At 70.9% G+C, this 57,671-nt stretch carries 46 protein-coding genes, 1 tRNA gene and 1 pseudogene (1 of these 48 running past the window's edge); 27 read left to right on the top strand and 21 right to left on the bottom strand.

Translation table 11 applies throughout. The features are described 5' to 3' along the window. The 3 genes and pseudogenes from ACFC96_RS29840 to ACFC96_RS29830 all read right to left on the bottom strand — a co-directional run. Positions 1-168, bottom strand: partial view of a CoA-transferase subunit beta gene (locus ACFC96_RS29840; protein ID WP_376615129.1) — the 5' portion only. Its footprint begins 543 nt before the window's first position; only the first 168 of its 711 coding nucleotides appear in the window; the start codon lies at positions 166-168; its stop codon lies beyond the left edge, outside the window. A 111-nt stretch (positions 169-279) separates the two neighbouring features. Then, positions 280-1,131, bottom strand: a pseudogene (locus tag ACFC96_RS29835) (CoA transferase subunit A); the annotation flags it as partial. Next, entirely contained in the window at positions 1,128-1,919 is a 792-nt protein-coding gene (locus tag ACFC96_RS29830) for an enoyl-CoA hydratase family protein (protein WP_376258550.1), read from the bottom strand. The pseudogene ACFC96_RS29835 and the gene ACFC96_RS29830, both read right to left, overlap by 4 nt. An 88-nt stretch (positions 1,920-2,007) precedes the next feature. Between ACFC96_RS29830 and ACFC96_RS29825 the strand changes: the two genes are divergently transcribed. The 8 genes from ACFC96_RS29825 to ACFC96_RS29790 all read left to right on the top strand — a co-directional run bounded on the left by ACFC96_RS29825 (position 2,008) and on the right by ACFC96_RS29790 (position 9,048). Beyond that, the gene (locus ACFC96_RS29825) at positions 2,008-2,763 is read left to right on the top strand and encodes an SDR family oxidoreductase (protein ID WP_376615029.1); all 756 of its coding nucleotides are present in this window, start codon (positions 2,008-2,010) and stop codon (positions 2,761-2,763) included. Between the two features lies 1 nt (position 2,764). Next, positions 2,765-3,718, top strand: a complete 954-nt coding sequence (locus ACFC96_RS29820) for an SDR family oxidoreductase (protein ID WP_376615027.1) — start codon at positions 2,765-2,767, stop codon at positions 3,716-3,718. A gap of 215 nt (positions 3,719-3,933) precedes the next feature. After that, entirely contained in the window at positions 3,934-4,716 is a 783-nt protein-coding gene (locus tag ACFC96_RS29815; protein WP_376258547.1) for a 2-keto-4-pentenoate hydratase, read from the top strand. A 35-nt stretch (positions 4,717-4,751) separates the two neighbouring features. Further along, on the top strand, positions 4,752-5,651 hold the full coding sequence (locus ACFC96_RS29810) for an acetaldehyde dehydrogenase (acetylating) (protein WP_376258546.1): 900 nt from the start codon (positions 4,752-4,754) through the stop codon (positions 5,649-5,651). Further along, on the top strand, positions 5,648-6,673 hold the full coding sequence (gene dmpG, locus ACFC96_RS29805; RefSeq protein WP_376258545.1) for a 4-hydroxy-2-oxovalerate aldolase: 1,026 nt from the start codon (positions 5,648-5,650) through the stop codon (positions 6,671-6,673). The genes ACFC96_RS29810 and dmpG overlap by 4 nt, the downstream gene beginning before the upstream one ends. A gap of 17 nt (positions 6,674-6,690) precedes the next feature. Further along, positions 6,691-7,824, top strand: coding sequence for a Rieske 2Fe-2S domain-containing protein (locus ACFC96_RS29800; RefSeq protein ID WP_376615026.1), 1,134 nt, complete (start codon positions 6,691-6,693; stop codon positions 7,822-7,824). Beyond that, positions 7,824-8,051 carry a hypothetical protein gene (locus ACFC96_RS29795; RefSeq protein WP_376615024.1) on the top strand — a complete coding sequence of 76 codons (228 nt, stop codon included), beginning with the start codon at positions 7,824-7,826 and terminating at the stop codon, positions 8,049-8,051. The genes ACFC96_RS29800 and ACFC96_RS29795 overlap by 1 nt, the downstream gene beginning before the upstream one ends. Further along, positions 8,044-9,048, top strand: coding sequence for a 2Fe-2S iron-sulfur cluster-binding protein (locus ACFC96_RS29790; RefSeq protein WP_376615022.1), 1,005 nt, complete (start codon positions 8,044-8,046; stop codon positions 9,046-9,048). Before ACFC96_RS29795 ends, ACFC96_RS29790 begins: the two co-directional genes overlap by 8 nt. Before the next feature lie 82 nt (positions 9,049-9,130). Here ACFC96_RS29790 and ACFC96_RS29785 read toward each other — a convergent pair whose 3' ends face one another. Continuing rightward, entirely contained in the window at positions 9,131-10,000 is an 870-nt protein-coding gene (locus ACFC96_RS29785; RefSeq protein ID WP_376258537.1) for an IclR family transcriptional regulator, read from the bottom strand. A gap of 303 nt (positions 10,001-10,303) precedes the next feature. Beyond that, entirely contained in the window at positions 10,304-11,011 is a 708-nt protein-coding gene (locus ACFC96_RS29780; RefSeq protein ID WP_376615021.1) for an HAD family hydrolase, read from the bottom strand. Between the two features lie 214 nt (positions 11,012-11,225). On the opposite strand from ACFC96_RS29780, the gene hsaA reads away from it, so the two are divergent. From hsaA to ACFC96_RS29755, 5 genes are all read left to right on the top strand, one after another. After that, on the top strand, positions 11,226-12,410 hold the full coding sequence (hsaA, locus tag ACFC96_RS29775; protein WP_376258533.1) for a 3-hydroxy-9,10-secoandrosta-1,3,5(10)-triene-9,17-dione monooxygenase oxygenase subunit: 1,185 nt from the start codon (positions 11,226-11,228) through the stop codon (positions 12,408-12,410). Next, a complete protein-coding gene (gene hsaD / locus ACFC96_RS29770; protein WP_376615019.1) occupies positions 12,407-13,267 on the top strand; it encodes a 4,5:9,10-diseco-3-hydroxy-5,9,17-trioxoandrosta-1(10),2-diene-4-oate hydrolase in 861 nt (286 codons plus the stop codon). Before hsaA ends, hsaD begins: the two co-directional genes overlap by 4 nt. 132 nt (positions 13,268-13,399) lie before the next feature. Then, entirely contained in the window at positions 13,400-14,296 is an 897-nt protein-coding gene (locus ACFC96_RS29765; protein ID WP_340460872.1) for a VOC family protein, read from the top strand. Further along, positions 14,284-14,772 (top strand): flavin reductase family protein, encoded by a 489-nt coding sequence (locus ACFC96_RS29760; protein WP_340460871.1) that lies wholly within the window; start codon positions 14,284-14,286, stop codon positions 14,770-14,772. Before ACFC96_RS29765 ends, ACFC96_RS29760 begins: the two co-directional genes overlap by 13 nt. After that, complete coding sequence (locus ACFC96_RS29755) at positions 14,769-16,436, top strand: FAD-dependent oxidoreductase (protein WP_376615017.1); 1,668 nt, start codon at positions 14,769-14,771, stop codon at positions 16,434-16,436. The genes ACFC96_RS29760 and ACFC96_RS29755 overlap by 4 nt, the downstream gene beginning before the upstream one ends. Here ACFC96_RS29755 and ACFC96_RS29750 read toward each other — a convergent pair. The 3 genes from ACFC96_RS29750 to ACFC96_RS29740 form a co-directional block, all read right to left on the bottom strand. Beyond that, positions 16,396-17,874, bottom strand: a complete 1,479-nt coding sequence (locus ACFC96_RS29750; protein ID WP_376615016.1) for an ankyrin repeat domain-containing protein — start codon at positions 17,872-17,874, stop codon at positions 16,396-16,398. The two genes, ACFC96_RS29755 and ACFC96_RS29750, sit on opposite strands and share 41 nt — an antisense overlap. 48 nt (positions 17,875-17,922) lie before the next feature. Further along, entirely contained in the window at positions 17,923-18,816 is an 894-nt protein-coding gene (locus tag ACFC96_RS29745; RefSeq protein WP_376258523.1) for a hypothetical protein, read from the bottom strand. 286 nt (positions 18,817-19,102) lie between these two features. Next, a complete protein-coding gene (locus ACFC96_RS29740; RefSeq protein WP_376615127.1) occupies positions 19,103-20,848 on the bottom strand; it encodes a beta-galactosidase in 1,746 nt (581 codons plus the stop codon). Between the two features lie 137 nt (positions 20,849-20,985). Between ACFC96_RS29740 and ACFC96_RS29735 the strand changes: the two genes are divergently transcribed. The 5 genes from ACFC96_RS29735 (at position 20,986) to ACFC96_RS29715 (ending at position 27,917) form a co-directional block, all read left to right on the top strand. Beyond that, positions 20,986-21,888, top strand: coding sequence for a helix-turn-helix domain-containing protein (locus ACFC96_RS29735; protein ID WP_376258521.1), 903 nt, complete (start codon positions 20,986-20,988; stop codon positions 21,886-21,888). A gap of 20 nt (positions 21,889-21,908) precedes the next feature. Further along, positions 21,909-22,244, top strand: coding sequence for a chorismate mutase (locus ACFC96_RS29730; RefSeq protein ID WP_376258519.1), 336 nt, complete (start codon positions 21,909-21,911; stop codon positions 22,242-22,244). Between the two features lie 126 nt (positions 22,245-22,370). Next, positions 22,371-24,872, top strand: a complete 2,502-nt coding sequence (pepN, locus tag ACFC96_RS29725) for an aminopeptidase N (RefSeq protein ID WP_376258517.1) — start codon at positions 22,371-22,373, stop codon at positions 24,870-24,872. Positions 24,873-25,062: 190 nt separating this feature from the next. Continuing rightward, positions 25,063-26,484 (top strand): pyridoxal phosphate-dependent decarboxylase family protein, encoded by a 1,422-nt coding sequence (locus tag ACFC96_RS29720; RefSeq protein ID WP_376615014.1) that lies wholly within the window; start codon positions 25,063-25,065, stop codon positions 26,482-26,484. Continuing rightward, positions 26,481-27,917, top strand: coding sequence for a lysine N(6)-hydroxylase/L-ornithine N(5)-oxygenase family protein (locus tag ACFC96_RS29715; RefSeq protein ID WP_376615012.1), 1,437 nt, complete (start codon positions 26,481-26,483; stop codon positions 27,915-27,917). The genes ACFC96_RS29720 and ACFC96_RS29715 overlap by 4 nt, the downstream gene beginning before the upstream one ends. Here ACFC96_RS29715 and ACFC96_RS29710 read toward each other — a convergent pair. Beyond that, complete coding sequence (locus ACFC96_RS29710) at positions 27,914-29,713, bottom strand: 5'-nucleotidase C-terminal domain-containing protein (RefSeq protein WP_376615125.1); 1,800 nt, start codon at positions 29,711-29,713, stop codon at positions 27,914-27,916. The two genes, ACFC96_RS29715 and ACFC96_RS29710, sit on opposite strands and share 4 nt — an antisense overlap. Before the next feature lie 132 nt (positions 29,714-29,845). On the opposite strand from ACFC96_RS29710, the gene ACFC96_RS29705 reads away from it, so the two are divergent. Beyond that, the gene (locus tag ACFC96_RS29705) at positions 29,846-30,565 is read left to right on the top strand and encodes an SIMPL domain-containing protein (RefSeq protein ID WP_376615010.1); all 720 of its coding nucleotides are present in this window, start codon (positions 29,846-29,848) and stop codon (positions 30,563-30,565) included. A gap of 153 nt (positions 30,566-30,718) precedes the next feature. After that, positions 30,719-32,155 (top strand): pyruvate kinase, encoded by a 1,437-nt coding sequence (gene pyk, locus ACFC96_RS29700; protein ID WP_376615008.1) that lies wholly within the window; start codon positions 30,719-30,721, stop codon positions 32,153-32,155. 14 nt (positions 32,156-32,169) lie between these two features. On the opposite strand, the gene ACFC96_RS29695 is transcribed toward pyk, so the two are convergent. Beyond that, a complete protein-coding gene (locus tag ACFC96_RS29695) occupies positions 32,170-32,931 on the bottom strand; it encodes a transcriptional regulator (protein ID WP_340459265.1) in 762 nt (253 codons plus the stop codon). 107 nt (positions 32,932-33,038) lie between these two features. After that, positions 33,039-33,113 (bottom strand) — tRNA-Leu (locus ACFC96_RS29690). 97 nt (positions 33,114-33,210) lie between these two features. Here ACFC96_RS29690 and ACFC96_RS29685 point away from each other — a divergent pair. Continuing rightward, complete coding sequence (locus ACFC96_RS29685) at positions 33,211-33,867, top strand: ANTAR domain-containing response regulator (protein ID WP_376258508.1); 657 nt, start codon at positions 33,211-33,213, stop codon at positions 33,865-33,867. A 76-nt stretch (positions 33,868-33,943) separates the two neighbouring features. Here the strand turns inward: ACFC96_RS29685 and ACFC96_RS29680 are convergent, their stop codons facing one another. The 7 genes from ACFC96_RS29680 to ACFC96_RS29650 form a co-directional block, all read right to left on the bottom strand. Beyond that, positions 33,944-34,660 (bottom strand): ABC transporter ATP-binding protein, encoded by a 717-nt coding sequence (locus tag ACFC96_RS29680; RefSeq protein WP_376258506.1) that lies wholly within the window; start codon positions 34,658-34,660, stop codon positions 33,944-33,946. Further along, positions 34,657-35,511, bottom strand: coding sequence for an ABC transporter ATP-binding protein (locus ACFC96_RS29675; protein WP_340459268.1), 855 nt, complete (start codon positions 35,509-35,511; stop codon positions 34,657-34,659). Before ACFC96_RS29675 ends, ACFC96_RS29680 begins: the two co-directional genes overlap by 4 nt. Before the next feature lie 5 nt (positions 35,512-35,516). After that, the gene (locus ACFC96_RS29670) at positions 35,517-37,289 is read right to left on the bottom strand and encodes a branched-chain amino acid ABC transporter permease (RefSeq protein WP_376258504.1); all 1,773 of its coding nucleotides are present in this window, start codon (positions 37,287-37,289) and stop codon (positions 35,517-35,519) included. Between the two features lie 5 nt (positions 37,290-37,294). Then, positions 37,295-38,227, bottom strand: coding sequence for a branched-chain amino acid ABC transporter permease (locus tag ACFC96_RS29665; RefSeq protein ID WP_376258502.1), 933 nt, complete (start codon positions 38,225-38,227; stop codon positions 37,295-37,297). A gap of 192 nt (positions 38,228-38,419) precedes the next feature. After that, positions 38,420-39,640, bottom strand: coding sequence for a branched-chain amino acid ABC transporter substrate-binding protein (locus ACFC96_RS29660; protein ID WP_376615006.1), 1,221 nt, complete (start codon positions 39,638-39,640; stop codon positions 38,420-38,422). 1,526 nt (positions 39,641-41,166) lie between these two features. Further along, positions 41,167-41,628 (bottom strand): PaaI family thioesterase, encoded by a 462-nt coding sequence (locus ACFC96_RS29655; RefSeq protein WP_266669429.1) that lies wholly within the window; start codon positions 41,626-41,628, stop codon positions 41,167-41,169. 78 nt (positions 41,629-41,706) lie between these two features. Beyond that, positions 41,707-43,989, bottom strand: a complete 2,283-nt coding sequence (locus ACFC96_RS29650) for an FdhF/YdeP family oxidoreductase (protein WP_376615005.1) — start codon at positions 43,987-43,989, stop codon at positions 41,707-41,709. Between the two features lie 123 nt (positions 43,990-44,112). On the opposite strand from ACFC96_RS29650, the gene polA reads away from it, so the two are divergent. Further along, a complete protein-coding gene (gene polA / locus ACFC96_RS29645) occupies positions 44,113-46,839 on the top strand; it encodes a DNA polymerase I (RefSeq protein ID WP_376258496.1) in 2,727 nt (908 codons plus the stop codon). Between the two features lie 116 nt (positions 46,840-46,955). Here polA and ACFC96_RS29640 read toward each other — a convergent pair whose 3' ends face one another. After that, positions 46,956-47,831, bottom strand: coding sequence for a DUF4184 family protein (locus tag ACFC96_RS29640; RefSeq protein ID WP_376615004.1), 876 nt, complete (start codon positions 47,829-47,831; stop codon positions 46,956-46,958). Between the two features lie 215 nt (positions 47,832-48,046). Here ACFC96_RS29640 and ACFC96_RS29635 point away from each other — a divergent pair, with 215 nt between their 5' ends. The 3 genes from ACFC96_RS29635 (at position 48,047) to ACFC96_RS29625 (ending at position 51,102) form a co-directional block, all read left to right on the top strand. After that, the gene (locus ACFC96_RS29635; protein WP_376615003.1) at positions 48,047-49,771 is read left to right on the top strand and encodes a lytic transglycosylase; all 1,725 of its coding nucleotides are present in this window, start codon (positions 48,047-48,049) and stop codon (positions 49,769-49,771) included. Between the two features lie 173 nt (positions 49,772-49,944). Beyond that, positions 49,945-50,079 carry an SPW_0924 family protein gene (locus ACFC96_RS29630; protein ID WP_107489191.1) on the top strand — a complete coding sequence of 45 codons (135 nt, stop codon included), beginning with the start codon at positions 49,945-49,947 and terminating at the stop codon, positions 50,077-50,079. A 21-nt stretch (positions 50,080-50,100) separates the two neighbouring features. Continuing rightward, a complete protein-coding gene (locus tag ACFC96_RS29625; protein ID WP_376258490.1) occupies positions 50,101-51,102 on the top strand; it encodes a DUF3068 domain-containing protein in 1,002 nt (333 codons plus the stop codon). Here ACFC96_RS29625 and hrpB read toward each other — a convergent pair. Next, complete coding sequence (gene hrpB / locus ACFC96_RS29620) at positions 51,092-53,611, bottom strand: ATP-dependent helicase HrpB (RefSeq protein WP_376615002.1); 2,520 nt, start codon at positions 53,609-53,611, stop codon at positions 51,092-51,094. The genes ACFC96_RS29625 and hrpB overlap by 11 nt on opposite strands. 67 nt (positions 53,612-53,678) lie before the next feature. Further along, on the bottom strand, positions 53,679-54,491 hold the full coding sequence (locus ACFC96_RS29615) for a class I SAM-dependent methyltransferase (protein WP_376258927.1): 813 nt from the start codon (positions 54,489-54,491) through the stop codon (positions 53,679-53,681). Positions 54,492-54,845: 354 nt separating this feature from the next. Between ACFC96_RS29615 and rpsA the strand changes: the two genes are divergently transcribed. Together rpsA and ACFC96_RS29605 are read left to right on the top strand one after the other, a co-directional pair. Then, the gene (gene rpsA / locus ACFC96_RS29610) at positions 54,846-56,348 is read left to right on the top strand and encodes a 30S ribosomal protein S1 (protein WP_116502678.1); all 1,503 of its coding nucleotides are present in this window, start codon (positions 54,846-54,848) and stop codon (positions 56,346-56,348) included. Positions 56,349-56,623: 275 nt separating this feature from the next. Further along, the gene (locus ACFC96_RS29605; protein ID WP_376615001.1) at positions 56,624-57,562 is read left to right on the top strand and encodes a PAC2 family protein; all 939 of its coding nucleotides are present in this window, start codon (positions 56,624-56,626) and stop codon (positions 57,560-57,562) included. The last annotated feature ends 109 nt before the right edge of the window (positions 57,563-57,671 follow it).

The raw sequence follows: 57,671 nt of genomic DNA, 5'->3' as shown, positions 1-57,671 counted from the left end.
CCAGCCCTCCGGCTCCCCGCCGAGACCCACGGTCATCGCCTCGCCGTCGGTGAGGAGCAGATCGGGGGAGAACGTGTGCCTGGCGAGGCGGGCGCCGACGGACGGGATCAGTCCCATCGGACTGGCCAGGATCTCGCCGCTGTCGCGCCAGGCGTCCGCGCAGGCGATGACGCAGTATTCGGCGCGGGTGGGGGTGGTGGTCGTTCCCGGGGTGGTTCCCGTCGCCGGGACGGGCGCAGGTGTGCGCGTGGCCGCGCCGGTGGCCGGCCCCGCGTGCTCCTGCTGCTCCGCGTGCCAGCTGCGTACCGCTTCCTGGTAGCTCTTCTCGTCGCCGCGCGCAGGCAGGAAGCGCTCGGCGAACTCGGGCCAGGGCGTGGTCGCGTACAGCTTCTGGAAGGCCTCGTCCCGGCCGTAGTCGGGGGCGCACGACGTGAAGTGCGCGCCGTTCGGTGTCTCGACGACGCCGGTGACCGCGTGCCGCTTGACGAGAAGGGTCTGCGGAACGGCGTCCCCCACGTCGCCGAATCCCTCCACCAGCTCCTCGCAGGACACGTACGCCGTGTCGGCCGCCTCGCAGAACAGGTCGTCGAAGTACGGGTCGGGGCCCAGGTACTGGCCGTTGCCGTGCCGGTCCGCGCGGTTCATGTGGACGAGCGCCGCGTCCATCCGCAGCGCCGGCATCGCGACCAGGGTCTCCCCGTCCTCGTACGGCGAACCGACCGTCCTGAGACCGGGGTTGACGCGCATGACGTCCGAGCCGATGCCGGCCCGTACCGGGATGAAGGGGAGCCGGTTCGCCGCGGCGTGCAGGCCCCACATGAACATCGCCTCGTCGACCTCCGTCAGCTCGAACGCGCCGCGCTGGCGGGCCTCGCGGAAGTGCGGTTCGAGCGGGATCGAGTCGAGGGTCACGAAGGCGGTGACCAGCTTGCGGATCTTCCCGGCGGCGGCGAGCAGGCCGACGTCAGGACCGCCGTACGCGATGACGGTCAGGTCCGTGACGTCGCTGCGCAGCAGGGCCCGCACCAGGGCCATGGGCTTGCGCCGCGAACCCCAGCCGCCGATGCCGATGGTCATGCCGCTGCGGAGGCGGGCGACGACGTCCTCGGGCGTCATGGTCTTGTCCGTCATTCGGCTTCCCCCTCGGTTGCCGTGTCCGTGTCCGTGTCCGTGTCCGTGCCGAACGTGTCGCGGATGCGGTCCGCGACGCCGCTGAGGTTCGCCTCGAAGGTGAAGCCCTGCTCGAAGCGGTAGCTCCGGCGTACGTCGACGGGGTCGATGCCGTTGATCGCGGCCTTGGCGAGTCGGATGAGCGAGCCGTCCTTGCGGGCGATCTCGCGGGCCAGGTCCAGTGCGGCGGCACCGAGTTCGGCGCGTGGCACGACCTTCCAGACGGAACCGTGCGCGTGCAGCTCCTGCGCCGTCGCCGTGCGGGAGGTGTAGTAGAGGGCGCGCATCAGGTGCTGCGGCACCAGTCTGGCGAGATGCGTCGCGGCGCCCAGCGCTCCGCGGTCGAGCTCGGGGAGGCCGAACGTGGCGTCGTCCGAGGCGACGATCGCGTCCGCGTTGCCCACGAGTCCGATGCCGCCGCCCAGGCAGAAGCCGTTGACCGCGGCGACGACGGGCACCTCGCACTCGTACACGGCCGCGAAGGCCTCGTAGCAGCCGCGGTTCGCGCCGATGAGGGCGCCGTGGCCGCCGGACGCCGTGTCGCGCTGCATCTCCTTGATGTCGACGCCCGCGTTGAACCCGCGGCCCTCGGAGGCGAGGACGACACAGCGTATGTCCGGGTCGCGGCCCGCCGCGCGCAGGGCGTCGGCCAGGTCGTACCAGCCTCGCACCGGCAGCGCGTTGACCGGAGGGAAGTCCACCGTGACGACGGCGATCCCCTTTTCGGGTGAGGAGGTGGAGACACCCATGGCGTTCAGCTACCTTTCCACCTAACGTTTGTTTGGTAGGAAGGTAGCAGGCGATGGGGACGAGCGGAATGGACCTGAGGTGGATGGCGTGGATCTGAGCTCAAGGCCCCTGAGGGGGAAGGTCGCGGTCGTCACCGGGGGCACCCGGGGTGTGGGAGCCGGGATCGCGGCGGCGTTCGTGCGGGCGGGGGCGGACGTGGTGGTGTGCGCGCGCAGACCGCCCGAAGAGCCGCTGCCCGGCTGCGAGTTCATCCCCGTCGACCTGCGGGACGGCCCGGCCGTACGGCGCTTCTTCGCGGGCCTCGACCAGGTGGACGTGCTGGTGAACAACGCGGGAGGTACGCCGTACCGGCTGCTCGGGGAGTCCGACGCGGAGCGGCACGCGCGCGTGGTCGAGCTCAATCTCACGGCACCGATGACCGCGTCGCTGGCCGCGCGCGAACAACTGCGGCGCACGCGCGGCTCCGTCGTGATGATCGGCAGCGTGAGCGGCGCGAGACCCTCGCCGGGCACGGCGGCGTACGGGGCGGCCAAGGCGGGTCTGGAGAACCTGGCGCGCTCGATGGCGGTGGAGTGGGCGCCCGAGATACGGGTGAACACGCTGGTCCTGGGGATGGTGCGCACCGAACTGTCCCATCTGCACTACGGGGACGAGGAAGGCGTGGCGGCGGTGGGGCGCACGGTGCCGGTCGGACGCCTCGCCGAGCCCTCGGAGATCGGGGACGCGGCGGTGTTCCTCGCCTCGGGCGCCGCGTCGTACATCACGGGGGCGAGCCTCCTCGTGCACGGAGGCGGGGAGCGTCCGGCGTTCCTGGACGCGGCAACGGTCAACAAGGAGGCGTGACATGACGAACGACAAGGGAGCGGCTGTGGCTGCGGACACCGGTACGGGTTCTGGGCTGTGCGCGGGGCGCGTCGTCATCGTGACGGGGGCCGGGCGCGGACTGGGGCGCGCGCACGCGCTGGCGTTCGCCGCCGAGGGCGCGCGGGTCGTGGTCAACGACCTGGGGGTGGGCCTGGACGGGGCCCCCGCACCGGACAGTCCGGCGGCCCAAGTGGTGGCGGAGATACGGGCCTTCGGCGGCGAGGCGGTCGCCCACGGCGGGGACATCGCGACCACGGACGGCGCCGCGTCCCTCGTCGCCACGGCCCTCGACACGTTCGGACGCCTGGACACGCTGGTCAACAACGCGGGCTTCCTGCGCGACCGGATGCTGGTCAACCTCGACGAGGACGACTGGGACGCGGTCGTGCGAGTGCATCTCAAGGGCCACTTCCTGCCCTTGAAGCACGCGGCGGCGCACTGGCGCGCGGAGGCGAAGGCAGGCAGGACACCCTCGGCCCGGGTCGTGAACACGTCGTCGGGGGCGGGTCTGCTCGGCTCGGTGGGCCAGGGCAACTACAGCGCGGCGAAGGCCGGCATCGTGGGTCTGACCCTGGTCGCCGCGGCGGAGATGGGGCGGTACGGGGTGCAGGTGAACGCGGTCGCACCGGCGGCCCGCACCCGCATGACGGAGCGCACGTTCGCCGACACCATGACCGCCCCCGAGGACGGCTTCGACGCGATGGCCCCGGAGAACGTGTCGCCGGTGGTGGTGTGGCTCGGCTCCGCCGCCAGCGACGGAGTGACCGGCCGTGTCTTCGAGGCGGAGGCCGGCCGCATCACGGTCATGGAGGGCTGGCGCCCGGGCCCCACCGCCGACAAGGCGTCGCGCTGGACCCCGGCCGAGGCGGGGGAGGCGGCGAGGGAACTCCTCGGCAGGGCGGAGGTGCCGGGGGCGGTGTACGGGAGCGGGTGACGCCTCTCAGTGGGGGGGGGTGCCTGCGGCTGTCCCTACGGGGGGAGCGGGTGACGCCCCCGGCGGGGGCGTGCCCCGGCTGTCCCCACGGGCCACCCCGTCACCTTCCCGCTGAGCGGGAATCCGGCCTCCCTGCGCGTCGCGGCTCCGGCCTACCGTCTGGCCCACCGCGGTGCACCGCACCGCGGGCCGGACCGTCACCCCAAGGAGCCGAGATGCTTGACGTCCGCAGCCGGCAGGAGGCCGCCGCGCGCTTGCGTCGCGCCGAGCTCGGCCGCAGCCCCGTGGCGCCCCTGGCCGGCGCGTTCGAGGGCATCGGAACCGAGGACGCGTACGAGATCCAGCTGATCAACATCCGGCACAGGACCGCCCTGGGTGCCCAGGTCACCGGGCACAAGGTGGGCCTCTCGTCGCCGGTGATGCAGCGCATGATGGGCGTGGACGAGCCCGACTACGGCCATCTCCTCGACGACATGGAGCTGCGCGAGGACCAGCCCGTGGACACCGTCCGCTACTGCGCGCCCCGCGTCGAGGTCGAGATCGGATTCGTACTCGGCGACGACCTGCCGGGCGAGGGCTGCACCCCGGCCGACGTCCTCGCCGCGACCGAACGCGTCGTGCCCGCACTGGAGTTGATCGACAGCCGGATCGCCGACTGGCGCATCACCATCGCCGACACGATCGCCGACAACGCCTCGTCCGCCGGTTACGTCATCGGCGCGGGCCGCGACCCGCGCGACCTCGATCTGAAGGCCGTCGAGGCCCGGCTCACCTGCGACGGCGACGAGATCGCGCAGGGCCGCGGTGACGCCGTCCTCGGTGACCCCGCGGTCTCCGTCGCCTGGCTGGCCCGCACCGTCGCCCGCTTCGACGTGCCCCTGCGCAAGGGGCACGTCATCCTGCCCGGCTCCTGCACCCGCGCCGTCGACGTCGAGGCGGGCCGCACCTACACCGCCGAGTTCACCGGACTCGGCGCCGTATCGCTCTCGTTCCGATGACCCGACGGGTCCGCTGACTCTCTGCTGAGGTACACATGACTGCGAAAAAGGTCACCGCCGCGATCGTCGGCTCCGGGAACATCGGCACCGACCTCCTCCACAAGCTCCACCGCTCCCCGTACATCGAGCCGCGCTGGATGATCGGCGTGGACCCCGACAGCGCGGGCCTCGCGCGGGCGCGGAAGCTGGGGGTCGAGGCGAGTCACGAGGGCGTCGAGACGCTCCTGGCCCAGGACGAGCTGCCCGACCTCGTCTTCGAGGCGACGAGCGCCTACGTCCACCGCGCCAACGCCCCGCGCTACGCCGAACTGGGCATCAGGGCCATCGACCTCACCCCGGCCGCCGTCGGCCCCGCCGTGGTCCCGCCCGCGAACCTCACGGCGCATCTGGACGCGCCCAACATCAACATGATCACCTGCGGCGGCCAGGCCACCATCCCCATGGTGTACGCGGTCTCACGCGTCGTGCCCGTCGCGTACGCGGAGATCGTGGCCTCCGTCGCCTCGGTGTCCGCGGGACCCGGCACCCGCGCGAACATCGACGAGTTCACCCGGACGACGTCCCGCGGCATCGAGGAGATCGGCGGCGCCGCGCGCGGCAAGGCGATCATCATCCTCAACCCGGCCGAGCCGCCCGTCATCATGCGCGACACCGTCTTCTGCGCCATCCCCGAGGACGCCGACCGGGACGCGATCGCCCTCTCCGTCAAGGAGGTCGCCGAGAGCGTGGCGACGTACGTGCCGGGCTACCGGCTGCGCACGGAACCGCAGTTCGACGACCCGTCACCCATGAACGGCGGGATGGCGCGCGTAGCGATCTTCCTGGAGGTGGAGGGCGCGGGCGACTTCCTGCCGCCGTACGCAGGAAACCTCGACATCATGACCGCCGCCGCGACGAAGGTCGGCGAGGAGCTCGCGAAGGGGATCCGCAAGTGAAGCCGTACTCCGAGACGCTCGACATCCGTGTCACCGACTCGTCGCTGCGCGACGGTTCGCACGCGAAGCGTCACCAGTTCACCGCCGACGACGTACGCCGCGTCGTCGGCGCCCTCGACGGCGCGGGAGTGCCCGTCATCGAGGTCACGCACGGCGACGGCCTGGGCGGCTCGTCCTTCAACTACGGGTTCTCGAAGACGCCCGAGCAGGAGCTCATCAAGGCCGCCGTCGACACGGCGCGGCAGGCACGCATCGCGTTCCTGATGCTGCCCGGCCTCGGTGTGAAGGACGACATCAGGGCCGCGCACGCGAACGGCGCCAGCGTGTGCCGCATCGCGACGCACTGCACGGAGGCCGACATCTCCGTCCAGCACTTCGGCCTGGCCCGGGAGATGGGCCTGGAGACCGTCGGATTCCTGATGATGGCGCACTCCACGACGCCGGAGCGGCTCGCCGCCCAGGCCAGGATCATGGCCGACGCCGGCTGCCAGTGCGTGTACGTCGTCGACTCGGCCGGCGCCCTGGTGATGGACGACGTCACCGACCGGGTGTCCGCGCTCGTCGCCGAGCTGGGCGACGACGCGCAGGTCGGCTTCCACGGCCACGAGAACCTCGGCCTGGGCGTCGGCAATTCCGTGGCCGCCGTGCGCGCCGGAGCACTGCAGATCGACGGTTCGACGCGGCGGCTCGGCGCGGGCGCGGGCAACACGCCCGTCGAGGCGTTCGCCGCCGTCTGCCACAAGATGGGCCTGCGCACCGGCATCGACGTACTGAAGATCATCGACGCGGCCGAGGACGTCGTGCGGCCCGTCATGGACGACGAGTGCCTGCTCGACCGGATGTCCCTCCTGATGGGGCACGCCGGCGTCTACTCCAGCTTCCTCAAGCACGCCTACCGGCAGGCGGAGCGCTACGGCGTCTCCGGCGCCGAGATCCTGCTGCGCGCCGGCGAACGCCGCCTCGTCGGCGGCCAGGAGGACCAGCTCATCGACATCGCCGTCGAACTCGCCGCACGCGACTGAAGGGCAGGACACGCGACATGACCGCACAGCAGCAAGAGGTCCGCGTCATCGAGGCCACCGCGCCGCCGGCCCGCTACGCCCGCGGCTGGCACTGCCTGGGTCTGGCCACCGCCTTCCGTGACGGCGGCCCGCACGAGGTCGAGGCGTTCGGCACGAAGCTCGTCGTCTTCCGGGGGGAGGACGGCGACCGCCTGCACGTACTCAACGCGTACTGCCCCCACATGGGCGGCAATCTCGCCCACGGCACCGTCAAGGGCGACGCCGTCGCCTGCCCGTTCCACGACTGGCGCTGGGCGGGCGACGGGCGCTGCGCCGGCATCCCGTACGCGCGCCGCGTCCCGCCGCGCGCCAGGACCCGCGCCTGGACCACCCTCGAACGCAACGGGCAGCTCTACGTGTGGCACGACCCCGAGGGCAATGAGCCCCCGCCCGGCGTCACCATCCCGGAGATCGAGGGCTTCGGCAGCCCCGAGTGGTCCGACTGGTCCTGGAGCGCGCTGCGCGTCGAGAACTCCAACTGCCGCGAGATCGTGGACAACGTCGTCGACATGGCGCACTTCTTCTACGTCCACTACGCGTTCCCGAACTACTTCAAGAACATCTTCGACGGCCATGTCGCCACCCAGTACATGGAGTCCACGCCGCGCGGCGACGTGGAGCTCGGCACGCTGTCCACCGGCGGCGGCCTGCGTTCCGACGCCTCGTACTTCGGCCCCTCGTACATGATCGACAAGCTGTGGAGCGATGTCGGGGGCGGTGTCGAGATGGAGTCCGTCCTGATCAACTGCCACTACCCGATCGACGAGAACAGCTTCATGCTCATGTACGGCGCGATCGTCAGGAAGCTGCCCGGCATGACTGACGAGCAGGCAGCCGACGCCGCCCGGCTCACCTCCGAGGGCCTCGCGGTCGGCTTCGAGCAGGACGTCGAGATCTGGCGGAACAAGACCCGCATCGACAATCCGCTCCTCACCGAGGAGGACGGTCCCGTCTACCAACTGCGCCGTTGGTACGAGCAGTTCTACGTCGACGCCGGTGACGTCAAGGACGAGATGGTGCGGCGCTTCGAGTTCGAGATCGACACCGAGCGCGCGACCGCCGCCTGGCGCGCCGAGGTCGAGGAGAACCTCGCCCGGCGGGAGGCCGACTGATGCGGCCCGTGCGGTGCGGGGCCTGCGGAAACCAGGTCCTGTGCGAGAAGTTCAGCGCCGCCCACACGCAGATCCAGTGGACCGAGGAGGCGGCCGCGGTCTGCCCGATCATCGCGGAGCGCGTCACGGCCGGCGAACTGAGCGCGCGGGTACGGGGCTGCGCGCCGCTGCGGGCGAGCATCGACGTGGCGGTCGCGAGCGGCCTCCTGGAGGTCGCGGATGCCTAGCGTGAGGGTTCGGGTCGCGGAGGTGATACGGGAGACGGCCGACGCGGTCTCTCTTGTCCTGGACGCGCAACTCCCTTACAAACCCGGCCAGTTCATGACCGTGCGACTGCCCGGTGGCGGGGCCCGCTGCTACTCCCTGGCCAGCTCCCCGCACACCGGCGAGCCCATGAAGGTCACCGTGAAGGCGGTCGCCGGGGGAGTCGGGTCGGGCTGGATCTGCGAAAGCGTCGAGCCCGGCGACGAGCTGGAGGTCCTGCCGCCCGCGGGGACGTTCACGCCACCTGACCTCGACGGGGACGTGCTGCTCGTGGCGGGCGGCAGCGGCATCACGCCCGTCGTCTCCATCGCCAAGTCGGCGCTCGCCGCGGGCCGCGGCCGGGTCGCCCTCCTGTACGCGAACCGCGACGAGGAGTCGGTCATCTTCCGCGAGGAACTCCGGCTTCTGGGAGTCGAGTTCGCGGGCCGGCTCACCGTCGTGCACTGGCTGGAGACCCTCCAGGGCCTGCCCACGGCCGCCGCCCTGCGCGCACCCCTCGCCCCGTACGCGGGACGCGACGCCTATCTGTGCGGGCCCGCGCCGTTGATGGACGCGGCCGAGCAGGCGCTACGGGCGGTGGGCGGCCGGTCCGTGCGCAGGGAGCGGTACTTCTCGCTCGGCGACGACGTGTTCGCCGAGCCGGAGGGCCGGTCCGAGCGCCAGGGCGGGGCCGGGCCGGACGCCGACGACCACCGGCTGCACGTGGAACTCGACGGCGAGGAGCGGGAAGTGGCGTGGCCCGCCGGGACGCCGCTGCTCGACGCCCTGCTCGCGGCCGGCGTCGACGCCCCTTTCTCGTGCCGCGAGGGAGCGTGCAGCGCGTGCTGCTGCCGGGTCACCAAGGGGGAGGTCACGATGGCGCGCAACGAGATCCTCGACCAGCGGGACCTCGACGAGGGGTACGTCCTCGCGTGCCAGGCGCTGCCCGTGTCGGACGCGGTGGGGGTCACGTACTCCTGAGGGGCGCGGGCGGGGTCCGCATCCGAGGGGCCCGGCCCGCGCGGTGGGGTCGGGCCAGGCACCTCGGGAGCAGGTCCGCCCGCTACATCCACTCACTCGTCCGCAGCCACCCCATCATGTTGTCCAGCGCCTGCTCGGAGACGCCGGGCGCGCAGCTCGGCGGCGGCGCCGAGCGGGTCGCGCGGCCGGGGCCGTACAGGTCGCGCCAGACCGTGCGGGCGCAGGCGAGCACGGCGGGCGCGAGGCGTTCCAGGTCACGCTGGGCCGTCAGCCCCTTGCCGGACAGGGAGATCGCGGCGACGGCCCGGCCCGCGCCGCGCAGCGGGGCCGCGACGCAGACGACGTCGCGGTGGCTCTCCTCGCGGTCGAAGGCGACACCCCGGTCGCGGGCCGCGGCGAGCGCGGAGCGCAGCGCGGTCGGCTGCGTGAGGGTGCGCGGCGTGCGGGGGCGCAGCCCCTGCGCGAGGACGCCCTCGACGGTGGCGGGGTCGCTGAACGCGAGGACCGCCTTGCCGGCGGCCGTGCAGTACGCGGGCATGCGGCCGCCGACCCGGGAGGGCACCGACGTGTCGTGCAGACCGCCGATCCGTTCCAGGCAGACCACTTCGGCGCCGTCGAGGACGTACAGGTGCACCAGGTGCCCGGTCGACTCGTGCAGCGCGTGCAGCCGGGGGAGCGCCGTCCGGCGCAGCCGGTTGTGGTGGGCGGCGAGCGCGCCCAGTTCGAGCATCCCCATGCCCATCCGGTAGTCCCTGCCCTCCCGGTCGAGCCAGCCGAGCCGTACCAGCTGGTCGAGGATGCGGTGGGCGGAGGACCGGGGGATCCCGGAGCGCCGGATCACCTCCGTGAGGGAGAGACGCGGCTGCGCGCCGTCGAAGGCGCCGAGCACCTTCGCGGCCTTCTCCAGGAGCGAGGGCGCGGCGCCCCCGACGATCCCGGTCTGCTCGGGCATGGCTGAACCCCCAGGACAACAGGGCGCATCCGCGACATTGCGGGCGCGTTGACGACCTCGCGCCGACCTTGCCATGCGCCCTCGGCCCAGGGGAAGAGCCGGGAGCTATGTATTTCGGTTCGGCATACCTGTCGCTCTCGAGTCGATCGCTCCGGCACGCCCGTCCTCCTCACGCCGTCCGTCGCCGCGTGCCTGTGCTCGTGCTCGTCACGTCGCTCGTCGCCGCGTGCCTGTGCTCGTCACGTCGCTCGTCGCCGCGTGCCTGTGCTCGTCACGTCGCTCGCCGCCGCGCGCCCGTCCTCGTCACGCCGTGCCCGCCACGAGGGACCGCAGCAGCCCCACGTCCGCCCCCGTGAGATCGGCGACGACCGTGCGGCCCGGGGCCGGAGCGATCGGCCGCACCGACGGGACCGCGAGGACCGCGCACCCCGCTGCCTCCGCCGACGCCACCCCCGTCGGGGTGTCCTCCACCGCGACGCACCGCGCGGGCTCCACGCCGAGCGCCGCGGCCGCCGCGAGATACGGGTCCGGCGCCGGCTTCGTGCGCGGCGTGTCCTCGGCCCCGTACACCGCGTCGAAGACGTGTCCGTCCAGGGAGCCGGCGATCCGGCGCACCACCGCGCGAGGCGACGCCGACACCAGCGCCGTCGGGATTCCGGCCGCGCGCAGTGCGGTCAGCAGCCCGAGGGCGCCCGGCCGCGGCGGCGCGCCCTCGGCGATCCGGGCGGTGAAGCCCCTGCCCAGTTCGTCCGCGAGGCCCTCGCGGGACGCGCCGAGGGACTCGTGCAGCAGATCCGCCGTGTCCTCGACCGAGCGTCCGAGCGCCGCGGCGCGGCCCTCCTCGTCCAGGGTGCGGCCGTGCCGCTCGGACACGGCCTCGACGACCTCGAGCCACATGTCCTCGGTGTCGACGAGCGTGCCGTCCATGTCGAAGAGCACCGCCTGGAGGGCGGAGGGGTCGACGGGCAGCGCGCGGGTGGGCACGCCGGAGTGGGCGCGAGGGGTGTTCACAGTGCTCCAGAAGCCGAAGGGACAGGCCGACCCTCTCATTACGGTCGCCCCGCATGACAGGCCGGTGAACGGCGCGCGCCATCCACGCAGCCCACAGGCGACAGCGGGGGAACCCGCCGTGGTTCCCGCTCAGCGGGAACCACCCGTTCTCGGCCCGCGGGAGGCGGGCGTACGGTCCAGCCACTCGAACCCGCACCCAGGAGAGGGCCCTCGCATGAGCGAATCCCCGGCCACCGCGGCCGCCGTACTCGAAGCGGTCCGCGCCCTCACGCCGGCGCTGCGCGAACGCGCCGCCGAGGCGGAGGCGCTGCGCAAGGTGCCCGACACGTCGATCAAGGACCTGGAGCAGACCGGCTTCTTCCGGCTCCTCCAGCCCCGGGCCCATGGCGGATTCGCCGCGGACCCGGCCGTCTTCTACGCCGCCGTCCGCGAGATCGCCCGAGCCTGCGGCTCCACCGGCTGGGTCGCGTCCGTCGTCGGCGTCCACCCCTGGCACGTCGCGCTCTACGACCCGCGCGCCCAGGAAGAGGTGTGGGGCGCCGACCCGTCGACCCGGATCTGCTCCTCGTACGCCCCGACCGGCAAGGTCACCCCCGTCGACGGCGGCTTCCGCATCAGCGGCTCCTGGAGCTTCTCCTCCGGCTGCGACCACGCGGACTGGGCGCTGCTTGGCGGCCTCGTCATGGACGCGGACGGCCGGCCCGTCGACATGCGGACGTTCCTCGTGCCGCGCACCCAGTACCGCATCGACGACGTGTGGGACACCGTCGGCCTGCGCGGCACCGGCTCCAACAACATCGTGTGCGACGACGTGTTCGTGCCTGAGCACCGCGCCCTCAGCTTCGGCCCCGTCACGGCCCTGAACGTGCCGGGCCACGCGGTCAACCCGGAGCCGCTCTACCGCCTCCCGTACGCCGCCGTCTTCACCACCACCATCTCCACCCCCGTCGTCGGCATCGCCGAGGGCGCCCTCGACGCGTACATCGAGGCCACCCGCAAGCGCTTCCGCGTCTCCTATGGCGAGCAGGTCGCCGAGGACCCCTTCGCGCAGGTCCGTATCGCCCGCGCGGCCTCCGACATCGACGCCGCTGGTCTTCAACTCCAGCGCAACATCGCCGAGTTGTACGCCTGCGCGGAGCGCGGCGAGGAACTCCCGATGCCGCTGCGCGCCCGTGCCCGCCGTGACCAGGTCCTCGCCACCGAACGCGCCGTCGCCGCCGTCGACCTGCTCATGGAGAACGCGGGCGGCGGCGCCATGCGCACCGGCCCCAACCCGGTGCAGCGCGCCTGGCGCGACGTCCACACCGGCCGCGGTCACGCCGCCAACGACCCCGAGCGCGCCCTCCTCCTCTCCGGCCAGAGCGCCCTCGGCCTCGACATCCAGGACACGATGCTGTGAACACCCTGACTGCCCAAGGAACTTCGCGGACCGTCAAAGCGGCGGGCCTCGCGCTCCACTACCACGAGGCGGGCCCCGACGCCCCGGACGCCCCCGTCGTGATCATGCTGCACGGCGGCGGCCCCGGTGCCTCCGGATGGTCCAACTTCGGCCGCAATCTGCCCGTGTTCGCGGAGCACTTCCGCACCCTCCTGGTCGACCAGCCCTGCTACGGGAATTCCGACAAGCCCGAGCTCACCAAGGACTTCTTCTCCTACGCAGCCGATGCCGTCGCCGCCCTCATGGAGGAACTGGCCATCCCCCAGGCGCACTTCGTCGGCAACTCCCTAGGGGGCGGCACCGCGACCCGGATGGCCCTCGACCACCCGGGCAAGGTCGGCAAGCTCCTCCTGATGGGTCCGGGCGGCATCTCCGTCAACCTGTTCGCGCCCGACCCGACCGAAGGGATCAAGAAGCTCTTCGCGTTCAACGGCTCGGGCGAGCCGACCCGCGCCATGATGCGCGACTTCCTCACCACCCTCGCGTACGACGCCTCGATCGTCACCGACGCGTTCGTCGAGGAGCGCTACGTCCAGGCCACCGACCCCGAGGCCAAGCTCGGCAACGACCGCATGGCCGCGTCCTTCGCCAAGTGGCCCGCCGACACGATGCTGTGGCGCGAGGCCCACCGCATCACTGCCCCCACACTCCTCACCTGGGGCCGCGAGGACCGCGTCAACCCGCTCGACGGCGCACTGGTCGCTCTCAAGACCATCCCGGACGCGCGTCTGCACGTCTTCCCGCACTGCGGCCACTGGGCGCAGACGGAGCGGTTCGACGAGTTCAACCGCCTCGCCATCGACTTCTTCCGCCCCTAGCCACTGGCCACCGGCCACCGGTCAGCAGTCACCAGCCACCGGCCGGCAGCCACCAGCCACCGGCCGGCAGCCACCAGTCATCGGCCCGCAGCCGCCAGCCACCAGTCACCAGCCACCGAAAGGCCCACAGCCATGGACATCCGCTCTCTGGGCTTCCTCCGCATCGAGACCGCGAAGCTCGCCGAGTGGCGCACCTACGTCATCGACATCCTCGGGATGACGGAGGGCGCCGACTCGACGGACACCGTCCTGCACGCCCGGATCGACGACCGCATCCGCCGCCTGTCCTTCGTGGCGGGCGAACACGACCGCCTCCTGTCGGCCGGCTTCGAGGTCGCGAACGCGCGAGCGCTCGCCGAGGCCGCCGCCGAACTCGAAGCGGCCGGAGTCGCCGTCAAGCACGCCGACGACGCCACCCTCGCCGACCGCCGCGTACAGGGCCTCATCCACTGCGAGGACCCGGCCGGCAACCCCCTGGAGATCTACTGGGGCCAGGCCCAGGACCACACGCCGCTCGCCGCGCCCTACGGCAACCGCTTCGTCACCGGCGACCACCTCGGGCTCGGTCACGTCGTCATGCCGGCCCCCGACATGGAAGCCACCCTCGACTTCTACGAGAACCTCCTCGGCTTCCAGCTCCGCGACCGCATGAAGCTGCCGCCCGCCGCCGTGCCCACGGGGAAGCCGGGCCAGGACTTCTACTGGATGAACTTCCTCAGCCCCAACGCCCGCCACCACAGCCTCGGCCTGTACCCGGGTGAACTCCCGCCCGGCATCGTGCACTTCATGGTCGAGCTGGAGCGCCTCGACGACGTCGGCTTCTGCCTGGACCGCATGAACGCGGCGGGCATCCCGATCGCCTCCACCCTCGGCCGGCACTCCAACGACCACATGGTGTCGTTCTACGCGCAGGCCCCCGGCGGCTTCCAGGTCGAGTACGGCTGGGACGGTCTTCTCGTCGACAAAGCGACCTGGGTGACGAAGGAGATCACCTCCGACAGCTTCTGGGGCCACCGGTGGAACGGCTGACCCCGGACGCGTTCCGCGACGTCCTGGGCCACTTCGCGTCCGGCGTCACGGTCGTCGCCGCCCTCGACGAGGACACGGGCGAACCGGTGGGCCTCGCCTGCCAGTCCTTCGCCTCGCTCTCCCTCGAACCGCCGCTCGTGCTGCTGTGCGTCGCCAAGTCGTCGACGAGCTGGCCCAAGGTGCGGCGCGCCGGCCGGTTCGGCGTCTCGATCCTCGCCGACGATCAGCGCGCCGTGTGCGCCGCCGTCGGCCGCAGCGGGCCCGACAAGTTCCGCGACGTGCAGTGGGAGCCGGCCGCGGGCGGCGCGGTCCGCGTGGCCGGCGCCCTCGCCACCGTCGACTGCGAGCTCTACGCCGTCCACGAGGCCGGTGACCACTGGATCGTCACCGCCCGCGTCCTCGGCCTGACCGCACGCGACGGCGGTGGACCCCTGCTCTACTTCCGCAGCGCCTACGCCACCGGGGAGTTCGCATGAGTGACGCCGAGATCGGCTACGACGTGGTGGTCGTCGGGTCCGGCGCCGCTGGGTTCGCCGCCGCGATCACCGCCCGTCTGCGCGGCCTGACCGCCCTGATCGTCGAGAAGACCGATCAGTACGGCGGCTCCACCGCCCTGTCCGGCGGCGCGATCTGGGTGCCGGGCAACTTCCATCTCGACGCGGCCGGCCTCGGCGACACGTACGAGAAGGCCCGCGCCTACCTCGACGCGACCGTCGGCGACCGCGTACCGGCTGACCGCAAGGACGCCTATCTGCGGCACGGGCCAAGCATGGTGCGCGAGTTCCACGACCGCACCGCCGTCCGCTTCATGTACACACCCGGCTACTCCGACTACTTCCCGGAGGCGCTCGGTGGCATGGCGCAGGGCCGCTCGGCCGAGCCGTGCGTCGTCGACCTCAAGGAACTCGGCCCGCTCGCCCGGGACCTGCGCCGTGCGGGGCTGCCCACGTACGGGCTGACCATGACGTCGTACGACTTCCGGTTCCTCAACATGGTCGCCCGCACCTGGGCCGGCAAGCGCAGATCGCTGCGGGTGGGGGCGCGGGCCGTGGGCGCGGCACTGCGCGGGCGCAAGCTGCTCTCGCTGGGTGAGGCGCTCATCGCCAGGATGCGGCTCTCCCTGGAGCGCCTCGGCGGCGACCTGTGGCTGTCGGCGCCGCTGACCGGCCTCGTCGTGGAGGACGGCCGCGTGACCGGCGTCCGCGTCGTGCGCGACGGTACCGAACGCGTCGTACGGGCCCGCGGCGGCGTCGTCCTCGCGTCCGGCGGTTTCTCCCACGACCAGGCCCTGCGCGACAAGTACCTGCCGCAGCCCACGTCCACCGCCTGGACCCACTCCTCCGAGGGCCAGGTCGGCGACGCGCTGCGCCTGGGCGAGGAACTCGGCGCCGCCACCGACCTCCTCGACAAGGTGTGGGGCGCCCCCTCTCTGTGCCCGCCGGACGAGAAGCCGTTCTTCCTCGTCGCCGACCGGGGCATCCCCGGCATGGTGATCGTGAACGCGGCGGGGGAGCGGTACGCCAACGAGGCGGCGCCGTACCACGAGTTCGTGGACCGCATGTACGCCGCCGACCGCCCCGACGCGACGACCGTCCCGTCCTGGCTGATCCTCGACGCCCGCTCCAAGGCGCGCTACATCTTCGCGGGCCTCTTCCCCGGCCAGGCCTTCCCGAAGCGGTGGCGCGAGAGCGGCTTCCTGAGGGAGGCCGCCACCCTGGAGGAGCTGTCCCGGATCATCAAGACGCCCCGACTCCCCTCCACCATAAGGAGGTTCAACGGCTTCGCCGCCACCGGGAAGGACGAGGACTTCGCCCGCGGCGACAGCGTCTACGACCGCTACTACGGCGACCCGACCCTGCGAAACCCCAACCTCGCCCCCCTCGACAAGGGCCCCTTCTACGCCGTCCCCGTCCACCCCGGCGACATCGGCACCAAGGGCGGCCTCGTCACGGACGCGGACGCCCGCGTCCTGCGCGAGGACGGCACGCCCGTCGCCGGGCTCTACGCCTCCGGGAACTGCTCGGCGGCCGTCATGGGGGAGACGTACCCGGGGCCCGGCGCCACGATCGGGCCCGCCATGGCGTTCAGCTGGGCCGCCGTCAACGACATCGCGGGACCGTCCACTCCAGACGGGCCCTGACCCGCGCGTCGGGGACATGGCGGATCGCGTCACGCGCCGTGTCGTGCGCGTACCCGCCGGGCGGCCGGCAGGCGAGGATCCGCGCGAGCGCCTCGACGGCCCGCGCATCGTGGCGCAGCGCCAGACCGCGGGCCGCCTCCGCCGCGGCGTCCGGGACCGGGTCCTCGAGGAGCGCGGCCAGCGCGTCGCGCACCTGATCCGTGTCCGCGGGGGCCGCGGCGAGCGCCGCCGCGGCCCAGTTGCGCACATCGCCGTCCGCGTCGCGGGTCAGCGCGACCAGCGCGGCGACGCCCTCGCCGTGCCCGGCCGGCACCAGCCCCGTCAGGGCCGCCGCCACCGCGAGGCGCACCTGCGGCTGCGGATGCCGCGCGTGCAGCAGGATCTCCGGCAGCGCCGCCGGATCCCCGAGATGGCCGAGCGCGACGACGGCCGAGCGCAGGCCGGCGGTGTCGCGGGCGGTGCGGGCCAGGGCGCGCAGCACCGGGAGCGACCGGGCCGTGTACCGGCCCCGTGGCCCCAACTGCCCGAGCACATCCGCCCCGAGAGCCCGCCGCGGCGCCTCACCGCTCGCACACCACGCGGCCGCCGCGAGGAACGTCTCCTCGTCGCCGCGCGCCCGGAGCACGGCCACCGTCTCGGTCCAGTCGTCGTCGTCTGGATCACCGCGGCGCAGCGCGCGCTCCGCCAGTTCGGCGGCCGGTGTGACGATGCCCAGGTCCGCCTCCAGGAGCGTGGCGATCGCCGCGTGCCCCGTCTGCATGTCGTTGCCCGACCGCGGCCGCCCCTCCTCGTCGAGCAGTTCCACGGCCACGGTCACCCCGCCGTCCTCCACGAACCGCTGCGTCACCGTCTCGCTCCCGGGCCGCTCGAGTCCCGCACGCAGCACCGCCGCCACATCCGCACCGCACCAGGCCAGCGCCTCGGTGAGCGCCTCGGTCCGCCCCCGCGCGCCGTGTTCGAGCAGAGCGCGCACACACCCCGTGGACCCGCGCCGGGCCGCCGTGACCAGCGGAAGACCGCCGCCGGGGCCCGGCAGCTGCGGATCCGAGCCGCCGTCGAGCAGCGCCCGCACCACCCGCTCGTGCCCGCGCTGCAGCGCCCACGCCATCGCCGTGAACCCGAACTCCTCGCGCAGATCGACGCGCGCGCCCGCCCCGAGCAGAGCCCGCACGACCTCCGTGTGCCCGCCGCACGCCGCACCGCACAACGGCAGATCCGTGCCACTGCTCAGCCGGTCCGGGTCCGCCCCGGCCGACAACAGCAGACGTACGATGCCCGGCTCGTCGCTCACCGACGCCAGATAGAGCGCCGTACGGCCCTCGTCGTCCGGCTCGTCCGCCGCGGCGCCCGCGCGCAGGGCCCGCACCACCGCGTCCTCGTCACCGCCGTACACCGCGTCGAACAGGCCACCCGCGCCTGCCTTCTGCTCTTCGTCCATCTGTCGACCATCGCCCCTCACCCGAGGTGAAAGCAAAGCGTTTTGAGGCTATGTGTCGCAGTCCATCACGGTGTGGCACAGTGCGCACCGCGCCCGCACCCGGCCCCGCACCGGCACCCGGATCCGCTGATGGCACGTCGGACAGGCAAACGTCACCCGCAGCGCGGACCCCTCCGTCGAGAACGCGTACCCACCGCCCGGCGCCGCCCCGCCCACCCCGTTCTGCCGCGCCTCACGCCGGTCCTTCGCGTACCGCCGCCGCCCCGCCCACCCGGCCGCCGTCAGCGGCGGCCGCTGCTCGTCGGCCCGCGCCCGCGCCAGCCCTTTCGTGTACGCGGTGTAGGCCTGCGCACTGGTGAACCACGTCTCCGGCGCCTCACCGAACGCGAGCGAGCGCTTGGCCAGCACGTAGCCGAACTCCTCCGGCGTGAGATAGCCGAGCTTCTGCGACGACGCCGCGTCCTCCCGGTACGCGTCGAGCAGCAGCCACCCCGCCCCCAGATAGGTGGTGGCCGTGTCCGTGAGGATCTCGTTGTCCCGCGTCCCCGGGAACGCGAGGCCGAGCCGGTGCAGATAGACGTGCATGACCTCGTGGGCGAGAGCGGCCCCGATGTCCCGCCGGTGCGTACGGAACCGGTCGTTCAGCTCGATGAAGTACTCCGGACCCGCCGCCAGCTCGACACTCGCCGCATGCGTCATCTCACGGAAACTGACGATCATCCGGGCATCCGGCAGCCGGTAGTGCCGCACCAGCTCACGCGCCACCCGCTGCGCCCCCAGGTACAGGTCGTCCTGATCGCAGAACGCCACATCGACCGGCGCGACGCTTGTCTCGAACGTGTGCACGGTGTCGTAGGAGAGCCTCTTGTACAGCGCGGTCACCGCCGCCCGCACCGTCTCCAGGTGCGGAAAGCCGTGCTCCACCGGTCCGCCGTTCGCCACGCCCGCACCCCCTGGGGCCGCCGGGCGCCACCGCCCGGACACCGGAACTCCACTGTACGGCGGGATCCGGCAGGCCCACCGGGGCGCGATTAGTCCAAGACCTCTCCCCCTTTTGTCCATGGGCCCGCAGGCCCCACCCGCACCATCGTGATCACCGCGCCCCACCATGAGCGCAGCGAGGACCGTGCCCGCCGGCTCCCACGGAGAGCGGCCCGCACCCCGTCGCGCGTAAAGAGGGGCCGGTTCCGTGATCCGGAACCGGCCCCGTATCTCCGCCCGGCGGCGCCTACGACAACGTCACACGCGGCTCGCCCGCCGCCTCCGTCTCGAGCACCCACACCTCGTTACGGCCCTCGCGCAGCACGGGACCCGGAACGTACAGCGAGTGCTGCGGCCCCACCGACCAGTAACGGCCCAGGTTGAAGCCGTTCACCCACACGAACCCCCGTGTCCATCCCGGCAGTTCGAGCTCCGCGTCCCCCGCGCCGCTCACCTCGAACGTGCCGCGGTACAGGCCCGCGGCCCCCGCACAGCCGTCCACCGGCGCGAGGCCCCGCACCGCGTCCGCGTCGTCGAACGCGTCCAGGCGCAGCGCCCGCGCCCGCACCCCGTGCAGAAACTGCCGCTCGTGCAGCACCCCGCCCGTGACGCCCTTCGACTCACCCGTGCGCGGCCCGTAGTTGACCCGGCCCAGCGACTCCACCCACAGCTCGATACGGGCGGGCCCCGCGACCGGCTCCGCGAGGACCGGCTCGTCCTCCGTGAGCACCCCGGCCCGCACCCCGTCCACGTACACCACGGCACGGTCCCGCAGCCCCGCCGCCCGCAGCGGATACGCCCTGCGCGGCCCCGGCACGTCCACGCTGTAACGGACCAGACCCCGGTCCACGCCGAGCTGCTCGAAGGTCGGCGGCACCCCGTACTCGCCCTCCGCCGAACCGAGCCCCTCCAGGACCGCGTCCAGCGGCACATGCGACGTCAGCTCCGCCGTCACCGCGACGGCCAACGCCGCCGGCTGCTCGGGGACGTCCGGCAGCGGCCCGTCCGCGTACTCGGCGAACACCTCGCGGAAGCGCCAGAACTTCTCCGTCGGCCGCCCGTGCTCGTCGACCGGCGCGTCGTAGTCGTACGACGTCACATCGGGCTGGAGCCGCCCCTCGTGCAGCTGCCCCGCCCGGTTCGCCCCCGCCCAGCCCCCGAAGCTCGTCCCGCCGTGCGCCATGTACAGATTGACCGACGCCCCGCACTCCAGGATCTCCCGCAGGGCCGCCGCCGCGTCCTCGGCGTCCCGCACGACATGGTCCGCGCCCCAGTGGTCGAACCAGCCGCACCAGAACTCCATGCACATCAGCGGACCCTTGGGCCGGTGCCGGCGCAGCGTCTCGAAAGCCTTCCGCGCGTTCGACCCGAAGTTCGCCGTCGCGAGGACACCCGGCACCGAGCCGCCCGTCAGCATGTGGTCGTCCGGACCGTCCGACGTGAACAGCGCCGCCGTCACCCCGAGCCCGCGCAGAGCGTCCGCGAGATGGGCCAGATACACCTGGTCCGAGCCGTACGAGCCGTACTCGTTCTCCACCTGCACCATGATCACCGGGCCGCCCCGGTCGTACTGCCGCTCCACGACCTGGGGGAGCAGCGCCGCGAACCAGCGGTCCACCGCCGCCAGGAACTCCCCGTCCCTGGTGCGCACCCGCGAGCCCAGGGGACCCGTCAGCCAGTGCGGCAGCCCGCCGTTCTCCCACTCGGCACAGATATAGGGCCCCGGACGCACGATCGCCCACAGCCCCGCCTCGCGCACCGCGTCCAGGAACCGGCCCAGAGCCCCCACGTCACGCAGCTCGCCGGGGCGCGGCTCGTGCAGATTCCACGGGACGTACGTCTCCACACAGTTCAGGCCCATCGCCCGCAGCATCGCGAGACGGTGCCCCCACTGCTCCTCGTGCACCCGGAAGTAGTGCAGCGCCCCCGACAGGAGCCGCACCGGCCGCCCGTCGACCTCGAAGTCGTCCTCGCCCACCCTGAACCCGGCCATCATGTCCCTCTCGCTCACGTACTGCCTGCCACGATCACCTCTGGCGGGCGGCAGGGTCCATGGACAAAGATCAGCCCTGTTTGGACGCAACGAGCGCACCACCGGCACCACACCCGCCCAGGAAGGGACACAAGCGGATGTACCACACCTGGATGCGGTATTTCACCCCCAGCCCGGCCCACCACCGCCTCGGCCTCGTCTGCCTCGGCGTCGGCCTCCAGTACGGCGCCCTGCCCACCGTCGGCCCCCGCACCCTCGACCACCACGTCGCCGTCGTCATCACCGCCGGACGCGGCTGGTACCAGGCCCCCGACGGCCGCCGCACCACCGTCACCGCACCCGCCCTCATCTGGGTCACCCCCGGCATGCCCCACCACTACGGGCCCGACCCCGACACCGGCTGGGACGAATGCTTCGTCGACTTCACCGGCCCCACCACCGCCACCTACACCGAACTCGGCTACATAGAACCCGAGCGCCCCGTCGTCCCCCTCTCCGACGCCGCCCACGCCCGCACCGCCGTCGGCCGCATCGCCCGCGCCGCCCGCCGCGGCAACCCCCTCCTCGAGGTCGAGACCGCCGCCGCCGTCCACGAACTCCTCGTCGCCCTGCGCCGCGCCCGCGCCGACATGGCCCCCGACGGCGACCCCGTCCTCCAGTCCCTCGCCCGCGACGCCTTCCAGCCCCTGACCGTCGCCGAACACGCCGCCCGCCACGGCATGACCCCCGCCGAACTGCGCACCGCCGTCCGCCGCGGCGCCGGCTGCAGCCCCAAGGACTACCTCCTCGGCATCCGCCTGGGCCGCGCCAAGGAACTCCTCGCCGCCACCGAACTCCCCGTCGCCGCCGTCGCCCGCCGCGTCGGCTACGACGACCCCGCCTACTTCTCCCGCCTGTTCACCCGCCGCGTCGGCACCGCACCCGTCCGCTTCCGCGAACAACAGGGCCGCACCGTCCCCGGCGGCTGGTCGCACACCGTCCCCGACCCCGACGACCCCCCGATGCTGCGCTCCCCGGGCGCCATGATCGAGCGCCCCTGAGCCACGTAGGGTTTCCTCCTATGACCAACAGCAACGCCCGCGACGCCGTGGACCCCGCCGTCCGCGCCGAACTCGCCCGCCTGCGCGACAGCATCGACAACATCGACGCCGCCGTCGTCCACATGCTCGCCGAACGCTTCAAATGCACCCAGCAGGTCGGCCACCTCAAGGCCGAACACGCCCTGCCCCCGGCCGACCCCGCCCGCGAGGCCAACCAGATCGAGCGCCTGCGCCAACTCGCGGAGAACGCCAAGCTGGACCCCGCCTTCGCCGAGAAGTTCCTGAATTTCATCATCAGCGAGGTCATCCGCCACCACGAGCAGATCGCCGCCAATGCGAGCCCCTCCGGCGACTGAGGAGCGGGGGTCCGGGACGGAGCCCGAAGGCCCCGGCCCAGCGCCGGGACAGGCCGCGCCGACGGGCACCGGCCCCTCGCCCCGTCCACCCTGTTCCCCGCCGGAGGCGTACGGCAGCATGTCCCCATGTCCGTACTGACGCGCGACGAAGCGCAGACCCGAGCCCAGCTCATCGACGTCCAGCGGTACACGATCGACCTCGATCTCACCCGCGGAGCCGACACCTTCGACTCCACCACCGTCATCGGCTTCACCACCCGCACGGCCGGAGACACCTTCGTCGAGGTCAGGCCCGCCGCCCTGCGATCCGTCACCCTCGACGGACACCCCCTGGACCCCGCCGCGCTCGACGACAACCGGCTCCCCCTCACCGGCCTCACCCCCGGCCCCCACGAACTGCGCGTCGAAGCCGCCATGGCCTACTCGCACACCGGCGAAGGCATGCACCGCTTCACCGACCCCAGCGACGGCGAGACGTACGTCTACACACAGCTGTTCATGGAAGACGTCCAGCGCGTCTTCGCCGCCTTCGACCAGCCCGACCTCAAGGCCGTCTTCGACCTCACCGTCACCGCACCCGACGGCTGGACCGTCCTCGCCAACGGCGTCACCGAAGACCTCGGCGACGGAACATGGCGGGCGGCCACCACCCCCCTCCTGTCCACCTACCTCGTCGCCGTCGCCGCGGGCCCCTGGCACTCCGTACGCACCGAACACCGCGGACTGCCCTTCGGCATCCACTGCCGCCGCTCCCTCGCCCGCTACCTCGACGCCGACGCCGAAGAGATCCTCGACATCACCCGCGCCTGCTACGACCGCTACCACGAGAAGTTCGAGGAGCCCTACCCCTTCGACTCCTACGACCAGGCGTTCGTCCCCGAATTCAACGCCGGCGCCATGGAGAACCCCGGACTCGTCACCTTCCGCGACGAGTTCATCCACCGCTCCGCCGTCACCGACACCGAACGCCAGACCCGCGCCATGGTCATCGCCCACGAAATGGCCCACATGTGGTTCGGCGACCTCGTCACCCTCCAATGGTGGGACGACATCTGGCTCAACGAGTCCTTCGCCGAGTACATGGGCTACCAGACCCTCACCGAAGCGACCCGCTTCACCGACACCTGGGTCGACTTCGGAGTGGCCCGCAAAGCCTGGGGATACGACGCCGACCAGCGCCCCTCCACCCACCCCGTCGCCCCCGACGCCGACGCCGTCCCCGACACCGCGTCCGCCCTGCTCAACTTCGACGGCATCTCCTACGCCAAGGGCGCCTCCGCTCTGCGCCAACTCGTCGCCTGGCTCGGCGAGAAGGACTTCCTCGCCGGCATCAACACCCACTTCCGGCGCCACCGGTTCGCCAACGCCACCCTCGCGGACTTCATCGCCTCCCTCGCCCACCACACCGACCGAGACGTCCATGCCTGGGCCGACACCTGGCTGCGCACCACCGGCGTCGACACCCTCACCGCAGGCGTCACCGAACACCCCGGACGGACGGCACTCACCGTCACCCGCGAGGGCAGCCGCCCCCACCGCGTCACCGTCGGCGTCTACGACCGCGACCTCATCGACGGCGCCACCCTCGTCCGCCGCGAACTGAGCGACCTCGACATCCCGGCCACCGGCGAACACAGCCTCCCCGGCCCCCGCCCCGCCCTCGTCGTCCCCAACGACCAGGACCTCACCTACGCCAAGATCCGCCTCGACCGCCACTCCGAGGAAACCGCCCTGCGCGGCCTCTCCCGCGTGCCCGACCCCCTCACCCGCGCCGTCCTGTGGAACTGCCTGCGCGACATGGTCCGCGACGGCGAACTCGAACCCCTCACCTACCTCGAAGCCGCCCGCGCCCACCTCCCCGCCGAACACGAACTCGCCAACGTCCAGGGCGTCCTCGCCTTCGCCCGCACCCAGATCGCCGACCGCTACACCACCCCCGCCGAACGCCCGGACGCCCTCGCCCTCCTCACCGACCTGTGCACCGACCTCATCCGCCGCACCGAGGACGGCAGCAACCCGGGCCTGCGCCTCACCGCCGTGCGCACCCTCATCGACAGCGCCGCCCACGCCGACACCATCCGCGACTGGTACGACAGCGGCAGCGTCCCCGGCGGCCCCGAACTCGACCCCGAACTGCGCTGGCGCATCCTCGGCCGCCTCTGCGTACTCGGCGCCGTCGACGACGCCGTCATCGAGGCCGAACTCACCCAGGACCCCAGCGCCACCGGCCGACAGGGCGCCGCCCACTGCCGCGCCGCCCTGCCCGACCCCGAGGCCAAACGCGCCGCCTGGGACGCCATGTTCACCACCGACGAGCTCTCCAACTACCTCTTCACCGCCACCGCCCAGGGCTTCTGGCAGCCCGAGCAGAGCGACCTCCTGCACCCCTACGTCGCCCGCTACTTCCCCGACGCCGTGGCCGTCGCCCACCGCCGCGGCCCCGCCATCGCCGACGCCGCGGGACGCCACGCCTTCCCCGCCCACGCCGTCGACACGCACACCCTCACCCTCGGCGAGAGCTGCATCGAGGACGACGCCCCCATCCCCGCCCTGCGTCGACGGCTCGCCGACCAACTCGACGACCTCGCACGCGCCTTGAAGATCAGGACGGCCACCGCCGCGTCCTAGGGCCCGTCTCAGGGGCCCGGCAGGTACGGGGTCCGGTCGCACCGGACCCCGTACCACCAACCGCCCCGCCCTCACCCAATCCCCGTACGGCAGTACCACTTTCGGGTTCCGATCGTTGTGATCGCCGGGCACGCCACCGCCACCGCAGACAGGCTGGAGGCCTCACCCGCGCACCCCGAAGGACACCGCCATGAGCAACCCGCCGCCCCTCGCCGGAGGCACCCAAGGCCCCCAAGCCCTGCGGCCGTTGCTCGACACCGTCCTCGACGCACTCCACGAAGGAGCCGTCGGCCGAGGCGGCCCCCTCCCCGCCGGCGGCCCCCACACCGTCACCACCCGCCTGCGCGAGCTCACCGGCGACCCCCTGCCCCACCACGGCACCGGCTCCGACACCGCGCTGCGCACCCTCGTGCAGGCCCTCGCCGAAGGCGCCGCCGACCCCGCCGACCCCCTGTGCGCGGCCCACCTCCACTGCCCGCCCCTGGCCCTCGCGACCGCCGCCGACCTCGCCGTGTCCGCCCTCAACCCCTCCATGGACTCCTGGGACCAGGCCCCCGCCGCGTCCGCCCTCGAAACCCTCGTCACCGACGCACTCGCCCACGAGGTCTACGGCGACGCCGGCCGACCAGGCCAGTCAGACAAGCCCGGCCGGCCCGGCCACCCGCAGGCACTGGTCACCACCGGCGGCACCGAAGCCAACCAGCTCGCCCTCCTCCTCGCCCGCGAAAGCCACGCCTTCGAGGGCCCCCTCCAGCTCATCACCGGCGCAGGCGCCCACCACTCCCTGCCCCGCGCCGCCTGGCTCCTCGGCCTCCCGGACCCCGTCACCGTGCCCGCCCCCACAGGCACCCTCGACCCCGCAGCACTCGACGAAGCCCTCACCGACCTGCCCGGACCCAAACTCGTCGCCGCCACCGCCGGCACCACCGACGCGGGCCTCATCGACCCTCTCCCGGAGATCGCCGACGTCTGCGAACACCACGGCGCCCGCCTCCACATCGACGCCGCCTACGGCGCCGGGCTCCTCTTCAGCCCCACCCGCCGCTCCCAGCTCACCGGCCTCGACCGCGCCGCCACCGTCACCCTCGACCTCCACAAACTCGGCTGGCAACCCGTCGCCGCCGGCCTCCTCGCCGTACGCGACCCCGCCGACCTCACCCCCCTCACCCACCACGCCGACTACCTCAACGCCGACGACGACACCGAAGCCGGCCTGCCCGACCTCCTCGGCCGCTCCCTGCGCACCACCCGACGCCCCGACATCCTCAAAATCGCCGTCACCCTCAAAGCCCTCGGCCGCACCGGACTCGGCGCCCTCGTCGACCAAGTCTGCGACCAGGCCCAGGAGTTCGCCGCCACCCTGCACGCCCACCCCGGCTTCGACCTCTACGACACCCCCACCCTCAGCACCGTCCTCTTCCGCCCCCACGGCGCATCCGACGAAAGCACCGCCCACATCCGGCGCACCCTCCTCACCCAAGGCCGCGCCGTACTCGGCCGCGCCCGCATGGACGGCCGGCTCTGGCTCAAAGCCACCCTGCTCAACCCGCACACCCAGCCGGGCGACCTGGCCCAGCTGCTGAAACTGGTGGAAGGAAACACCGCCCGATGACCACCGCGTCCACCCCCAGGCCCCCGCACCCCGAAGCACCCCGCGACCTCGTCGGCATCGGCATCGGCCCCTTCAACCTCTCCCTCGCCGCCCTCGCCCATCCCCTCACCGAACTCGACACCGCGTTCTACGAACAACGCCCCGCCTTCCACTGGCACCCCGGCCTCCTCATCGACGGCGCCACCCTCCAAGTCCCCTTCCTCGCCGACCTCGTCACCCTCGCCGACCCCGCAAACCACTGGACCTTCCTCAACTACCTCAAAACCCGCGAACGCCTCTTCCCCTTCTACTTCGCCGAGCGCTTCCACATCCAGCGCGCCGAATACGACGCCTACTGCCGCTGGGTCAGCGAGAACCTCCCCGGACTCCACTTCGGCCACCAGGTCGACACCGTCCGCTGGAACCCCGAACACCGCCTCTTCGAAGTCGACTTCACCCAACTCGACACCGAAGGCGAAGCCGAGGCACTCGGCCGCACCTACACCAAGAACGTCGTACTCGGCGTCGGCACCGCCCCCTACATCCCCGAACCGCTGCGCCCCCTCGCCGAAGCCCCCGCCGTCCCCGTCATCCACTCCGCCGACTACCTCACCCACCGCACCGAACTCCTCGCCGCCGACCACATCACCGTCATCGGATCAGGCCAGTCCGGCGCCGAGATCTTCCTCGACCTCCTCAAGAACCGCCCCCAAGGCCGCGAGAGACTCCACTGGCTCGCCCGCAGCGAAGCCTTCGCCCCCATGGAGTACTCCAAGCTCGGCCTCGAACACTTCACCCCCGACTACACCCGCTACTTCCACCACCTCCCCGAAGACGTACGCGACGGACTCGTCCCCGCCCAATGGCAGCTCCACAAAGGCATCGACGCCGAAACCATCGCCGCCATCCACGACGAGCTCTACCAGCGCACCCTCCACGGCGGCTGGCCCGACGCCACCCTCACCCCCGGCGTCCGCGTCCGCACCGCAGGCCGCGTCGCCACCACCAAAGTCGAACTCCACCTCGAACACCGCCGGCAGAACACCCGCTCCCGCCTCACCACCGACGCCGTCGTCCTCGCCACCGGCTACCGCGAGCGCCCCCTCGACCAGATCCTCACCGGTCTGGCCCCCCACCTCCGCCGTGACAAAGCCGAACGCCCCCGCATCGACGAACAGTTCCGCCTCGTCCTCGACCCCACCGTCACCGACACCGGCAGCAACATCTACGTACAGAACGCCGAACGCCACAGCCACGGAGTCGGCGCCCCCGACCTCGGCCTCGCCGCCTGGCGCAGCGCCACCATCCTCAACACCCTCACGGGCAAAGACCCCTACCTCCTCCCGCAGCGCACCGCCTTCACCACCTTCGGACTCACCCCCAACGAGAACCGCGCCCCCCGGACCCGGTCCGGAGAGCGCGGCAACACCCATCTCATCGAGCTCAAGAACTAGAACACCGGCGTACCGTCCCGCGTGAGGCGCCAGTCCACCGAAGCGAACTCCGCCGGGTCCAGGGTGCCCTTCGCGGTCACCCACTCGGCGATCCGCGTACGGATCTCCGTCGACTCCGACCACAGCTCCTGCGCCGACGCCACATGCGGGAACGCCCCACCACCGTTCGCCCGGTAGTTGTTCACCGCGAACACGAACTTCTGGGCGTCGTCCAGCGCCGCACCCTGATACGTCAGGTTCTTGATCCGCGAACCCGCCGCCTGCGCGACGTCGATGTCGTACGAAAGCCCCGACACATAGTCGTAGTTGTAGTCCGGACGGTTGTTCGCGTTCGTCAGCTTGTCCACGTCCACGACCGCGCCCGCCGCCGTCTGCACGAAATACTCGGCCGAGAACTCCAGGTACGCCCGCACCTGCGCACCCGTCATCAACTTCGCGACCAGCGTGTTGTCGTACACGTACAGACCCGACAGGTCCCGGATCGTCACCTCGCCCGCCGGAATCGTCGACGTACGCGAGAACGGCGAAGCCTGTGAGAGGACCGGCAGCGACGCGTACTCCGTCGACGCCAGCGCCTTCCTCACCACATCCGCCTGCACCGTGTTGATCAGGTCGATGATCGGCGCGTCCTTGTACCGCGCGTCGACCGTCGTCAGCTCCACCGTCGCCCGGCCCACGACCTGATTCACGTACTTCACCACCGCGGCATGCTCGTCCTTCAGCAGCTTCGTGATCTTCGGATCGTCCGCCACCGTCCGGGAGTCACGCAGCGACGCCCGGACGGACTCGACCGACCAACGCCCCTTCTCCCACACCAGATCGAAGTCGAACAGCGTCAGCCGCTCCGCGAAACAAAGCGGCTCCGACAGCACGACCGCCTTGCCCGTCTTCTCGTTCGTCACCAGCTGCTGCGGAATCTCCACATGCGCGTGCCCCACGAGAATCGCGTCGATCCCCGGCACCAGCCGCGCCACATTCGCCGCCGCGTTCTCCACGTAAGGGACCTGATCCCCGTACGACGACGTGCCCGAAGCCCCCGAATGCGCCGACACGATCACCACGTCCGCACCCATCGACCGCAGCTTCGGCACCCACTTCGCGGCCTGCTCCTCAAGCCCGGGGAACTTCAACTTGCCCTGCACATAAGCCTTGTCCCAGATCGCGATCCCCGGATTCGTCAGTCCGAGCACCGCCACCTTCACGTCCTTGCCGTGCGGCGTACGCAGCCGCTTCATGAAATACGGCGGGAAAGCAGGCTTCTCCGTCGTCGCGTCCACCGCGTTCGCGCCCAGCAGCGGGAACTCGCACTGCGACTCGAACTTACGCAGCGTCTCGATCCCGTAGTTGAACTCGTGGTTCCCGAGCGCCACCGCGTCATAGCCGATCGCATTCATCGCCTGAGCCATCGGATGCACCGGACCACCCTTCGCGGTGATCGGATCCACCTTCGCGAAGTAGTACGTCAAAGGCGTCCCCTGGATCGTGTCACCCGCGTCGATCAGCAGCGTGTTCCGCCGGCCCCGCTCCGCACGGATCTGCTCCACCAGCGTCGAGATCCGCGAAAGACCCAGCGCGTTACCCGCCGGATCCGAGTACTCCGCGTCCTTGAAGTAGTCCCAGTTGAAGACATGACCATGCAGGTCCGTCGTACCCATGACGGTGAACGAGTACCGCTTGTGCCCCTCCGGCCGGCCCCCGCGCGCCTGCGCGGCCGGCGCCGACACCGCCCCGGTCAGCGCCACGGCCGCACCCGTAGCAGCGGACTTGCCCAGAAACTTCCGGCGATTCAACGGCATCTCAGATCCCCTCCGGCACCACTCATCGACAGTTGCAACGCGCGTAGATTCTGGCCCCTCAACCCAACACGCAACAGACCCAAGAGGTTTCAATCCGATGACTGTCCGATGCGCTGCTGCCAAAGTGACCCCATGACCCCCGACGAAACGGCCCCCGAGGGACAACCCACCCCCTACGGCACCCCCCGAGCCCCCCGCATCGCCGTCCGCGGCGAAGCCCGCATCGAAACCGACCCCGACCTCGCCCGCATCGGCATCACCGTCAGCGCCCGCGGCACCGACCGCCGCGAAGCCCTCACCGACCTCACCCGCCGCAACACCGCCACCCTCGACCTCATCAAAAGCTACGGAGAAGCCATCGAAAAACTCGACACCGGCGCCTTCTCCATCACCCCCGAACTCACCCGCCACGGCCGCAGCGAACGCATCCGCGCCTACCACGGCCGCGTCCTCATCACCGCCGAACTCACCGACTTCACCGCACTCGGCGAACTCACCACCCGCCTCGCCGACCAGGACCTCACCCGCGTCGACGGCCCCTGGTGGTCCCTGCGCCCCGACTCACCCGTCCACCGCACCGCCCGACAGCAAGCAGTCCGCGAAGCGGTCCAACGCGCCCGCGAATACGCCGAAGCCCTCGGCACACGCCTCGCCGCCCTCATCGAACTCGCCGACACCGGAGCCGAGGACGCCGACCGCTTCGGACCCGCCCCCGGCGCACCCCACATGCGCATGGCCGCCTACGCCGGCGCCCCCGACGACACCCCCGCACCCCTCGACCTCGAACCCCAGCGCCAAACCGTCTACGCCAACGTCAACGCCCGATTCACCATGCACCCACCCGAGCTGTAAAAGCCCCGCCCCCGAACGACGTCACCGAAATACATGCTCATCGGAGCACCCCCATGCACAATTCAACACTTGTCAATAACCCTTCACTCAAAGGTGGTTGGGTAGTCACGCACAACCAATTCCCTACCCGTCGGTAAGCCCTAGGCTCGAACCATGCGCCGAGCAAAGATCGTCTGTACCCTGGGGCCCGCCACCGACTCGTACGAGCAGATCAAGGCACTCGTCGAAGCCGGAATGGACGTAGCCCGCTTCAACCTCAGCCACGGCACCTACGCCGAACACGAGGAGCGCTACCACCACGTCCGAAAGGCCTCCGACGAAACCGGCCGCAGCGTCGGAATCCTCGCCGACCTTCAAGGCCCGAAGATCAGACTCGGCCGCTTCCACGAAGGCCCCGTACTCCTTGAACGCGGCGACGAATTCACCATCACCGTCGAACCCGACATCCAGGGCGACCGCCACACCTGCGGCACCACCTACGACGGCCTCGCCACCGACGTCACCACCGGCGAACGCATCCTCGTCGACGACGGCAAAGTCACCCTCGAAGTCACCGCCGTCGACGGCCCCCGCGTCCACACCACCGTCATCGAAGGCGGCATGGTCTCCGACCACAAAGGCCTCAACCTCCCCGGCGTGGCCGTCTCCGTCCCCGCACTCAGCGACAAGGACCAGGAAGACCTCCGCTGGGCCCTGCGCACCGGCGCCGACGTCATCGCCCTCTCCTTCGTCCGCAGCGGCCGCGACATCGAAGACGTCCACCGCATCATGGAAGAGGAAGACCGCCGCCTCCCCGTCATCGCCAAAGTCGAAAAGCCCCAGGCGGTCGACAACATCGACGACATCGTCGCCGCCTTCGACGGAATCATGGTCGCCCGCGGCGACCTCGGCGTGGAAATGCCCCTCGAACAAGTCCCCATCGTCCAAAAACGCGCCATCAAACTCGCCAAGCGCAACGCCAAGCCGGTCATCGTCGCGACCCAGATGCTCGACTCGATGATCGACAACTCGCGCCCCACCCGCGCCGAGGCGAGCGACGTCGCCAACGCCGTCATCGACGGCACCGACGCCGTCATGCTCTCCGGCGAGACCAGCGTCGGCAAATACCCCGTCGAAACCGTCCGCACCATGAGCCGCATCATCGAAGCGGCCGAGGAAGACATCCTCGCCAAGGGGCTCCCGCCCCTCACCGAACGCAACAAACCCCGCACCCAAGGCGGAGCCGTCGCCCGCGCCGCAGCCGAAATGGGCGACTTCCTCGGCGCGAAGTTCCTGGTGGCCTTCACCCAGTCCGGCGACACGGTCCGCCGCCTCTCCCGCTACCGCTCACCCATCCCGCTCCTGGCCTTCACCCCGACCCCGTCCACCCGCTCCCAGCTCAACCTCACCTGGGGCGTGGAGACCTTCCTCGGCCCCCACGTCGACTCCACCGACGCGATGGTCGACCAGGTCGACGAGCTGCTCCTCCAGTACGGCCGCTGCCGGAAGGGCGACATCGTCGTCATCACGGCCGGCTCCCCGCCCGGAGTCTCCGGCTCCACCAACCTGGTCCGCGTCCACCACATCGGCGAGGACGACAGCCCGAAGTAGGGATCAGGGTCAGGTCAGTATTTGGGGCCTACGTGGGTGTCCATGAGGGCGACCGAGGCTTTGCGGGCGATGGAGATGTTGCGATGGTTCGCCTGCTGCCACTGGACGCCGAGGCTGTCCAGGGTGTCGGTGAAGAGCCTGATGATGTCGCCCGACAGGTTAGTGAAGAAGTACCGGGGATATTCGTACCGCTTGAGCTCGCCGGCGATGACCTTCTCGGTCCAGTTGATGATCCGGCATCCATCGGAGTGGATGAGTCCCCGGATGAACTGCCACGGGTGAGCGTCGACGATCTCGTTCTGCCATGGTTCGAGGGCGATCCGCCGTTCGTGCTTCTTGCCGGGGCCGTGCTGAGGGAAGAGACAGGGCCAGTGTTTGCTGGAGGTGGTGACCGCAACGCAGCCTGGCTTCTTGACGCGACACACACTGTTGTCCGGGCGGATCGAGCGCATGGCCGCTTCGCAGGCGTCGATGAGACCGGGCCAGGCATTGTCCATGACGATGCGGAGGACGTGGACGCCGCGTCGCTGTTCGCTGATGCAGCCATCGCCCAGATAGAGGCCCAACAGGTAGGAGTACGCCGCTTGGTCCTCGGGCGGGGTCGGCGTGTCCCCGCATCTTGGGCACGGGAGGCCTGCGCGCTTACGCGGTTCGATGTCGGTCTGCCAGGAGCGTATTGCGGCCCGGGAGACCCCGGTCTCCTTGCTCACCGAGTTCAGGCTGCGCCCCTGGGAGACCAGGGACAGAGCTCGTTCACGCATGCCCATGTCGTACATGTGGCCACTGTCGGCTGGTTGTGTACGGCGACACGCAGCAAAAAGTGGATGTTCACGAGAATGAGAACATCCACTTCTGGGTTGCGACCTTGGAATCGCAGGAAAAGTGCCCCAGGTGGGATTCGAACCCACACTGTCCGCTGTTTGAGAGCGGCCTCTCTAACCAGTTGGAGTACTGGGGCCTTAGAAAAGAAGGAGGAAGGTGCCCCCCTCGCGCGACCACCTTACCGCAGCTAGGTAGGCTCGTGTCAGCAGTCCCGCCCTGAACGAGGAGCCCCCGTGACCGCCCCCGAGTCGCCCCAGCCCGTAGACGCGCCCGACGACGACAAGTCGCACGTCCCGCCGCTGACGACCCGTGTCGTCATCGCCGAGGACGAGGCTCTGATCCGCCTCGACCTCAAAGAGATGCTCGAGGAAGAGGGCTACACCGTCGTCGGTGAGGCCGGTGACGGTGAGCAGGCGGTCGAGCTGGCGCGTGAGCACAAGCCGGATCTGGTGATCCTTGATGTGAAGATGCCGAAGATGGACGGCATCTCGGCGGCGGAGAAGATCGCGGAGGAGTCGATCGCTCCGGTGCTGATGCTGACGGCGTTCTCGCAGCGCGATCTGGTGGAGCGGGCGCGGGACGCGGGTGCGATGGCGTATCTGGTGAAGCCGTTCAGCAAGAGTGATGTCGTTCCCGCCATCGAGATGGCGGTGTCGCGGTTCCAGGAGCTGCGGACGCTGGAGAACGAGGTCGCGGATCTGACGCAGCGCCTGGAGACGCGGAAGCTGGTGGACCGGGCGAAGTCGGTGTTGCAGACGGAGTACGGCTTGTCGGAGCCGGCGGCGTTCCGGTGGATTCAGAAGACGTCGATGGATCGTCGGCTGTCGATGCAGCAGGTCGCTGAGGCGGTCATTCAGGACGCCGAGGAGAAGAAGGCGGCGAAGGGCTGAGTTCCGCCCGTGCCGGTCGTGGCTGAGGCCCGTGTCCCTCCAGGGGGTACGGGCCTCAGTCGTGTGTGGGCGGAGCTCAGTCTTCGCCGAGGTACGCCTTGCGGACGGATTCGTCGTGGAGGAGGTCCTGTCCGGTTCCGGAGAGGACGACGGTGCCGACTTCCATGACGTGGCCGTGGTCGGCGAGGGAGAGTGCGGCCTGGGCGTTCTGCTCGACCAGGAGGATGGTCGTGCCCTGGGACTTGAGTTCGGTGATGGTGGCCATGATCTTCTGCATCATGATCGGGGAGAGGCCCATGGAGGGTTCGTCGAGCATGAGCAGTTTGGGCTGTGACATGAGGGCGCGGCCCATGGCGAGCATTTGCTGTTCGCCGCCCGAGAGGGTTCCCGCGGCTTGCTTTCGGCGTTCGCCGAGGATGGGGAAGAGGTCGTAGGCGCGCTGGATGTCTTTTTCGATGCCGGCGGTGTCCTTGCGGAGGAACGCTCCGAGCTGGAGGTTCTCGGCGATGGAGAGCCGGGGGAAGATGCGTCGGCCTTCGGGGGAGTGGGCGAGGCCCATGGAGACGATCTTGTGGGCAGGGATGCCGGTGAGGGGTTTCCCGTCGAAGGTGATTTTGCCGCTGAGGGGCTTGAGGAGCCCGGACAGGGTGCGCAGGGTGGTGGTTTTGCCGGCGCCGTTGGTGCCGATGAGGGTGACGACTTCGCCCTGTTGGACGCTGAAGGAGATTCCCTTGACGGCTTCGATCTTGCCGTAGGCGACCTTGAGGTCTTCTACTTCGAGGAGTGCGCTCACTGGTCGTCTCCTTCCGTGGCGTGTGCTTCCGCGGCTTCGACTGCGGCTGCGGCGGTGTCTTCGGGGGCGCCTTCGAAGGGTTCGCCGAGGTAGGCGGCGATGACGCGTTCGTCGCCCTGGACGACTTCGGAGGTGCCTTCGACGAGTTTTTCGCCTTGGACGAGGCAGGCGACGCGGTCGCTGAGGTTGAAGATGAAGCGCATGTCGTGCTCGATGACGAGGACGGCGATGCCGCGGTCGCGGATGGCGAAGACGAGGTCTTCGGTGGCGCGGGTCTCCTGCGGGTTCATGCCGGCGGTGGGTTCGTCGAGGAGGAGCAGGCCGGGCTCGCTGGCCATGGCGCGGGCGATTTCGAGCTTGCGCTGTTCGCCGTAGGGGAGGTTGCGGGAGAGGTGGTCGGCTTTGTGGGCGAGGCCGACGAACTCCAGCAGTTCCATGGCGTGTTCGCGGGAGGCTGCTTCTGCCTTGCGGAAGCCGGGGCCGCGGAGGATGGCGGACCAGAGGCCTTCCTTGGTGCGGGTGTGGCGGCCGACGAGGACGTTTTCCAGGACGGTCATGTTGGCGAAGAGCCGGATGTTCTGGAAGGTGCGGGCGATGCCGGCGCTGGTGACGAGGTGCGGCTTGGGGGGCAGCACGGTGCCTTTGTAGGCGACTTTGCCCTCGGTGGGGACGTAGAGGCCGGTGAGGCAGTTGAAGAAGGTGGTTTTGCCCGCGCCGTTGGGGCCGATGAGGCCGACGATCTCTCCGGCGTTGACGGTGAGGTCGACGTTGCGTACGGCGGTGAGGCCGCCGAAGCGCATGGTGACGCCGGTGGCTTCGAGGACGGGGCTGGGGGCTGTGGTGGTGGTCATGTGGGTTACGCCCCTGCCTTGGTGACGCCGACGGTGGAGTCGGGCAGGCCTTGTTCGGGGATGTGGACGGTGTCGTCGCTCTCGTGGAATTCGAGTTGGCGGCGGCGGTTGGCGATGATGCCTTCGGGGCGGAACCGCATGAGGAGGACGAGTGCGACGCCGAAGGCGAGGAGTTGGTACTCCTTCAGGAAGCTGAGCTTCTCGGGGAGCATGTAGAGCAGGGTGGCGCCGAGGATGGGGCCGTTGACGGTGCCCATGCCGCCGAGGACGACGGCGGCGAGGAGGAACGCGGAGTTCGGGGGCACGGAGCCGGCGAACTGGTACGGGGCCGGGTTGACGCTGTAGCCGACGTGGGCGCTGACGGTGCCGGCGAGGCCGGCGAGTGAGGCGCCGAGGGCGAAGGCGATGAGCTTGACGCGGAAGCCGTTGATGCCCATGGCGGTGGCGGCGGTCTCGTCCTCGCGGATGGCGATCCAGGAGCGGCCGATGCGGGAGTCCGCGGCGCGGTTGAAGACGAGGACGACGATCGCGGTGATGAGCAGCATCAGGAGGAAGTAGTTCGCGAAGCGGCCGAGGGTGATTCCGCCGACGTCGTGGGTGCTTCCGAAGTTGAACCCGAAGATGTTGAGGTCCGGGATCATGGAGATGCCGTTGGGGCCGTTGGTGATGTTGGGTCCGGAGGATCCGTCCATGTTGTTGACGGCGATGCGGAAGATCTCTCCGAAGCCCAGGGTCACGATGGCGAGGTAGTCGCCGCGCAGGCGCAGGGTGGGGGCGCCGATGAGGACGCCGAAGACGAGGGAGGCGGCCATGCCGGTGAGCATGGCGGCCCAGAAGGGGAACTGGACGCCGGAGAAGCGGGAGAACTCGGAGCCGGAGACGAGGGCCGCGGCGTAGGCGCCGACGCCGAGGAAGGCGACGTATCCGAGGTCGAGGAGTCCGGTGAGGCCGACGACGATGTTGAGGCCGAGGGCGACGGTGGCGACGACGAGGATGTTCACGCCGAGGTTCGAGTTGTGTTCGTTGTTCTCGACGAAGGGGAAGAGCGCCGCGGCGAGGAAGGCCATGGTGGTGGCGAATCCCTTGTGCCTGGCGTTGAGCTGGGCGAAGCGGTCGAAGAGTCCGGCGGTGAGCAGGGCCCAGGCGCCGATGACGACGAGGAGCAGGTAGCCCAGGAACGTTTCGCTGGCGTCGGGGTCCACGCCGACGCCGTAGGCGAAGACGATCAGTGCGACGGCGGTGGCGGCGGTGATGGCGAGGCGTTCGCCCCAGGCGGGGAGTTTCGCGGCCGGGGGGATGGTGTCGGGCTTGGTGACGTAGTCCTTGAAGGTGTCGCCGGGCTTGGGGAGGGCCAGGGCACCGAGGAGGGCGACGAGTGAGCCGACGGCGGCGAGGTAGGCGCCGGGGTCGAGGGCGACGAGGCCCTTGAGGTCGACGGCGATCGCGATGGCGCTGAACCAGCTGACGGCGAACGCGGCGGTGGTGGCGAGGACGACGGGCTGGGTGGCTCGTGCCGGGTTGAGCCAGCCGAGGCCGCGGACGTCGAAGAGGGTCAGGGCGAAGAGGAGGGTGAGGACGCCGGCGACGAGGTCGAGGATCTGGAGTCCGGCCGGGGAGCCGTAGTAGGTGAGGTCCCCGGGGAAGTCGGACGTGTAGGTCCAGGACATGAAGGTGCTGGCGATGGTGGCGACGGCGCCGACGGCGATGAGGGCGCGGGCCGCGGTTCGGGGGAGTGCGATGAGACCGCGGGCGGGTGTGGTGGTGTCTGTGGTTGCCATGGTGCTCACGCCCTGTCCGCGACGCGTTCGCCGATGAGGCCTTGTGGCCTGAACAGCAGTACGAGGATGAGGAGTACGAAGGCCCAGACGGAGGACCAGCCGCCGCCGCCGAGCTGCTGCATGCCGGGGATGCCGTCGATGTAGCTGGTGGCCATGGTTTCGGCGAGGCCGAGGACGAGGCCGCCGATCATGGCTCCGTAGATGTTGCCGATGCCGCCGAGGACGGCCGCGGTGAAGGCCTTGAGGCCCATCTGGAAGCCCATGTCGTACTTGACCGTGCCGTAGCGCAGGCCGTACGAGACGGCCGCGACGGCGGCGAAGAAGCCGCCGATGGCGAAGGCGATGACGATGATGCGGTTGGTGTCGATGCCCATGAGCTGCGCGGTGTCAGGGTCCTGCGCGGTGGCCTGCATGGCGCGGCCGGTGCGGGAGAGGCTGACGAACAGGGCGAGGGCCGCCATGCAGAGGGGGGCGGCGATGATGACGAAGACGCTGCCGCTCTGGATGCTGACGGAGCCGATGTGGACGGGTCCGAAGGGCAGTTGGGGGAATTTGAGGTCGTTCTTGGCGTTCGGGTACCAGTTGAAGACGACCTGCTGGAGGGCGAGCGACAGACCGATGGCGGTGATGAGCGGGGCGAGGCGTGGTGCTCCGCGCAGTGGTCGGTAGGCGAAGCGTTCGGCCCCGACGGCGATGAGGACGGAGACGATTCCGCCGCCTATCAGCATCGCGGGGAGGGCTATCCACATGGATGTGCCGTTGGGCAGAACGTAGAGGTAGACCGTGAGTGCGCCGAAGCCGCCGGTCATGAAGATCTCGCCGTGGGCGAAGTTGATGAGCTGGACGATGCCGTACACCATCGTGTAGCCGATGGCGATCAGCCCGTACATCGAGCCGAGGAACAGCCCGTTGGCCAGCTGCTGCGGCAGGGTGTTCACCGCATGGCCTCCATGTGGTGGGGAGAGGTTGAGCAGGGCGTATGCAGCGGGCCGCGCGGTGACGGGTGGTCATGGCCGCGCGGCCCTGAGGTGGTGCTGAGGGCCTGTCCCGGTGGTTTCGACCGGGTCGGCGGTTCGGTCGGGCCTCGGCCCTCGGTGACCGAACCGCCTGGTGGCCCGGGGTGGTTCGGATCAGCCGTTGAACGTGCCGCTCTTGACGGCCTTCCACTTGCCGTCGACGACCTGGTAGACGGTGAGCTGCTTGTTGGTGGTGTCGCCGTACTCGTCGAAGGAGACGGGACCGGCGATGCCGTCGAACTTGGTCTTCTGGACCTCGTCGACGATCTTGGTGCGGGCGTCGGAGGGGACCTTGCCGTCCTTCACGACGTTGCCGATCGCCTTGATGATGGCGGTGGCGGCGTCGTAGGAGTAGCCGCCGTACGTGCCGTAGTCGCCCTTGAGGCCGGAGGCCTTGTACTTCTTGATGAAGTCGGCGGCGGAGGGCAGGGAGTCGACGGGCTGGCCGACCGAGGTGGCGAGGTCGCCCTCGGAGGTCTTGCCGGCGGTCTGGATGTAGGTGTCGCTGAACATGCCGTCACCGCCGAACAGCGGGATCTTGGCTCCGCCGTCCTTGAGCTGCTTGGTGAGCTTCTCGGACTCGTCGTACTGGCCGCCGTAGTAGACGAGGTCGGCCTTGGAGTTCTTGATCTTGGTGACGAGGGCGGAGAAGTCCGTGTCACCGGTGTTGACGTGGTCCTGGCCCGTGACCTTGCCGCCGGCCTTGGTGAAGCCGGCCTTGAAGAGCTTGGCGAGGCCGGCGCCGTAGGTCTGCTTGTCGTCGACCACGAACACCTTGCGCTTCTTCAGCGTGTTGTAGGCGTAGTCGGCCGCGAAGCCGCCCTGCAGGGCGTCGGTGGTGGCGGTGCGGAAGTACGTCTTGAACGGGCGGGACTTGGAGGTCTGCCAGTTCTTGCCCTGGGTGAGCTCGGGGGCCGTGTTGGACGGCGAGACCTCGACCAGGTTGGCGGTGGCGAAGACCTGCTGCATCTGGGTGGCGACACCGGAGTTCAGCGGGCCGACGACGCCGAGGACCTTCTCGTTCTGGACGAGCTGGGTGGCGTTGGACTGACCCTGGGCCGGGATCGCCTTGTCGTCGAGCGCCTGGACCTTGAAGGTCACGCCGGGAACGGTGTTGTTCTTGTTGGCGTCGTTCACGGCGATCTGCACGCCGCCCTGGATGCCGAGGCCCGTGGCCGAGTTCTGGCCGGTGAGCGGGGCGTCGACGCCGATGACGACAGTGGTCTTCTTGCTGCTGTCGCTGCCCTTGTTGTCGTCGCGCGATCCGCAGGCGGTGAGCGTGAGTGCTCCGGTGGTGAGCACGCTGGTCATGATGAGCAAGGAACGGTGTCGCACGATCAATCCTCTCCCTGGCGCGGCTCCCGTGGTTGGGGGCCGTGTGTCTCGCCGGGCCGTACTGGGGTGGTACAGGGCCGTGCAGCAGACGCGCCCGGCGGCGCGGTGACTGGCCGTGACTATAAGCGCAGGTGGGTGGGGTGGGGAGCTGAGGAGGGAAGGATGTGACGCTCTTGTTATGACGCGGTGCTCGTCCGTGGGTGCAGTGGGGGCGATTGGGACTTTTGGCCCGAGGGTGCCGGCGCGCGCGGGGAGAGAACGTGCTGTTCCGCTAAGGAACTTGGGGTGATCTTGGTCCTTACGGGCGGGAGTGTGCCGCCGGGGAGGTGGGCGCCGGGCGCTTCGGGGGCCGGTGGCTCGCGCTCCGCATTGCTCTGTTGCGGCAGAGGTAACTGATTGTTACTACGGTGTGAGATCCGTTCCCGCCTCGCCGGGCGGTTCGGAGCGCCCTCGGCGCGGTCTGCGGGTGGCGTGTGCGGAGGGCGCGAGATCACGGGGGCGGACGCCGTCGAAGAGGCGGCTGTGCTGCTGCTGTGCCTGACGGTTCCGTGGACCGGGGTCGAGTGCGGCAGGGGGTCGCACTTGTGTGCGGAGATGTGCACAGTGAGGGGTTTCGGGGCGCCGCCCTTCACTGTCAGTGGCTGCGCGGAGGTGACGCGTGTACACAATCCCGTTGGTCCGGACGATACTTGACGGTCAATCACGGGACGCGTGTCGCGTACGGGGGCGGTGAAGCGGAAGGTGGCGGTGCGCGGGTGGTGAGGGTCCGGCGGGCCGCTTCACTCCTGGCGCGGAAGGTGGCCCGGGAAGGGCGGGGATGCGGGAGTGCGGCCGGAGTCGTGTGGTGAGGGCCGTGTGCATGTGGGCGCCCGCGACGGGCTGGGGTGGCAAGTGGGGCTTGCGGGGTGCGGCGCAGGCGTGCGGAAGCGCGCCCAACGCCAATGCGGGCGGCGGGAGTTGGGGGGCTGTTCGCAGGGCTTCGGCGTGGCTGTCCGTGTGGGCGCGTATGGGTGCGTGTGGGGCGCCGTCGAAGGAAGGGGGTCCGGCTCGGCTGGTCCGGTACCGGTCATGGTCCATGCTGGTGCGGAGGAGGGGGGCCGCCGATGCCGGGTGGGCGAAGGGTTCAACTGTTCTTCGTCTGCGGGCAGTTGAGTGGTGGACCGCGTCCGGTGAACGTCTGCCCGTGGCGTCCGGTGGGGTGGTGAGGCCTGTCGGTCCGTGGGTCGAAGCCGCGTCGTCGGCGGCCGTGTGCCGAGCCGCTCCGCTTCCGTCCGGGGGGATGCCTGCCCTGCCCGGCGCGGCGGCGGTGGCCGCCCGCGCCGGGAACGGCGGCGTGAAGCGTCGTGATCGTTGTGGCGCCCTGTGACGGACCGGTCCGGTCAGGACCGGACCCATGAGGACCGGCCCGGTCGGGACCGGGTCAGCCCTGTCGCGGATGGGCCTTGTCTGGGGCGGGCCCCTGTGGCGTATCAGCCTGTCGTGGGCCGGCCCGGTGCCGCGCGAGCCCCGCGGCGGACCGGAGGGCCTCAGCTCTTGGGCATGTCCTTGAGGAGGCAGGTCAGGCGGGCCGAGCAGACCCGCCGGTCCTGCTCGTCGGTGATCACGATCTCGTACGTGGCCGTGGAGCGGCCGCGGTGGACGGGGGTGGCGACGCCGGTGACGAGGCCGGAGCGGGCGCCGCGGTGGTGCGTGCAGTTCAGGTCGACGCCGACGGCGATCTTGGAGCTGCCGCCGTGGAGCATCGAGCCGACGGAGCCGAGGGTCTCGGCGAGGACCGCGGAAGCCCCGCCGTGCAGGAGGCCGTAGGGCTGGGTGTTGCCCTCGACGGGCATGGTGCCGACGACGCGCTCGGGGGACGCTTCCTTGATCTGGACGCCCATGCGGGTGCCGAGGTCCCCCGCGGAGAACAGGGCGGGCAGGTCGACGCCGAGCGCCGCGTACTCGTCGATGATCTCTTGCGGGAACTTCACGCTGCTGTGCTCGCCCATGGTGCCCGGCTCCGTTCGTCGTCTGTCGGTGTGGTGCTGCGGGTGCTGTTCTGCCTGGTCGACTGCCTGAGCGAACGCTCAGTCGGTCGCCGATTGTTCCAGGCGGACGACGACGGACTTGCTGGTGGGGGTGTTACTGGTGTCAGCGGTGGCGTCCAGCGGGATCAGGACGTTGGTCTCCGGGTAGTACGCGGCCGCGCAGCCCCGGGCCGTCGGGTAGTGGACGACGCGGAAGCCGGGGGCGCGGCGCTCCACGCCGTCCCTCCACTCGCTGACCAGGTCGACGTAGGAGCCGTCCGCGAGGCCCAGGGCCTGAGCGTCGTGAGGGCTGACGAGGACGACCCGGCGGCCGTTCCTGATGCCGCGGTAGCGGTCGTCGAGGCCGTAGATCGTGGTGTTGTACTGATCGTGCGAGCGCAGGGTCTGCAGCAGCAGCCGGCCCTCGGGGAGCCTCGGGTACTCGACGGGCGCGGCCGTGAAGTTCGCCTTGCCGGTGGTGGTGGGGAAGCGCCGCTCGTCCCGCGGGCCGTGCGGCAGCGTGAAGCCGCTGGAGGAACCGGTCACGCGCGCGTTGAAGTCCTCGAACCCCGGGATGACTTTCGCGATGCGGTCGCGGACCGTGGCGTAGTCCTTCTCGAACTCCTCCCACGGCGTGCGTGACGCCTCGCCGAGGACGCGGCGCGCGAGGCGGGCCACGATCGCCGGCTCCGACAGGAGGTGCTTGCTCGCGGGCGCGAGGCGGCCGCGTGAGGCGTGGACCATGCTCATGGAATCCTCGACGGTCACGAACTGCTCGCCGCTGCCCTGGAGGTCCCGCTCGGTGCGGCCGAGCGTCGGCAGGATCAGGGCGCGCGCGCCGGTGACCGCGTGGGAGCGGTTGAGCTTCGTCGACACGTGCACCGTCAGGGCGGCGCGCCGCATCGCGGCCTCGGTGACGCCGGTGTCGGGGGAGGCCGCCACGAAGTTGCCGCCCATCGCGAAGAACACCTTCGCCTCGCCGTCACGCAGTGCCTCGATGGCCCGTACGACGTCGAAGCCGTGCTCGCGGGGCGGTGCGAAGCCGAACTCCTTCTCCAGGGCGTCCAGGAAGGCGGGCGCGGGGCGTTCGAAGACGCCCATGGTGCGGTCGCCCTGCACGTTGGAGTGGCCGCGCACCGGGCACACGCCCGCGCCGGGGCGGCCGATGTTCCCCCGCAGGAGCAGGAAGTTGACGACCTCGCGGATCGTGGGCACCGAGTGCTTGTGCTGGGTGAGGCCCATCGCCCAGCACACGACGGTGCGCTCGGAGGCGAGCACCAGGGCGAGGGCCTCCTCGATCTCGGCACGCTCCAGGCCCGTCGCCGTCAGCGTCGCGTCCCAGTCGGCGGCGCGGGCGGCCTCGGTGAACTCCTCGTAGCCGTGCGTGTGTTCCTCTATGAAGGCGTCGTCGGTGGCGCCTTCCGTCTCCAGGATCAGCTTGTTCAGGAGGCGGAAGAGGGCCTGGTCCCCGCCGAGGCGGATCTGGAGGAACAGGTCGGTCAGTGTGGCGCCCTTGATCATGCCCTGCGGGGTCTGCGGATTCTTGAAGCGTTCGAGTCCGGCCTCGGGCAGCGGGTTGATCGTGATGATCTTCGCGCCGTTCGCCTTCGCCTTCTCCAGGGCGGAGAGCATGCGCGGGTGGTTCGTGCCCGGGTTCTGCCCGGCCACGATGATCAGGTCGGACTTGTAGAGGTCCTCCAGGGAGACGCTGCCCTTGCCGATGCCGATGGTCTCCGTCAGCGCGGAACCGGACGACTCATGGCACATGTTCGAGCAGTCGGGCAGGTTGTTCGTGCCGAACTCGCGGGCGAACAGCTGGTAGAGGAACGCCGCCTCGTTGCTCGTGCGGCCCGAGGTGTAGAACACGGCCTCGTCGGGGGAGGCCAGGGCCGCCAGCTCCTCGGCGACGATGTCGAAGGCGCGCTCCCAGGACACCGGCTCGTAGCGCTCGGAGCCGTCCGCCAGATACATGGGGTGCGTGAGGCGGCCCTGCTGGCCCAGCCAGTAGCCGGAGCGGGTCGCGAGGTCGGCGACCGGGTGCGCGGCGAAGAACTCGGGCGTGACCCGGCGCAGCGTGGCCTCCTCGGCGACCGCCTTCGCGCCGTTCTCGCAGAACTCCGCCTTGTGCCGGTGGTCGGGCTCGGGCCAGGCGCAGCCCGGGCAGTCGAAGCCGTCCTTCTGATTGACGCGCAGGAGGGTGAGCGCGGTGCGGCGCACGCCCATCTGCTGCTGGGCGATCTTGAGGGAATGGGCGACGGCGGGCAGTCCGGCGGCGGCGCGCAGCGGCGCGTCCACCTGCGGCGCGTCCTGGACCGGATCTCCCGTGGGCGGCTTCGTTGCCATCGTCTGTTCCCCTTCGAGCACGCGTGTGAGGTACGTCGCCGATCCTCGCACGCACGACTGACAGCCCTTGCCGGAGGCCCGTGGCGGACCGGACTGTCAGTGGGGCGTGGCAGGATCGGGGGCGTGGCAGAGACAGCAGCGAAGAAGACCGAGAACAAGACCTCAGGCAGCCGGCCGCGGCTGATGCTCATGGACGGGCATTCGCTGGCGTACCGCGCGTTCTTCGCGCTGCCCGCGGAGAACTTCACGACCGCGACCGGGCAGCCGACGAACGCGATCTACGGCTTCGCGTCGATGCTGGCGAACACGCTGCGCGACGAGGCGCCCACGCACTTCGCGGTGGCGTTCGACGTCTCGCGCAAGACGTGGCGCTCCGAGGAGTTCACGGAGTACAAGGCGAATCGTTCGAAGACCCCGGACGAGTTCAAGGGGCAGGTCGAGCTGATCGGCGAGCTCCTCGACGCGATGCGCACGCCGCGCTTCGCGGTCGACGGGTTCGAGGCGGACGACATCATCGCCACGCTCGCCACCCAGGCCGAGGCCGCCGGGTTCGACGTCCTGGTCGTCACGGGCGACCGGGACTCCTTCCAGCTCGTCAGCGACCACGTCACGGTGCTCTACCCGACGAAGGGCGTCTCCGAGCTGACGCGGTTCACGCCGGAGAAGGTCGAGGAGAAGTACGGGCTCACGCCGGCCCAGTACCCCGACTTCGCGGCCCTGCGCGGCGACCCGTCGGACAACCTGCCGGGCATCCCCGGCGTCGGCGAGAAGACCGCCGCGAAGTGGATCAACCAGTTCGGTTCGTTCGCCGAGCTCGTGGAGCGCGCCGAAGAGGTCAAGGGCAAGGCCGGGCAGAATTTCCGCGACCACATCGAAGCCGTCAAGCTCAACCGCCGGCTCACCGAGATGGTGCGCGACGTCGAGCTCCCCAAGACGGTCGAGGACCTGGAGCGCGCCGCGTACGACCGCACGGCCGTCGCGATGGTCCTCGACACCCTGGAGATCCGTAACCCGTCCCTGCGCGAGCGGCTCCTCGCCGTCGACCCGGGCGCCGAGGAGGCCGAGCAGACGCCGGCCGAGCCCGGCGTCGACGTCGACGGCTCGGTGCTCGGCGCGGGCGAGGTGGCCCCGTGGCTCGCCGAGCACGGCGACGCCGCACTGGGCCTCGCCACGGTCGACACCTGGGCGCTCGGTGCGGGATCCGTCACCGAGGTGGCGCTCGCCGGCGCCGGGGGAGCCGCCGCCTGGTTCGACCCCGCCCAGCTCGACGAGGCCGACGAGAACGCGTTCGCGACCTGGCTCGCCGACCCCGCGAAGCCCAAGGTCCTGCACAACGCGAAGAACGTCATGCGGGTCTTCGCCGAGCACGGCTGGACCGTGGACGGCGTCACCATGGACACGGCGCTCGCCGCGTACCTGGTCAAGCCGGGCCGCCGCTCCTTCGCGCTCGACGCGCTGACCCTGGAGTACCTGGGCCGTGAGCTCGCCCCGGCGGCGGCCGACGGACAGCTCGCCTTCGGTACGGAGGACGACGACCAGGCCGAGGCCGACGCGCTCATGGTGCACGCCCGCGCGATCCTCGACCTCGGCGAGGCCTTCGGCGGGAAGCTGCGGGAAGTCGGCGCGGCCGATCTCCTCAAGGACGTCGAGCTGCCCACGTCCACCCTCCTCGCGGGCATGGAGCGGTACGGCATCGCCGCCGACCGCGCCCACCTGGAGGCCATGGAGCAGATGTTCGCGGGCGCCGTGCAGCAGGCCGTGAAGGAGGCGCACGCCTCCGTGGGCCACGAGTTCAATCTCGGCTCGCCCAAGCAGCTCCAGGAGGTCTTCTTCGGCGAGCTCGACCTCCCCAAGACGAAGAAGACGAAGACCGGGTACACCACGGACGCGGACGCGCTCGCCTGGCTGGCCACGCAGACCGACCACGAACTCCCCGTGATCATGCTGCGCCACCGCGAGCAGGCCAAGCTGCGCGTCACCGTCGAGGGCCTCATCAAGACGATCGCCGCGGACGGCCGCATCCACACGACGTTCAACCAGACCGTCGCCGCGACGGGCCGGCTCTCCTCGACGGACCCGAACCTGCAGAACATCCCGGTCCGCACCGACGAGGGCCGGGCCATCCGCCGCGGCTTCGTCGTCGGCGAGGGCTTCGAGTCGCTGATGACCGCGGACTACAGCCAGATCGAGCTGCGCGTCATGGCGCACCTCTCCGAGGACGAGGGTCTCATCGAGGCGTTCACCTCCGGCGAGGACCTGCACACCACGGTCGGCGCGCAGGTCTTCGGCGTCGAGCGGTCCGCCGTCGACGCGGAGATGCGCCGCAAGATCAAGGCGATGTCGTACGGGCTGGCCTACGGCCTGTCCGCGTTCGGCCTGTCCGGGCAGCTGAACATCGAGCCGGGCGAGGCACGGGTCCTCATGGACACGTACTTCGAGCGGTTCGGCGGCGTGCGCGACTATCTGCGCCGCGTCGTCGACGAGGCGCGTGCCACGGGCTACACCGAGACGATGCTCGGCCGCCGCAGGTATCTGCCGGACCTGAACAGCGACAACCGCCAGCGCCGTGAGATGGCCGAGCGCATGGCGCTCAACGCGCCCATCCAGGGCACGGCCGCCGACATCGTCAAGATCGCCATGCTGAACGTGCACAAGGCGCTCAAGGACGCGAAGCTCAAGTCCCGGCTGCTGCTCCAGGTCCATGACGAAATCGTCCTGGAGATCGCCCCGGGCGAGGCCGCGGCGGCGGAGGAGCTGGTCCGGCGCGAGATGGCCGGGGCCGTGCATCTGCGGGCGCCGCTGGACGTGTCGGTGGGCGTGGGCCCGGACTGGGAGTCCGCGGCGCACTAGCCCTGCGGCGGGCCTCAGCTCGGGCCGTTGTCCGGGCCGTAGTTCAGGTAAGTCGTAGTGGTGCCAAGGGGCGGAGCCAAGAGGCTCCGCCCCTCACCGCGTTCACCGTTGTCGTGTCACCGTTGCTGTTTCACCGGCGTCGGCGCCACCCCGTGACCGGCCGGATCTCGACGCCCTCGCACGAGAAGCGCGTACACGACCAGACCGAGTACGAGGCCCGCGCCCCCGCCGAAGCACAGGGTCGGGATGATCTCCCACGGCTCGGCGACCGAGCCCCAGTACGTCCACCAGCGCACGGTCCGCACCCCCGCGGCCACCGCCACGCACCCGCCGATCACGAGCGCCGCCACCCACCGCTCGCTCACGGAGAGGCGAGGCAGCGCGGCGCGGGCGTCGGCGGCGGCAGCCGAGGGGACATGGCGCACCGCCGACACCACGAAGAGCGCGATCGCGACGAGCGCGACCGCCGAACCCCCGTACTGCGCATACCAGTAGAGAGGGGACCCGGCGATCTTCTCGCCGAGGACCGGGAAGAGGCGCATGCCCCACCGGTCGAGATGCGTGAACGCGTCCCACACCACGTGTGTCGTCGCGCCCAGGACGGCGGACACGTACCACCACCACACCGCCGCCACCGGCCGTCGCTCCCGAGCGAAAGAGCCGGCCGGGCGTCCGGTGCCCGCACCCCGCGCCACCACGAGGACCGCCCCGCGCACCCGTCTCGGCAGCAATGCGATCACCGGTTCCCGCAGCAGGCGCCACAGGCCGACCAGGACCGCGGCGACGGCCACGTCGATCGTGAAGACGCCCGGGAAGGAGTGGGTGAAGTCTCCGAACTCCATCGCCCCCGGCACCGCACTCGCCGCGAAGTACGTCACGTCGGGCGCGAACGAGCCCGCCACCAGCAGCGAGGGCACGAGCGCGCCGCGCCCGGTACCGTCGCGGCGGACGGCCGGCAGCACGGCCGCGGCATGGCTGATCGTGAACGGCAACGGGTCCCCCTCGGACGGTTCCTGATGCGGTGCGGACGCGGTGTCGCTCAGTATGGCCCGCGGCGACCGCGGTAACGCGTACATGGCCAACCGGCGAAAAACGGGCACGAACAGGTGCCCGGGCGCCGGAAGTTGTCGTAGTGTCGCCTGGGTCACTCCACGCCGGGGAGCGTGGACTGACCCGTAGAAAGTCGGCAATCGGAGGGGCTCACGGTATGGCGGCGCTATTCGGAAAGCGGTTGCGCAGGTCCGCGATGACGACCGCTGTGGCGGCTGCCGCCGTGGCGGCACTGTCCGCGTCCCAGGCGCCCGGCTTCACCGGCCCGCAGAACGGCAGACAGTCCGCCGCCGACGCGGCGCCCTCGCCCGGCGACTCGGCGACCGGCAACTCCCCGTACTACACCGATCTGCCGCCCCTCAACAGCCCCACCGCGCCGCCCAGTACGGCTCCCGGCAGTCCGGGCGGCACGAGTACCGGCGGGAACGAGGCCGGTATCCCGGCCACCGTCCTCGATGCCTACAAGAAGGCGGAGGCGGAGCTCGCCGCGACCAAGCCGGGCTGCAACCTCCCCTGGCAGCTCCTCGCCGCGATCGGCAAGGTCGAGTCGGGCCAGGCCCGCGGCGGCAACGTCGACGCGAACGGCACCACGCTCAAGCCGATCCTCGGCCCGGTCCTCGACGGCAACGGCTTCGCGAGGATCACCGACACCGACAACGGCGCCTACGACGGCGACAGGACGCACGACCGGGCCGTCGGCCCCATGCAGTTCATCCCGTCGACCTGGGAGTGGTCCGGCCGCGACGGCAACGGCGACGGCAAGAAGGACCCCAACAACATCTACGACGCCGCCCTCGCCGCCGGCCACTACCTGTGCCGCGGCGACCGCGACCTGTCCCAGAGCGGCGGCCTGCACGCGGCGATCCTGAGCTACAACCACTCGCAGGAGTACCTCAACACGGTCCTCAGGTGGCTCGAGTACTACCGCAAGGGCACCCACGAGGTCCCGGACGGCACCGGTGTCCAGCCCGGCGGCCGCAGCGACGGCGCCCCCAGCCCCTCGCCCTCGCCGAGCAGCCCGGGCACGACCAGCCCGTCCCCGGGGTCCTCGAAGCCGTCCGAGCCGTCCAAGCCGTCCGAGCCCGGCGGCGGCTCGGGCACCGACCCGTCGAAGCCGGGCGGCGGAGGGTCCACGAGCCCCACACCGCCCACGGCGACCGAGTCGGTCGCGCACATCGAGGACGCCGGTACGGGCGCGCTCGAGACGACCGCCGGTGACGCCTTCGCCGAACGTGTCGCCGTGCGCACGGAGAACGCCGCGGGCAAGGGCGTCGGTACGGTCAAGGTGAAGCTCACCGTCGTCGGCGACACGGACCTGGCCTTCAGCGGTGGGTTCAAGAGCGTCACCGTCGTCACCGACAGCACCGGCAAGGCCACCGCGCCGCCGCTGAGGGCGGGCGAGGACACCGGCGCGTTCACCGTCCGCGCCACCGTCGTCGACCGCAACCTGCCCGGCCTCGACTACACGGCGACCGTCTCCGCGCGCCGGGCCGACGCGCTCACCAGGACCGGCAGCACGGAACTGACCTGCGAGGCCGGCGGCCAGTTCGCCGACCCGGTCCAGGTCAGGGCCACGTACAAGGGTGACGCCGCCGACGGGGTCGCCGCCACGGCCACGCTGATCAAGTCCAAGGACGACGCGACCGAGAACGACAAGGGCCCCTACTTCAAGGACGCGGACGGCAAGGCGATCCGCACCCTCAAGGGCCTCAAGACCGACGGCGACGGCCGCATCCAGCTGCCGGGGATCTACGCGGACGACGCCACGGGCACGTTCCTGCTCCGCATCAGCACCACCGGCGGCGCGACCCTCACCATCGAACTGAAGGTCACCGCGGCCGACGCCACGGCAACTCCGTCCGCCTCGCCCTCGGCGACGTAACTCCCGTACGGCGCACGCCGTATCAGCAGCACCCGCGCCGCCCCCTCGCCGTTCACCGGCCGAGGGGGCGGCGCTGTTGTGCAACGTGTTCTCATCTCGGCCGCGCGTTGCTACGGTGCCCCAGCCCTGACGCCCTATCAGATTCCAGATCCGGTGACCCGCCGGGAGGCTGCATGCGTGCCCTGATCGCCGCCGCGACCGGTCTGGCCGTGGCGCTCGCCCTCGTCATCACGATCTCGGCGATCGGCTCCCCGCCCGGCGAGACCTCGCCCAAGCCGCTGCTGACCACCGTTCCCAAGCACCCCTGACCCGCCGAGGAGGCCGCCGCGATGCGCCGCAAGGCCAGCTTGATCCTGCTCGCCCTCGCCGTGTTCTGCACGGCGATGTCCCCGCTGATGCGCTGGTACGCCTTCCCGCGCCTCGCGAAGATCCCGGCCGGCCAGTACCAGAACGTCGTCCTGGAGGCCAAGAACCCGACCCTCCTCGACTACGGCTCGATGCAGTCGAAGAAGGTCCCCGAGGTGACCGTCGTCCAGACGCTCAAGGGCAACGTGGAGGCCTCCGAGCAGGTCGAGAAGAGCGCGGGCCGCGACGTCGTCGTCTGGGACTCCCTCTCGTACATCGTCGGCCCCGACGGCAAGATGGTCTCCCAGGTCCCCGAGCGCTACGTCTTCGACGCCCACAGCCAGGCACCCGTCCACCCCACGGGCAAGTACGCCGAGACCGTCGACGGCGACAAGGTCAGGCGCGACGGCATCGAGTTCAAGTGGCCCTTCCTCACCGAGAAGCGGGACTACGAGTACTACGACGCCCAGGCCCGCGTCACCCGGCCCATCCACTACAAGGGAACCCGGACGTTCCGCGGGCTGAAGGTCTACTACTTCGAACAGACCATCCCGTGGATGAAGGTCCCCCTCCCCAAGACGATGCCGGTCAAGGGCATCACACCGGAGTCGGTCGCCAAGACCGGCACCACCCGCTGGTACACCACGGTCCGCAAGTTCTGGGTCGAGCCGGTCACCGGAGCCCCCGTCTACGGCGAGGAGATCCAGCACAACGAACTCCGCGGCGGCACGCTCCTGGGCGGCCGCGACAAGGTCACGGTCTTCGCCGGGCACGTGAAGATGCGCGAGGACTACATCAGGTCGACGGTCGCCCTCGTCAAGTCCAACCGCGTCCTGGTCGTCCTGCTCACCTCGTACCTGCCGTGGGGCTTCCTGACCCTCGGCCTGCTCCTGCTCGCGCTCTCCCTGTGGCTCGAGGCCCGCAGCCGCCGTCCGGGCGAGCCCGAGGCCGCCCCGGAGTACGAGCCGGAACCCGTCAGCGCCTGAGCCGCGCGCTCGTGTGCCGCGTCGCGACCGCGCCCGCCGGATCCTCGGGCCACGGATGCTTCGGGTACCGGCCGCGCAGCTCGGCCCGCACCGCCCGGTACCCCTCGCGCCAGAAGGAGGCCAGATCGGCCGTCACCGCCGCGGGACGCCCTGCGGGTGACAGCAGATGCACCAGGACCGGCACTCCGGCCACACGCGGCGACTCGTGCAGCCCGAACATCTCCTGCAACTTCACGGCCAGGACGGGCTGTTCGGGGTTCGCGTAGTCGATCCGGATCCTGGACCCGCTCGGCACCTCGAGCCGCTCCGGGGCGAGCTCGTCGAGGCGGGCCGCGTCACCGCTCGCCCAGGGGAGCAGCCGCCGCAGCGCCTGCCCCGCGTCGATCCGGCCCAGATCGGACCGGCGCCGCGCCTTGCCGAGCTCCGGCTCCAGCCACTCGTCCACGCGCGCGTGCAGCGCGTCGTCGGACACGTCGGGCCAGGGCGCGCCCAGCGTGCGGTGCAGGAACGCGAGCCGCTCCCGCAGCTCCCCGGCCTCCCGTGACCACCGCAGCAGCCCGAACCCCTCCCGCCGCAGCCCCTCCTTCAACGCCTCCCGTACGAGAGCGGGGGCGGCCTCCTTCAAGGGGCGCACGGCGAGCTCCACCGCGCCGAGGCGCTCGACGTGCCGCGCCACCAACTCCCCGTCGACCCAAGCCACTTCGTCCCCCTCGGTGCGCAGCGGAGCGGCGGCCCGCAGCGCCACCTCCTCGTCCACGACCGCGGCGAGCCGTACGCGCGCGTGCCCGGCGCCCACGGGCCGGTCGGCGACCGCGACGGCGATCCACGGCGCGCCCCGCAGCCGTGACCCGTCCGCGAGAGCGGCCCGCGTCCCGGACACCATCAGATACGCGCCGTCGCGCCCGCGCCCCACCCTCTCCGGATAGGCGAGCGCGGCGACGATTCCGGCGACCCGGTCCTCGGACAGGTCCCCGGGTGCTTCCTCGCGCGCCGAGGCCTGTCCGGCCGCCCCCGTGAGCCGCCGCACCTCCGTCCTCCAGCGCGCGGCGTACGCGTCGGCGCCCCGGCGCGCGGTACGCCACGCGGCGGCCAGGTCGTCGCCGTAGTCGCGGGGCGGCTCCTCGCTCAGGAGGGCGACCACCTCGGCCGCGCGGCGCGCACCCACCACGGGAGTCGCGTCCAGGAGGGCGCGGGCCAGGCGCGGATGCAGACCGAGGCCCGCGAGGCGGGCGCCGCGCTCCGTGGCCCGGCCCGAGTCCGCCTCGACGGCCCCGATCGCCGTCAGGACGGACCGGGCCGCCGCCATCGCCCCGGCCGGCGCGGCGTCCAGGAGCGCGAGGCCCGAGGCGTCCGGATCGCCCCAGCACGCCGCCTGCAAAGCGAACGCCGTCAGGTCCGCCACCTTGATCTCCGGGGCCGGGAACCGCGCCAGCCGCACGTCCTCCGCCTCCGTCCAGCACCGGTACACCACCCCGGGAGCCTCGCGCCCGGCGCGCCCCGCCCGCTGCCGCCCCGCCGCCTGCGAGGCCCGTACGGTCGTCAGGGCGCTCAGCCCGCGCGCGTGGTCCACCCGAGGCTCCCGCGCGAGGCCCGAGTCCACGACGACCCGCACACCCGGCACCGTCAGCGACGACTCGGCGACGGACGTGGCGAGCACCACCCGCCGCCGCGCGCCCGCCGAGAGCACCGCGTCCTGCACCGCGGCGGGCGCCCGCCCGTGGACCTGAAGCACGTCCACGTCACCCGGTTCGCCCAGTTGCCCGGCCACGCGCGCGATCTCACCTACCCCCGGCAGGAAACACAGCACGTCCCCGACCTGTTCGCGCAGCGCGCGCCGTACCACCGACGCCACGTGCGTGAGCAACGCCGGGTCCACCCGCATCCCGTGCGGCGGCCGCACCGGTCGCGCGGGCGGCGCCCACACCGTCTCCACGGGGTACGAGATTCCCTCGGCCTCGACCACGGGCGCCCCGCCGAGGAGCCGCGCCCATCCCTGCGCGTCCGTCGTCGCGGACGCCGCCACCAGCCGGAGCTCGGGCCGCAGCGCGTCGCGCACGTCGCACAGGAACGCCGCCACGGTGTCCGCGTCCAGGTGCCGCTCGTGGACCTCGTCGAGCATCACGACATCCACGCCGGCCAGCTCCTGGTCGCGCTGGAGCCGTTGCAGGAGCACACCCGTCGTGACGACCTCCACGCGCGCGCGTGGCCCCGTCACCCGCTCGCCGCGCACCGTGTAGCCGACGCTCTCGCCGGCCTTCTCGCCCAGCAGCCACGCCATCCGCCGCGCCGCGGCCCGCGCCGCGATCCGCCGCGGCTCGGCGACGACGACCCGCCGCGCGGGCCCGTCACCGACGAGACCGGCGAGCACCAGCGGCACCAAGGTCGTCTTGCCGGTTCCCGGCGGTGCCACGAGAACGGCACTGCCCGGCCCCGCGGGCCCGTCGAGGGCGTCGCGCAGGCCGGGCAGCGCACTGCGTACAGGCAGGTCCAGAGCGTCGTCACGGATCACCTGCTCAGTGTCTCCCCGGTCTCACCCCCTGCCGAAGGCCGGGGGACCCGGGGCGGGAGCGCCCCGCTCAGCTCCGCTCGCAGACGAAGATCGCCGTACCCGGGATCAGGTTTCCGCGCAGCGGGGACCAGCCGCCCCACTCCTGCGTGTTCCACGCGGGCCACTGCGGCTCGACGAGGTCCACCAGGCGGAATCCGGCGGCCACGATGTCGCGCACCCGGTCACCGACCGTCCTGTGGTGCTCCACGTACACGGCGCGCCCCTCGTCGTCCTGCTCCACGTAAGGGGTGCGGTCGAAGTAGGAGGCCGCCACGGACAGGCCTTCCGGACCCGGCTCGTCCGGGAACGCCCAGCGGATCGGATGCGTCACCGAGAAAACGAACCGGCCACCGGGCCGCAGCACCCGGTGCACGTCCCGGAGCACCCGCACGGGATCGGCGACGAAGGGGAGCGCGCCGTACGCCGAGCAGGCCAGATCGAACGAGCCGTCCGCGAACGGCAGCGCGCCCGCGTCCGCCTGCACCAGCGGCACCGCGCCGCCGTCGATGCGCAGGGCGTGCTGGAGCTGCCGGTGGGAGAGGTCGAGGGCGACGGGGTGCGCGCCCTGCGCGGCGAGCCAGCGCGAGCACTGCGCCGCGCCCGAGCCGATCTCCAGGATCACCTTGTCCTTGAGATCCTCCGGCGGGCCGAGCAGCTCGGCCTCCACCTCGTCGAGGCCCTCGGGTCCCCATACGAAACGGTCGTCCCCGAGGAAGGTGCCGTGCTCGACCTGGTAGTCGTCCGCGTTCCTGTCCCACCAGCCACGATTGGCACGGGAACTCTCCGTGACGTCGGCGTCGCGCCGGGTGGCTTCGGGCTCGAACGGTTCGGGCTCTTGGATGATGGGCTCCCTAGTCGTACTCTTCCGTTCAACCCGTCGCGGCGGAGTGCCGAGCGGCCCACGTGGCCTCGTGCGACAGGTTTTGTGCCGGGTATGCGGCGTTCCGCCCCGGGTGTGCGCCTTCGCGCATTGACCCTGTCCGGCTGCCCCCGTATGCTACAAGTTGCGCTGCGAGCCTGCGCTCCTCAGACATAGCAGGCTGCGCTCGCATCTGTATGTATGTCCCCTCGGTTATCGAGGCGCCCCCTTCGGGAGCGGCGCTTCCTGAGCTGTCCGGCCTTCTGCAGTGCGATCACGGGCTCCCGGCGTAGCAGTACCTACGACTTCAATGTCCGTACCGGAGCCCTTACCCACATGACGAGCAGCACCGAGACCACCGCCACCACCCCGCAGGTAGCGGTCAACGACATCGGTAACGAGGAAGCCTTCCTCGCCGCGATCGACGAGACGATCAAGTACTTCAACGACGGCGACATCGTCGACGGCGTCATCGTGAAGGTCGACCGGGACGAGGTCCTGCTCGACATCGGTTACAAGACCGAAGGCGTCATCCCGAGCCGCGAGCTCTCGATCAAGCACGACGTCGACCCGAACGAGGTCGTCAAGGTCGGCGACGAGATCGAGGCCCTGGTTCTCCAGAAGGAGGACAAGGAAGGCCGTCTGATCCTGTCCAAGAAGCGCGCTCAGTACGAGCGTGCCTGGGGCACGATCGAGAAGATCAAGGAAGAAGACGGCATCGTCACCGGTACCGTCATCGAGGTCGTCAAGGGTGGTCTCATCCTCGACATCGGCCTCCGTGGCTTCCTGCCGGCCTCCCTCGTCGAGATGCGCCGCGTCCGCGACCTCCAGCCCTACGTGGGCAAGGAGCTCGAGGCCAAGATCATCGAGCTGGACAAGAACCGCAACAACGTGGTCCTGTCCCGCCGTGCCTGGCTCGAGCAGACCCAGTCCGAGGTCCGCCAGACGTTCCTCACGACCCTCCAGAAGGGTCAGGTCCGCTCCGGCGTCGTTTCCTCGATCGTCAACTTCGGTGCCTTCGTGGACCTGGGTGGCGTCGACGGTCTCGTGCACGTCTCCGAGCTGTCCTGGAAGCACATCGACCACCCGTCCGAGGTTGTCGAGGTCGGCCAGGAAGTCACCGTCGAGGTTCTCGACGTCGACATGGACCGCGAGCGTGTCTCCCTGTCGCTGAAGGCGACGCAGGAAGACCCGTGGCAGCAGTTCGCCCGTACGCACCAGATCGGCCAGGTCGTCCCCGGCAAGGTCACGAAGCTGGTTCCGTTCGGCGCGTTCGTCCGCGTGGACGAGGGCATCGAGGGTCTGGTCCACATCTCCGAGCTGGCCGAGCGCCACGTGGAGATCCCGGAGCAGGTCGTCCAGGTCAACGACGAGATCTTCGTCAAGGTCATCGACATCGACCTCGAGCGTCGCCGCATCAGCCTCTCGCTGAAGCAGGCCAACGAGGCCTTCGGCGCCGACCCGTCGACGGTCGAGTTCGACCCGACCCTGTACGGCATGGCCGCGTCCTACGACGACCAGGGCAACTACATCTACCCCGAGGGCTTCGACCCCGAGACCAACGACTGGCTCGAGGGCTACGAGACCCAGCGCGAGGCCTGGGAGACCCAGTACGCCGAGGCGCAGCAGCGCTTCGAGCAGCACCAGGCTCAGGTCATCAAGTCCCGCGAGGCGGACGCCCAGGCCGAGGCCGAGGGTGCTGCCGCTCCGGCCGGCGCCCCGGCTGCCTCCGGTGGCGGCGGTTCGTACTCCTCGGAGTCGGACGACAACTCCGGCGCGCTCGCTTCGGACGAGGCGCTCGCTGCGCTCCGTGAGAAGCTGGCCGGTGGTCAGAGCTGACCTGAACCCTCCGGGGTTCGGTAAGTAGTCGAGCGGGCTCGCACCCTTGGGTGCGGGCCCGCTTCTCTGTGTCCGCCGACGGTTGATGGAGAACGGGCTTCTTGAGCATGAACTCCGGGTCGGCGCAGGGACACGGAGGTGTGGCATGGCGGCGTCAAGGCCGGTGTCAGGGGGGCGCCCTCGGTCGTCAGAAGCCGTCTGAGAGGGGCGTGCGGAGGGAATGCCCGCGCTCCAACAGGCGTTCTGGGTAAGGAACACGAGGAGGAGCGGTCACAGTGCTTGATCCGCAGGGTTTGTACGCATGGGAGCCGAAGGGCCTGGCTGTGGTGGACGTGGCGCTCGCCCAGGAGTCGGCCGGACTGGTCATGCTCTACCACTTCGACGGATACATCGACGCGGGTGAGACCGGCGACCAGATCGTGGACCGGGTCCTCGACTCGCTGCCCCACCAGGTCGTGGCGCGGTTCGACCACGACCGGCTCGTCGACTACCGGGCACGCCGCCCGCTGCTCACCTTCCGGCGCGACCGCTGGACGGACTACGACGTGCCCGCCCTCGAGGTGCGGCTCGTCCAGGACGCCACGGGTGCGCCCTTCCTGCTGCTCTCCGGCCCCGAGCCGGACGTCGAGTGGGAGCGTTTCGCGGCCGCCGTGAAGGAGATCGTCGAGCGGCTCGGTGTCCGCCTCGCGGTCAACTTCCACGGAATCCCGATGGGTGTCCCGCACACACGGCCCGTCGGCCTCACGCCGCACGGCAACCGGACCGAGCTCGTCCCCGGTCACCGCAGCCCCTTCGACGAGGCGCAGGTCCCCGGCAGCGCGGAGTCCCTCGTGGAGTACCGCCTCATGGAGGCCGGACACGACGTGCTCGGTGTCGCCGCGCACGTCCCGCACTACATCGCGCGTTCGCCGTACCCGGACGCCGCGTTGACCGTCCTCGAAGCCATCACGGCGGCGACCGGCCTGGTGCTGCCCTCGGTGGCGCACGGGCTGCGCACGGAGGCGCACCGCACGCAGACGGAGATCGACCGGCAGATCCAGGAGGGCGACGAGGAACTCGTCTCGCTCGTCCAGGGACTTGAGCACCAGTACGACGCGGCGGCGGGTGCCGAGAGCCGCGGGAACATGCTGGCCGAACCGACCGACATCCCGTCCGCCGACGAGATCGGCCTCGAGTTCGAGAAGTTCCTGGCCGAACGCGAGGGCGACGCCTAGGACCTGTCGTCACATTCCCGTCTGCCCGGCGGCGTCTGGCACGCACTCCCCCTAGCTCTCGGCTTTGCTCGAGCAGGGGGGACCCCCATGCGGCGTTGCCGGAGAGCCC

Origin of the sequence: Streptomyces sp. NPDC055955 (genome assembly GCF_042270245.1) — a bacterium.
Classification (GTDB): Bacteria; Actinomycetota; Actinomycetes; order Streptomycetales; family Streptomycetaceae; genus Streptomyces.
The sequence above is the reverse complement of the archived record's forward strand: the minus strand, read 5'-3'. Positions and strand labels throughout refer to the sequence as shown.

Excerpts from the sequence above, each read along its gene's own strand:
- ACFC96_RS29635 (WP_376615003.1), top strand. The coding sequence starts at position 48,047 with ATGGCGGCGCTATTCGGAAAGCGGTTGCGCAGGTCCGCGATGACGACC.
- ACFC96_RS29810 (WP_376258546.1), top strand. The coding sequence starts at position 4,752 with ATGACTGCGAAAAAGGTCACCGCCGCGATCGTCGGCTCCGGGAACATC.
- ACFC96_RS29720 (WP_376615014.1), top strand. The coding sequence starts at position 25,063 with ATGAGCAACCCGCCGCCCCTCGCCGGAGGCACCCAAGGCCCCCAAGCC.
- ACFC96_RS29735 (WP_376258521.1), top strand. The coding sequence starts at position 20,986 with ATGTACCACACCTGGATGCGGTATTTCACCCCCAGCCCGGCCCACCAC.
- ACFC96_RS29670 (WP_376258504.1), bottom strand. The coding sequence starts at position 37,289 with ATGGCAACCACAGACACCACCACACCCGCCCGCGGTCTCATCGCACTC.
- ACFC96_RS29710 (WP_376615125.1), bottom strand. The coding sequence starts at position 29,713 with ATGCCGTTGAATCGCCGGAAGTTTCTGGGCAAGTCCGCTGCTACGGGT.
- ACFC96_RS29650 (WP_376615005.1), bottom strand. The coding sequence starts at position 43,989 with ATGGCAACGAAGCCGCCCACGGGAGATCCGGTCCAGGACGCGCCGCAG.
- ACFC96_RS29675 (WP_340459268.1), bottom strand. The coding sequence starts at position 35,511 with ATGACCACCACCACAGCCCCCAGCCCCGTCCTCGAAGCCACCGGCGTC.
- ACFC96_RS29820 (WP_376615027.1), top strand. The coding sequence starts at position 2,765 with ATGACGAACGACAAGGGAGCGGCTGTGGCTGCGGACACCGGTACGGGT.
- ACFC96_RS29750 (WP_376615016.1), bottom strand. The coding sequence starts at position 17,874 with ATGGACGAAGAGCAGAAGGCAGGCGCGGGTGGCCTGTTCGACGCGGTG.
- ACFC96_RS29625 (WP_376258490.1), top strand. The coding sequence starts at position 50,101 with ATGCGCCGCAAGGCCAGCTTGATCCTGCTCGCCCTCGCCGTGTTCTGC.
- ACFC96_RS29785 (WP_376258537.1), bottom strand. The coding sequence starts at position 10,000 with ATGCCCGAGCAGACCGGGATCGTCGGGGGCGCCGCGCCCTCGCTCCTG.
- ACFC96_RS29630 (WP_107489191.1), top strand. The coding sequence starts at position 49,945 with ATGCGTGCCCTGATCGCCGCCGCGACCGGTCTGGCCGTGGCGCTCGCC.
- ACFC96_RS29790 (WP_376615022.1), top strand. The coding sequence starts at position 8,044 with ATGCCTAGCGTGAGGGTTCGGGTCGCGGAGGTGATACGGGAGACGGCC.
- hsaA (WP_376258533.1), top strand. The coding sequence starts at position 11,226 with ATGAGCGAATCCCCGGCCACCGCGGCCGCCGTACTCGAAGCGGTCCGC.
- ACFC96_RS29705 (WP_376615010.1), top strand. The coding sequence starts at position 29,846 with ATGACCCCCGACGAAACGGCCCCCGAGGGACAACCCACCCCCTACGGC.
- ACFC96_RS29730 (WP_376258519.1), top strand. The coding sequence starts at position 21,909 with ATGACCAACAGCAACGCCCGCGACGCCGTGGACCCCGCCGTCCGCGCC.
- rpsA (WP_116502678.1), top strand. The coding sequence starts at position 54,846 with ATGACGAGCAGCACCGAGACCACCGCCACCACCCCGCAGGTAGCGGTC.
- pyk (WP_376615008.1), top strand. The coding sequence starts at position 30,719 with ATGCGCCGAGCAAAGATCGTCTGTACCCTGGGGCCCGCCACCGACTCG.
- ACFC96_RS29765 (WP_340460872.1), top strand. The coding sequence starts at position 13,400 with ATGGACATCCGCTCTCTGGGCTTCCTCCGCATCGAGACCGCGAAGCTC.
- pepN (WP_376258517.1), top strand. The coding sequence starts at position 22,371 with ATGTCCGTACTGACGCGCGACGAAGCGCAGACCCGAGCCCAGCTCATC.
- ACFC96_RS29740 (WP_376615127.1), bottom strand. The coding sequence starts at position 20,848 with ATGGCCGGGTTCAGGGTGGGCGAGGACGACTTCGAGGTCGACGGGCGG.
- ACFC96_RS29815 (WP_376258547.1), top strand. The coding sequence starts at position 3,934 with ATGCTTGACGTCCGCAGCCGGCAGGAGGCCGCCGCGCGCTTGCGTCGC.
- ACFC96_RS29715 (WP_376615012.1), top strand. The coding sequence starts at position 26,481 with ATGACCACCGCGTCCACCCCCAGGCCCCCGCACCCCGAAGCACCCCGC.
- ACFC96_RS29795 (WP_376615024.1), top strand. The coding sequence starts at position 7,824 with ATGCGGCCCGTGCGGTGCGGGGCCTGCGGAAACCAGGTCCTGTGCGAG.
- ACFC96_RS29800 (WP_376615026.1), top strand. The coding sequence starts at position 6,691 with ATGACCGCACAGCAGCAAGAGGTCCGCGTCATCGAGGCCACCGCGCCG.
- ACFC96_RS29755 (WP_376615017.1), top strand. The coding sequence starts at position 14,769 with ATGAGTGACGCCGAGATCGGCTACGACGTGGTGGTCGTCGGGTCCGGC.
- ACFC96_RS29830 (WP_376258550.1), bottom strand. The coding sequence starts at position 1,919 with ATGGGTGTCTCCACCTCCTCACCCGAAAAGGGGATCGCCGTCGTCACG.
- ACFC96_RS29695 (WP_340459265.1), bottom strand. The coding sequence starts at position 32,931 with ATGTACGACATGGGCATGCGTGAACGAGCTCTGTCCCTGGTCTCCCAG.
- ACFC96_RS29655 (WP_266669429.1), bottom strand. The coding sequence starts at position 41,628 with ATGGGCGAGCACAGCAGCGTGAAGTTCCCGCAAGAGATCATCGACGAG.